The sequence below is a fragment of the Caballeronia sp. ATUFL_F2_KS9A genome, from assembly GCF_023630765.1.
Taxonomy (GTDB): Bacteria; Pseudomonadota; Gammaproteobacteria; order Burkholderiales; family Burkholderiaceae; genus Caballeronia; species Caballeronia zhejiangensis.
Genome location: NZ_JALQEK010000030.1, coordinates 1 through 56,838 on the forward strand (window position 1 = coordinate 1; position 56,838 = coordinate 56,838).

General features: G+C 64.3%; 52 protein-coding genes (1 of these 52 only partly in view). 17 read left to right on the forward strand and 35 right to left on the reverse strand.

Features of this window, described 5'->3' with window-relative positions; genetic code table 11:
- Positions 1–11: 11 nt before the first annotated feature.
- Positions 12–137: a hypothetical protein gene (locus NCS67_RS31905; protein WP_284504113.1), complete on the reverse strand. Its 126-nt coding sequence runs from the start codon at positions 135–137 to the stop codon at positions 12–14.
- Positions 134–424, reverse strand: a complete 291-nt coding sequence (locus tag NCS67_RS18055; protein WP_008352995.1) for a hypothetical protein — start codon at positions 422–424, stop codon at positions 134–136. The genes NCS67_RS31905 and NCS67_RS18055 overlap by 4 nt, the downstream gene beginning before the upstream one ends.
- Positions 425–705: 281 nt before the next feature.
- Here NCS67_RS18055 and NCS67_RS18060 point away from each other — a divergent pair, with 281 nt between their 5' ends.
- On the forward strand, positions 706–879 hold the full coding sequence (locus tag NCS67_RS18060; RefSeq protein WP_160172894.1) for a hypothetical protein: 174 nt from the start codon (positions 706–708) through the stop codon (positions 877–879).
- A gap of 64 nt (positions 880–943) precedes the next feature.
- On the opposite strand, the gene NCS67_RS18065 is transcribed toward NCS67_RS18060, so the two are convergent.
- Positions 944–1,318: a hypothetical protein gene (locus NCS67_RS18065; protein WP_250435990.1), complete on the reverse strand. Its 375-nt coding sequence runs from the start codon at positions 1,316–1,318 to the stop codon at positions 944–946.
- Positions 1,319–1,573: 255 nt separating this feature from the next.
- Here NCS67_RS18065 and NCS67_RS18070 point away from each other — a divergent pair, with 255 nt between their 5' ends.
- The gene (locus NCS67_RS18070) at positions 1,574–2,008 is read left to right on the forward strand and encodes a hypothetical protein (RefSeq protein ID WP_008352992.1); all 435 of its coding nucleotides are present in this window, start codon (positions 1,574–1,576) and stop codon (positions 2,006–2,008) included.
- A gap of 11 nt (positions 2,009–2,019) precedes the next feature.
- Here NCS67_RS18070 and NCS67_RS18075 read toward each other — a convergent pair whose 3' ends face one another.
- Together NCS67_RS18075 and NCS67_RS18080 are read right to left on the reverse strand one after the other, a co-directional pair.
- Positions 2,020–2,226 (reverse strand): hypothetical protein, encoded by a 207-nt coding sequence (locus NCS67_RS18075; protein ID WP_250435991.1) that lies wholly within the window; start codon positions 2,224–2,226, stop codon positions 2,020–2,022.
- 232 nt (positions 2,227–2,458) lie between these two features.
- Positions 2,459–2,605, reverse strand: a complete 147-nt coding sequence (locus NCS67_RS18080; protein ID WP_250435992.1) for a hypothetical protein — start codon at positions 2,603–2,605, stop codon at positions 2,459–2,461.
- A 296-nt stretch (positions 2,606–2,901) separates the two neighbouring features.
- Between NCS67_RS18080 and NCS67_RS18085 the strand changes: the two genes are divergently transcribed.
- Positions 2,902–3,840 (forward strand): DMT family transporter, encoded by a 939-nt coding sequence (locus tag NCS67_RS18085; protein WP_250435993.1) that lies wholly within the window; start codon positions 2,902–2,904, stop codon positions 3,838–3,840.
- Between the two features lie 14 nt (positions 3,841–3,854).
- On the opposite strand, the gene NCS67_RS18090 is transcribed toward NCS67_RS18085, so the two are convergent.
- Entirely contained in the window at positions 3,855–4,139 is a 285-nt protein-coding gene (locus NCS67_RS18090) for a helix-turn-helix domain-containing protein (RefSeq protein ID WP_033537060.1), read from the reverse strand.
- A gap of 519 nt (positions 4,140–4,658) precedes the next feature.
- Here NCS67_RS18090 and phaP point away from each other — a divergent pair.
- Positions 4,659–5,225 (forward strand): TIGR01841 family phasin, encoded by a 567-nt coding sequence (phaP, locus tag NCS67_RS18095; protein WP_250435994.1) that lies wholly within the window; start codon positions 4,659–4,661, stop codon positions 5,223–5,225.
- Between the two features lie 49 nt (positions 5,226–5,274).
- Here phaP and NCS67_RS18100 read toward each other — a convergent pair whose 3' ends face one another.
- From NCS67_RS18100 to NCS67_RS31910, 4 genes are read right to left on the reverse strand one after another with little or no spacing between them, the layout of a single operon-like run.
- The gene (locus NCS67_RS18100; RefSeq protein ID WP_250435995.1) at positions 5,275–5,643 is read right to left on the reverse strand and encodes a DOPA 4,5-dioxygenase family protein; all 369 of its coding nucleotides are present in this window, start codon (positions 5,641–5,643) and stop codon (positions 5,275–5,277) included.
- 54 nt (positions 5,644–5,697) lie between these two features.
- On the reverse strand, positions 5,698–6,045 hold the full coding sequence (locus NCS67_RS18105; RefSeq protein ID WP_250435996.1) for a hypothetical protein: 348 nt from the start codon (positions 6,043–6,045) through the stop codon (positions 5,698–5,700).
- Positions 6,042–7,553: an FAD-binding oxidoreductase gene (locus tag NCS67_RS18110; RefSeq protein WP_250435997.1), complete on the reverse strand. Its 1,512-nt coding sequence runs from the start codon at positions 7,551–7,553 to the stop codon at positions 6,042–6,044. The genes NCS67_RS18105 and NCS67_RS18110 overlap by 4 nt, the downstream gene beginning before the upstream one ends.
- Complete coding sequence (locus NCS67_RS31910; RefSeq protein WP_268811676.1) at positions 7,553–7,681, reverse strand: hypothetical protein; 129 nt, start codon at positions 7,679–7,681, stop codon at positions 7,553–7,555. The genes NCS67_RS18110 and NCS67_RS31910 overlap by 1 nt, the downstream gene beginning before the upstream one ends.
- Before the next feature lie 130 nt (positions 7,682–7,811).
- On the opposite strand from NCS67_RS31910, the gene NCS67_RS18115 reads away from it, so the two are divergent.
- From NCS67_RS18115 to NCS67_RS18130, 4 genes are all read left to right on the forward strand, one after another.
- Positions 7,812–9,215, forward strand: a complete 1,404-nt coding sequence (locus tag NCS67_RS18115) for an aminotransferase-like domain-containing protein (RefSeq protein WP_175979486.1) — start codon at positions 7,812–7,814, stop codon at positions 9,213–9,215.
- Between the two features lie 24 nt (positions 9,216–9,239).
- Entirely contained in the window at positions 9,240–11,573 is a 2,334-nt protein-coding gene (locus tag NCS67_RS18120; RefSeq protein ID WP_250435999.1) for an ATP-dependent DNA helicase, read from the forward strand.
- 119 nt (positions 11,574–11,692) lie between these two features.
- Positions 11,693–12,187, forward strand: a complete 495-nt coding sequence (locus NCS67_RS18125) for a hemerythrin domain-containing protein (protein ID WP_250436001.1) — start codon at positions 11,693–11,695, stop codon at positions 12,185–12,187.
- A gap of 82 nt (positions 12,188–12,269) precedes the next feature.
- Entirely contained in the window at positions 12,270–13,004 is a 735-nt protein-coding gene (locus tag NCS67_RS18130) for a 2OG-Fe(II) oxygenase (protein WP_033537062.1), read from the forward strand.
- 18 nt (positions 13,005–13,022) lie between these two features.
- Here the strand turns inward: NCS67_RS18130 and ribA are convergent, their stop codons facing one another.
- Together ribA and NCS67_RS18140 are read right to left on the reverse strand one after the other, a co-directional pair.
- The gene (gene ribA, locus NCS67_RS18135) at positions 13,023–13,691 is read right to left on the reverse strand and encodes a GTP cyclohydrolase II (RefSeq protein WP_008352974.1); all 669 of its coding nucleotides are present in this window, start codon (positions 13,689–13,691) and stop codon (positions 13,023–13,025) included.
- Between the two features lie 144 nt (positions 13,692–13,835).
- Positions 13,836–14,531, reverse strand: coding sequence for an NADPH-dependent F420 reductase (locus NCS67_RS18140; RefSeq protein WP_250436002.1), 696 nt, complete (start codon positions 14,529–14,531; stop codon positions 13,836–13,838).
- Positions 14,532–14,746: 215 nt separating this feature from the next.
- Between NCS67_RS18140 and ahpC the strand changes: the two genes are divergently transcribed.
- Together ahpC and ahpF are read left to right on the forward strand one after the other, a co-directional pair.
- Positions 14,747–15,310, forward strand: a complete 564-nt coding sequence (gene ahpC / locus NCS67_RS18145; RefSeq protein ID WP_008352971.1) for an alkyl hydroperoxide reductase subunit C — start codon at positions 14,747–14,749, stop codon at positions 15,308–15,310.
- A 147-nt stretch (positions 15,311–15,457) separates the two neighbouring features.
- Positions 15,458–17,044: an alkyl hydroperoxide reductase subunit F gene (gene ahpF, locus NCS67_RS18150; protein ID WP_008352970.1), complete on the forward strand. Its 1,587-nt coding sequence runs from the start codon at positions 15,458–15,460 to the stop codon at positions 17,042–17,044.
- A gap of 62 nt (positions 17,045–17,106) precedes the next feature.
- Here ahpF and NCS67_RS18155 read toward each other — a convergent pair whose 3' ends face one another.
- The gene (locus tag NCS67_RS18155) at positions 17,107–18,336 is read right to left on the reverse strand and encodes a sensor histidine kinase (protein WP_008352967.1); all 1,230 of its coding nucleotides are present in this window, start codon (positions 18,334–18,336) and stop codon (positions 17,107–17,109) included.
- A 282-nt stretch (positions 18,337–18,618) separates the two neighbouring features.
- Between NCS67_RS18155 and tam the strand changes: the two genes are divergently transcribed.
- Complete coding sequence (gene tam, locus NCS67_RS18160) at positions 18,619–19,398, forward strand: trans-aconitate 2-methyltransferase (RefSeq protein WP_008352965.1); 780 nt, start codon at positions 18,619–18,621, stop codon at positions 19,396–19,398.
- 3 nt (positions 19,399–19,401) lie between these two features.
- Here tam and NCS67_RS18165 read toward each other — a convergent pair whose 3' ends face one another.
- Complete coding sequence (locus tag NCS67_RS18165; RefSeq protein ID WP_008352964.1) at positions 19,402–20,337, reverse strand: LysR family transcriptional regulator; 936 nt, start codon at positions 20,335–20,337, stop codon at positions 19,402–19,404.
- 167 nt (positions 20,338–20,504) lie between these two features.
- On the opposite strand from NCS67_RS18165, the gene NCS67_RS18170 reads away from it, so the two are divergent.
- From NCS67_RS18170 to NCS67_RS18180, 3 genes are all read left to right on the forward strand, one after another.
- Positions 20,505–22,088: an aldehyde dehydrogenase (NADP(+)) gene (locus tag NCS67_RS18170; RefSeq protein ID WP_250436004.1), complete on the forward strand. Its 1,584-nt coding sequence runs from the start codon at positions 20,505–20,507 to the stop codon at positions 22,086–22,088.
- 543 nt (positions 22,089–22,631) lie between these two features.
- Positions 22,632–24,566 (forward strand): zinc ribbon domain-containing protein, encoded by a 1,935-nt coding sequence (locus NCS67_RS18175; RefSeq protein WP_250436006.1) that lies wholly within the window; start codon positions 22,632–22,634, stop codon positions 24,564–24,566.
- Between the two features lie 233 nt (positions 24,567–24,799).
- Positions 24,800–25,939 (forward strand): TAXI family TRAP transporter solute-binding subunit, encoded by a 1,140-nt coding sequence (locus tag NCS67_RS18180; protein WP_008352958.1) that lies wholly within the window; start codon positions 24,800–24,802, stop codon positions 25,937–25,939.
- A 10-nt stretch (positions 25,940–25,949) separates the two neighbouring features.
- Here the strand turns inward: NCS67_RS18180 and pdxR are convergent, their stop codons facing one another.
- The 5 genes from pdxR to NCS67_RS18205 are packed head-to-tail and all read right to left on the reverse strand — an operon-like array spanning position 25,950 to position 29,738.
- Complete coding sequence (gene pdxR, locus NCS67_RS18185) at positions 25,950–27,401, reverse strand: MocR-like pyridoxine biosynthesis transcription factor PdxR (RefSeq protein ID WP_250436008.1); 1,452 nt, start codon at positions 27,399–27,401, stop codon at positions 25,950–25,952.
- A gap of 21 nt (positions 27,402–27,422) precedes the next feature.
- Positions 27,423–27,788 carry a type II toxin-antitoxin system VapC family toxin gene (locus tag NCS67_RS18190; protein WP_250436009.1) on the reverse strand — a complete coding sequence of 122 codons (366 nt, stop codon included), beginning with the start codon at positions 27,786–27,788 and terminating at the stop codon, positions 27,423–27,425.
- Positions 27,782–28,000, reverse strand: a complete 219-nt coding sequence (locus tag NCS67_RS18195; protein WP_250436011.1) for a ribbon-helix-helix domain-containing protein — start codon at positions 27,998–28,000, stop codon at positions 27,782–27,784. The genes NCS67_RS18190 and NCS67_RS18195 overlap by 7 nt, the downstream gene beginning before the upstream one ends.
- A gap of 47 nt (positions 28,001–28,047) precedes the next feature.
- Positions 28,048–28,311 carry a helix-turn-helix domain-containing protein gene (locus NCS67_RS18200; protein ID WP_008352953.1) on the reverse strand — a complete coding sequence of 88 codons (264 nt, stop codon included), beginning with the start codon at positions 28,309–28,311 and terminating at the stop codon, positions 28,048–28,050.
- Positions 28,308–29,738, reverse strand: a complete 1,431-nt coding sequence (locus tag NCS67_RS18205) for an aminotransferase-like domain-containing protein (protein ID WP_175979496.1) — start codon at positions 29,736–29,738, stop codon at positions 28,308–28,310. The genes NCS67_RS18200 and NCS67_RS18205 overlap by 4 nt, the downstream gene beginning before the upstream one ends.
- 151 nt (positions 29,739–29,889) lie before the next feature.
- Between NCS67_RS18205 and NCS67_RS18210 the strand changes: the two genes are divergently transcribed.
- Positions 29,890–32,205: an FdhF/YdeP family oxidoreductase gene (locus tag NCS67_RS18210; protein WP_008352951.1), complete on the forward strand. Its 2,316-nt coding sequence runs from the start codon at positions 29,890–29,892 to the stop codon at positions 32,203–32,205.
- The gene (locus tag NCS67_RS18215) at positions 32,195–32,590 is read left to right on the forward strand and encodes a hypothetical protein (protein WP_152563208.1); all 396 of its coding nucleotides are present in this window, start codon (positions 32,195–32,197) and stop codon (positions 32,588–32,590) included. Before NCS67_RS18210 ends, NCS67_RS18215 begins: the two co-directional genes overlap by 11 nt.
- Before the next feature lie 92 nt (positions 32,591–32,682).
- Here NCS67_RS18215 and NCS67_RS18220 read toward each other — a convergent pair whose 3' ends face one another.
- From NCS67_RS18220 to NCS67_RS18255, 8 genes are all read right to left on the reverse strand, one after another.
- Positions 32,683–35,421 carry an MGH1-like glycoside hydrolase domain-containing protein gene (locus NCS67_RS18220; protein WP_008352950.1) on the reverse strand — a complete coding sequence of 913 codons (2,739 nt, stop codon included), beginning with the start codon at positions 35,419–35,421 and terminating at the stop codon, positions 32,683–32,685.
- Between the two features lie 84 nt (positions 35,422–35,505).
- Entirely contained in the window at positions 35,506–37,443 is a 1,938-nt protein-coding gene (locus NCS67_RS18225; protein ID WP_250436013.1) for an amylo-alpha-1,6-glucosidase, read from the reverse strand.
- A 760-nt stretch (positions 37,444–38,203) separates the two neighbouring features.
- Positions 38,204–39,484, reverse strand: a complete 1,281-nt coding sequence (locus tag NCS67_RS18230; protein ID WP_250436015.1) for a DUF445 domain-containing protein — start codon at positions 39,482–39,484, stop codon at positions 38,204–38,206.
- 11 nt (positions 39,485–39,495) lie between these two features.
- Positions 39,496–39,915, reverse strand: a complete 420-nt coding sequence (locus NCS67_RS18235) for an ACT domain-containing protein (RefSeq protein WP_250436017.1) — start codon at positions 39,913–39,915, stop codon at positions 39,496–39,498.
- Positions 39,905–45,718: an excinuclease ABC subunit UvrA gene (gene uvrA, locus NCS67_RS18240; protein ID WP_250436019.1), complete on the reverse strand. Its 5,814-nt coding sequence runs from the start codon at positions 45,716–45,718 to the stop codon at positions 39,905–39,907. Before uvrA ends, NCS67_RS18235 begins: the two co-directional genes overlap by 11 nt.
- Before the next feature lie 177 nt (positions 45,719–45,895).
- Positions 45,896–46,786 (reverse strand): alpha/beta fold hydrolase, encoded by an 891-nt coding sequence (locus NCS67_RS18245; protein ID WP_008352942.1) that lies wholly within the window; start codon positions 46,784–46,786, stop codon positions 45,896–45,898.
- Positions 46,787–46,849: 63 nt separating this feature from the next.
- Entirely contained in the window at positions 46,850–47,974 is a 1,125-nt protein-coding gene (locus tag NCS67_RS18250; protein ID WP_250436021.1) for a succinylglutamate desuccinylase/aspartoacylase family protein, read from the reverse strand.
- Between the two features lie 2 nt (positions 47,975–47,976).
- A complete protein-coding gene (locus NCS67_RS18255) occupies positions 47,977–48,747 on the reverse strand; it encodes a transporter substrate-binding domain-containing protein (RefSeq protein WP_250436022.1) in 771 nt (256 codons plus the stop codon).
- Positions 48,748–48,861: 114 nt separating this feature from the next.
- Here NCS67_RS18255 and NCS67_RS18260 point away from each other — a divergent pair, with 114 nt between their 5' ends.
- A complete protein-coding gene (locus NCS67_RS18260; protein WP_250436023.1) occupies positions 48,862–49,785 on the forward strand; it encodes a LysR family transcriptional regulator in 924 nt (307 codons plus the stop codon).
- Here the strand turns inward: NCS67_RS18260 and NCS67_RS18265 are convergent.
- The 8 genes from NCS67_RS18265 to NCS67_RS18300 form a co-directional block, all read right to left on the reverse strand.
- Positions 49,770–50,273: a DUF6496 domain-containing protein gene (locus NCS67_RS18265; protein ID WP_008352931.1), complete on the reverse strand. Its 504-nt coding sequence runs from the start codon at positions 50,271–50,273 to the stop codon at positions 49,770–49,772. The two genes, NCS67_RS18260 and NCS67_RS18265, sit on opposite strands and share 16 nt — an antisense overlap.
- Positions 50,274–50,346: 73 nt before the next feature.
- Complete coding sequence (locus tag NCS67_RS18270) at positions 50,347–52,158, reverse strand: TadE/TadG family type IV pilus assembly protein (protein ID WP_008352929.1); 1,812 nt, start codon at positions 52,156–52,158, stop codon at positions 50,347–50,349.
- Positions 52,134–52,880 (reverse strand): TadE/TadG family type IV pilus assembly protein, encoded by a 747-nt coding sequence (locus NCS67_RS18275; RefSeq protein ID WP_239294390.1) that lies wholly within the window; start codon positions 52,878–52,880, stop codon positions 52,134–52,136. The genes NCS67_RS18270 and NCS67_RS18275 overlap by 25 nt, the downstream gene beginning before the upstream one ends.
- A complete protein-coding gene (locus NCS67_RS18280; RefSeq protein WP_250436024.1) occupies positions 52,877–53,371 on the reverse strand; it encodes a TadE/TadG family type IV pilus assembly protein in 495 nt (164 codons plus the stop codon). Before NCS67_RS18280 ends, NCS67_RS18275 begins: the two co-directional genes overlap by 4 nt.
- Positions 53,368–54,243, reverse strand: a complete 876-nt coding sequence (locus tag NCS67_RS18285; RefSeq protein ID WP_250436025.1) for a tetratricopeptide repeat protein — start codon at positions 54,241–54,243, stop codon at positions 53,368–53,370. Before NCS67_RS18285 ends, NCS67_RS18280 begins: the two co-directional genes overlap by 4 nt.
- Positions 54,240–55,205: a type II secretion system F family protein gene (locus NCS67_RS18290; RefSeq protein WP_175979507.1), complete on the reverse strand. Its 966-nt coding sequence runs from the start codon at positions 55,203–55,205 to the stop codon at positions 54,240–54,242. The genes NCS67_RS18285 and NCS67_RS18290 overlap by 4 nt, the downstream gene beginning before the upstream one ends.
- Positions 55,202–56,176 (reverse strand): type II secretion system F family protein, encoded by a 975-nt coding sequence (locus tag NCS67_RS18295; RefSeq protein ID WP_250436026.1) that lies wholly within the window; start codon positions 56,174–56,176, stop codon positions 55,202–55,204. The genes NCS67_RS18290 and NCS67_RS18295 overlap by 4 nt, the downstream gene beginning before the upstream one ends.
- A protein-coding gene (locus NCS67_RS18300) for a TadA family conjugal transfer-associated ATPase (protein ID WP_008352923.1) crosses the window boundary here: on the reverse strand, positions 56,173–56,838 show its final stretch. 759 nt of this gene lie beyond the right edge of the window; the window shows 666 of its 1,425 coding nt (coding positions 760–1,425); its start codon lies beyond the right edge, outside the window — the gene reads right to left on this strand; the stop codon is at positions 56,173–56,175. The genes NCS67_RS18295 and NCS67_RS18300 overlap by 4 nt, the downstream gene beginning before the upstream one ends.

A 56,838-nucleotide genomic window follows, 5' to 3' on the forward strand; every position in this document is an offset into this window, starting at 1 on the left:
CGAGCGGCGTGTTATGCGGGGGGGGGGCCGGGCCAGAAATAGCGATTATATTGCGGGCCCGCCGGGGCACCCGGGGGGGGGGGGGGGGGGGGCCGGCCCCCCCCCCCCCCCCCCCGCCTCCCGACGCTTCGCTTCACTTCCTGCTGCCGGTCTCCCGCGCCGCTTGTCCGGCGTACCCCGTGTTTCGTGCGCGCGCATCGGCGAAAACATCGGCCAGACGCTCGCGCAGCGCGTCGGCGTCGCGGCGCAACGGCGCGTTCGCCGACGCATCGATCAACGCATCGATACGCCGTTGCCAGTACGCCTGCTGCATGACGGCATGCCGCATCGGCTCCCCGCGTGCTTTCGCCGCCACGCGCTCAAGCTCCGCGATCATCCGGCCGATGTGCGCGAGTTCCTCCTGCGCGAGCTGATCGACGCTCACAGGCTCCTCCTCGTTCCGCGTCTGTCATGGAGCGCGGTTCCATGAATGCTAAACGTCGCAACCGAAGGCTTTATTCCAGCGGCGCAAGGAAACGAAGCGATTCCGCACCCTGGCCCGCGCTTTGCGCTGTTTGCAATGTCTCGACGGCTATGTGCGCTAACGACCGGTCGCGCGTGCGCGGCTCCGGCCTAATGTGGAAGCAGCAGACAGTGTTCGCGCGCACGGGCCGCCCGTTCGAACGAGCCTGCCCTGTCGGGGAAGGTCCTAGAAAAAGGATTGCCATGACCACGCACAAGAAAAACCAGACGGCGATGCGCCGCGAAGCGTTCCGTTGCACTGGCGCACAACTCGACGCCATCCTGCGATTCGGCGAGGAACGCAAGCTGGAGAATCAGCCGTTGCATATCGTCGTCGCTGAATACTGGCGCTATCAGGCGCACGCGAAAGCCGCCTGATCGTTCGTACTTCTCGCCGGTTTCGAAGCATCGCCCGTGCGGGCCGCGCGGCGCTATGTACACGCTATTGTCCCGACAGCACCCGCTGCTTCAGCACCCAGATTGCCGTGGGCACTGCGTAGTAAGCGCTGACATTGCCCGTGACGAGCTTGCCCGTCAGTTGAATGCGTGTGTTCTCCGTGGGCGTCGCATCGATGATCTGCACCGCCGACACATTCGTCTGCTGGCGACCGCCTTGTCCTGTGCTCGCGCTCATCACGCACACCGGACGCGACAGCGATAGCACCCACGCGGGCTTGGGGGACGCATCGCCTTCGCGTGCGGCCTGGCGCGTCGCCGTGCCTTCGAGCGTGACGACATCGCCATCGTTATAGCAAGGCGCCGCCGCTGCGGAGCCTGCCATCAGCACGAGCACCCAAGCACAGGCTTTCGCAATCATTCGAACCTCGCGAAGAGCGCGTCGCGTGACGCGCGGATCCGGGAAAGAAGCTCAGTTACTTTAGGTGATCGGCGTTGGGGTCGCAACCTGCGGACGAATGGTCATCCTCGGCGCTCCTTTCAAAACCTTCATTCGGGAACGCGTGTTGCTGCACTTCATCTGACGAATCGAAAGAGCGCGGATCATGACTGCGAAAGGCCGCGCATGAAGACATTGCCGGTCCGCGACTCATTCGGACTGACAGAGGGGGCGACGATGAATCAGGTCATAGTTGGTGTGTTCGGATCCTATCGGGACGGACACGACGCGCTTCGCGCATTGCAGCTCGCGGGTTTGCGACGCGACGACGCGCATCTTTATCGGGCAGGACGTGGCGAGAGCGATATCGATGCTCTGCTGCCGCCCGCGCACGACGAGGACGATGCGGAGTACGTCGCTCATGGCGAGCATCAAGGCGTGATCTGCGCGCGCAATCGGTTCGTGCCGCACGAGCCGGTCTCGCCGCGCCCGCCCGCGTCTCATGCCGCCGACGACGCCACGCCACAGCGCACGCTGCTCGTCATCCGCATCAACGATGACATCAAGCCGGGCGCGATCGGCGAAATGCTGCACGAGCACGGCGCGATCGCGGTCAAGGACGCGAGCGGCCACTGGCGCTTCTCGCCGTTCAGGAATCCGGCGGGCGTCTGAGCGCAGCGTTTTCAGTGCATGCCCGGATGAGGCTTGCGAACGACGGACGGCGCTTCGGACTCGGCGCGCTCATCGTCTTCCGATGGGTCGTCGGACGAAGGCTCGTTGGCGAGATCGCGCGCTTCCTGCGCCGCCGCCGCCGCACGCAACGTCCGACAGCGCGCCGAGTGGCGGAACGTCGCGAGCATGCGAACGACTTCGCGTGTTCTCGTTCTCATTGTTGCCTCCTTCGAAGCAGTTGAGAAACTACTTTAAGTGTAGGCGGCAAATGCTCAGGCGCAAGGCGTTCCATCGAAATAATGTGCGCCGGCGCATGCGCGTTGCATGCGTTTCGGACGCGCATGAAAAAGCCGGACGGATGCTTGGGCACACGTCCGGCTCTTTTCTCACTTTCACGTCACGTTTTACTGCTGCTGCGGATACTGCCTTGCTTCTACTGCTTCTACTGCTTCACTGCTGAAACACCCGTACCTGCTCCGGGGCCGCACGAGCGATCGGGAACGTATCGGCGGCGCTGTAACTGTTACTCATCGACATGAATGCGATAAGGCTCATCGACATCATGGCGGCCGCAAGGATGATGCGCTTCTTTTGCATGGCTGCTATTCGTTCTCTCGTTTGGCGTGCAACGAATAGTAGAGCGTCGAAGATAGGAAAGCGCTAATCCGCGTCTTAATTCAAGGCACAAAAAACTAGGAGCGAAAAGCACGACCGCCAGCAATCGGCATGAGCGCAGCATGCGATTGTTCGAACCGTCTAGTACATATGCCGCATCGTGCCCTGTGCGCAACACGGCGGAAAAGAACTTTACTGTTGCCTTGCCAGCGTCCTGCGATGCCGGGAGAATTGAAGCAACGGCCTAAAAACCGTTCCTTCACTACCACGAGAGTTCGATGGCAACCTTAGAGGGCAAGGCGCAATACCGCATTGATACCGATAACACGGCAGCCGGTATCGCCATCATGATCCTGACGACCGCGACCTTCGCGGCAAGCGATTCCACCGTCAAGCTGATCGGCACCGCCGTCCCTCTGCTGGCTTTGCTCTGGGTTCGCTATCTTTTCCAGATGATCGTCATGGGCGCGTGGCAGATACGCCGCCGCGCGTTCGGCCTCTTTCGCACGGGCAGCGTCAAGTTGCAGATCGTGCGCGCGGTGCTGCTGCTGACCAATTCCGCGTGCACGTTCGCAGGGCTGCGGCATCTTCCTTTGCCCGTTAGCACGTCCCTCGCGATGCTCGCGCCACTCATCTCCACACTGCTCGCCGCGCTCGTGCTGAAAGACGACGTGCCGCGCAGCAAGTGGACGCTGGTCGCGATCGGTTTCGTCGGCATGCTCCTAGTCGTGCGGCCGGGCGGCAGCTCGTTTAGCTGGACGGTGATCTATCCGATAGGCGCGGCGACGACGTTCGCGTGTTTCCAGGTGGTGTCGAGCCATCTTTCGCGCGTCGACGACGCGATCACGACCAACTTCCTCACGGCGCTCGTCGCGACGCTCATGCTGTGCGTGCTCGTGTGGATGGATCAAGCCGAAATGCTGCCCGCGCTCGCGCAGGTACGATTCGAAAGCTGGCTGCTCGTCGTCTTCATGGCGACGATGGCGACGACCGGCCACGGACTCATGCTTCAGGCGCTAAAGCGCGCGCCGCTCTCCGTGCTGACGCCGCTCGGCTACGGTCAGCTCGCGTTCGCCGCCCTTTTCAGCTGGTTGCTGTTCGGACAAGTGCCCGACTTCTGGATGGCGATCGGCATGTGCGTGATCGCGGCGAGCGGCATCGGCACCGTGCTCCTGCATGGACGCAAGGCGGCGCCGGCCGTATCGGCGGATGTCTGACGATAACGAAACGCTCAGTTGGCGGCGTGCGCGCGCTCGGCCTGGCCCGTGCAGAGCCAATGCGGATCGATGTCCAGCGCCTTCGCGATGCGATTGAATGCCGCGAACGGCGGAACCGTGATGCCGCGGCGCCAGAATTGCACGTCGTGCTCGCTCACGTCGAGCCAGCCAGCGGCTTTTGCGGAACTGATGTTTGCCTTCTGCAAGGCCCGGTCGAGTCGTGCGGCCATGGCGCGCCGCAAGGCGTTGTCTTCGTGACTGCGTTCAAGGTGGCCAAGGGTTTGGGAATGTCGCCCCATTTTCTTCAAGTCTCTCGATTTATATCTTTATGCCGTTCAGCGCCGGCTCATTAGCGCGAGGTGAATCCTACTGATTCACGATGACGCGGCAGTGACAGAAATACCGGAAATCGTCCGTCCTACCGAAAGCCCGTCGCGCATGTTGCAGTGCGAGATTCTTCCAATTAACGCATCAATGCGTCAAGTGGGGAAACAACGCATTCGGGAACTTTTGTCTTAGGGGTTTACGACAGGCCGCGCCTGGACGCCTGCAGCAAGCGTTTAATGAACGCACGTTCGCAGGCCGACTGGTCGGGATTATTTCTTTTCTACCTGCATTCGTGTGATGTGTGATGAGTCCTTAATCGCTCCGCTTATTTACTTTGCGCTCACTGTTATTTTTGAATAAACGGCTGAGTGGTTTAAAGTCAAGCCGGGAAAACGTAATTGACACACCACACGCTTGCCTTAAAATAAGTCGTTCGCTGCATTGCACAAATACATCGGCAATCAATTGGCAATTTCCATATGGAGTCGAGCATGAGCAGTCTTGCGCCCGAAAATGTAATCGCGTCACAAAAGGCGGGGGTCGACACCACGTTCGGTGTCGCCGCACAAGCCGTCGAAGGCTTCGAAAAGCTGATCGATCTGAACGTGCGTACGGTCAGGACGGCGCTCGACGAGCATCAGGCGCTCATCGCCAGAACGCTCTCCGTGCGCGATCCGCAGGCGTTCTTCGCGCTTCAGAACCAGCACCTGCAAGACAGCGCCCAGCGCGTTCAGGCCTATTGGCTCGGCGTCTATGAGATCGCGTCGGGCGTGCGCGGCGGCTATCTGGAAGCCGCGCAGGACCAGATCGCGAAGTCTCAGCGCAATGTGCAGGCGTTCGTCGAGAGTCTCGCGAGTAATGCGCCGGTCGGCAGCGAAGCCGTCGTGACGGCGTGGCGCACGGCGATCGATGCCGCGACGGAATCGGCGAATTCCGCTTACGAAGCGGCGAAGAAGGCCGCGCAGCAAGTGGTGGAGGCCGCGCAAAACGACGCCTCGGTGGCTGGCCAGACGGCCGTGCGCGTGGTGTCGTCGAAGACGGCAAGCGCGAAGAAGTAACTCGCCGGCGATCCAGCAAAAGGCGGACGCGGTCCGCCTTTTTTACGTCTCAACCGCCCAGACTCTTCAGCGGGAGTTCGTGCGACCGGCCGATCCACACCGCCGAGTCGCGATGATCGACGAGCGCGTCGCCCGTATTCGGATGCATGAAGACATCGAGCGCGCCGTGATTCAGCGTGAGCCACGCGAGCATCGGCGCGAGCAGCGCATCGCCGAATCCCAACTGGAACGACCACATCGGATGCGGCCCGACCGGGCGCTCGTGAAAGCGGCCCAGACGCAGCGCGCCATCCTGCAATTCGGTCGCAAACCGCTGCTCGATCACGAGCCGAAGCTGCCACGCGGCGTCGCGGCTCGCGGCATCGAAATAGACATGCGCGTGCCAGTCGGCGATCGTGCGTGTGTCCGTGGCGTTCATCGTTTCGTCCGTGCGCGGCAATATTGAGATGCGTGTCATTTTAGCGAACCGCGTTCAGCAACGTTCGAGCGTCCAGAGCACGGCGCCGTCACCGAACGTTCGATGATGCGTCGCGCGCATGCCGACGCCTGCGCCGAGTTGAGACAACACGAACGCATCGGCGTAGCGCGTGATGCCACCGATCGCATGCGACGACGACAGGCGTTCGAACCACAGCCAGCCCGCATCGCCCGACAGAGATGCGATCTGCGCGCCCGTCAGACGCGCGCGCCGCACGATGATGCCGCCTTGCGGCAAGTCCCCGTCGACGACCCACGTGCGCGCCGATGGCCGCGTCGCGCCGCCGAACGGCATCCACGGCACGACGCCCATCGCGATAAGAAACGCGCGCCGTGTCGTCATCGCCAGATGCCCTGCTTGCCGGGCGACAGAATCCCGTTCGGATCGAGCGACGCCTTGATCGTCTTCGAAAGCCGCATCAGCGCGTGATCGTTGAAATCGTATTGCGCGGCGGCGAGGTCCATGTACGACAGATGCGTGCGATATTGCCCGTAGCCCGCCGCGCCCGCATCGCGGATCAGCGTTTCGACGAGCGCGCCGGCATCGCGCGATTGTTTCGGATCGTCGCGATCGAAAATCGCCGCGAAGATGTGATGCATCGCGCGCTCGCCGGCCGTGAATCCGCCGTAATAATCGAAGCCGAATTGCGCGGCGCGCTCGCGCACCATGCGGACCTGCTTCACGGCATCGCGTCCGACGGGCGGACAGATCGGCGAGAAATCGATGTGCGCGCCCGAGCCGCCGCGCCAGTTGAGCAGATTGAACGCTTCCAGTCCCGGAATGCCGACTTGCGCGCGATCGCCGCCGCCTTCCGGCTCGACCGATGCATCGCGATACGGCATCTCGAAGAGCGTCGCGCCCGCGATCGGCCTGTAGCGCGCATGCACGATATCGCGCCGCGCCTCGACGAGCGCTCTCGGCCCATACAGGCAGAAGCGCAGGTTCCAGCGCCCGATGCCGATCTTGCGCGCCATGGCGTCGATGGCGTCGTCGGGCATCGCGCCGTCGCCGTCGAACCATTGCTTGCGCGTCGACACGCCTGCCGCCCAGCGCACCGCGCTTTCGATGACCGCATTGCTCTGGATGGTGCCGTCCATCTTCAGCGGGCGCAGCGTATCGACGACGCGTTCGAGATCGTCCTCGCGCGCGAATGCGTAGCGGCAGATCATGTAGCCCTCGGGCGCGGGCATGAGCCAGACGCCGAGCTTCGTGACAACGCCGAAGTTCGATTGCATGAACATGCCGTCGTACGATGGCCCGAAGCCGCTCTTGAATACCTGCCAGTCGCGGCTCGACGACATCGCGCCCATGCCGGTGCGTACGACATCGCCGTTCGCGAGCACGACTTCCATGCCGCACTGATTCGCCGCATGGTCGCCGTATGGCGTCGTGCCGTAACCGTGTTCGAGCGTGTTGCCGATCACGCTGCCCCATCCGGCCGCGGGCGGATCGAGCCAGAAGCGCCGCGGCGTGCCGAGCGCGCGATACAGGTCGTAATACGTCACGCCCGGTTCGACGAGCGCATAACCCAGCGTTTCATCGATCTCGACGATGCGATTCATCCGCCGCAAGTCGAGCACGACGCAACCAGGCATACGCGGCGCGGCGCCGCCGTAAGCGAAGTTGCGCCCCGTCGATACGGTCCAGAGCAGCACGCGATATCGATTCGCGACCGCCAATGCCGCACGCACGCCTTCGACGTCCTTCGGCAACACGACAGCAGATGGCGCGTGTGCGGATGCATCGCCGGGCGCGAACGGATCGAGATACGAAGCGATATCGTCCGCGAGCACCGCATCGTTGCCGAGCGCCGACTTGAACGCCGCGAGCGCCGCGGGCAAATACGGCATCAATATCCGCCGCTGCTGCCGCTGTTCGATGTCGTGCCCGACGCGCCCGAGCTGCCATCGGTCTGACATCCTGCGAGCAGGCCGGCGAGCAGCGCGAGCATGACTGTTGCGATTCTGGCGAGCTTCATGGAACCACCTCCGAAAGATTGAAAAGCGGGCACGGCGATTAAGCCGCTTATTCATTAAACGCGCGGCGGGGCGTCGATATTCCGTCGATAAAGCGTGAGACAATTTCGCGCCCTTTCACCGATACCCGCGATGAAGCGCTACCAAGCCCTTGCCGACACGATGGCCGCCGAGATACGCGCGGGCCGCCTGCCTGTCGGTGCACGGCTGCCTTCGGTGCGGCATTTGACGACGCAATACGGCGTCGGCCAGTCGACGGTCTTTCGCGCGTACTACCTGCTCGAAGAATGGGGCTTGATTCGCGCGCGCGAACGTTCCGGCTATTACGTCGCGCCGGGCGCCGCACTCGCGCCGAAAGAGAGCGCGACGCTGAAAGAACCCGCGCCCATCGACGTAAGCAGCCTCGTGTTCTCCGTGCTCGACGCCGTGAAGCGCCCGGACGTCGTGCCGCTCGGCTCCGCGTTTCCATCGCCGGCGCTCTTTCCGTTGCAGCGTCTTGCGAAGTCGCTCGCGCACGCGGCGCGGATGCTCGATCCGTGGAGCACCGTCGTCGACATGCCGCCGGGCAACGAGGCGTTGCGCGGACAGATCGCGCTGCGTTATATCGGCATGGGAATCGCGCAGCCGATGGACGAACTCATCGTCACGAACGGCGCGATGGAAGCGCTCACGCTTTGCCTCATGGCCGTCACGCAGCCGGGCGATGTCGTCGCGATCGAATCGCCGTGCTTCTATGCCGCGTTGCAGGCTATCGAGCATCTCGGCTTGCGCGCGGTGGAGATTCCGGTCGATCCGCAAGACGGTCTCGATCTCGACGTGCTCGCCGAAGCGCTCGACAAGCATCCGGTGCGCGCGTGCTGGTTCATGACGAACTTTCAGAATCCGACCGGCGCGACGCTTTCCGTCGAGAAAAAGCGCGCGCTCGTCGCATTGCTCGCGAAGCACGAGGTCCCGCTGATCGAAGACGATGTCTACGGCGAACTGCATTTCGCGCAGGATCGTCCGCCGCCCGCGAAAGCTTTCGATACGAACGGGCTCGTGATGCATTGCGCATCGCTGTCGAAGACGCTTGCGCCGGGGTATCGGCTCGGCTGGGTCGCGGCGGGCCGTTTCGCCGATGCGATCCGGCGTCTCAAGCTGATGACGAGCATTTCCACCAGCGTCCCGATTCAGGCGGGCATCGCCGATTATTTGCAGCACGGCGGCTTCGACAAGCATTTACGCAAGCTGCGCGGCGCGCTTCTCGCGCAACGCGATGCGATGGAGCACGCCATCGCGCGCTGGCTGCCGTCCGACGTCGCATATCGGCGGCCGGACGGCGGCTATTTCCTGTGGCTGCAACTGGCCGATCACGTCGACGCGATGCAGTTGCATCGGCGGGGACTCGAACACGGCATCAACGTGACGCCGGGGCCGATCTTCTCCGCGCGTCACGATTTCGGGAATCATGTGCGCGTCAATTTCGGTCATCCATGGTCGCCGCAAATCGACAACGCGATGAAAACGCTCGGAGAACTGCTGCGCGCGGCTTCGTGAAAGGCGCGTGCTAGACTCCTGTACATGCATACAGTATCCGAGCCCGCCTACACCGTCGCCGTGCGCGCGCTGTGCGAGTTCACGGCGAAACAGGGCGATCTCGATCTACGCTTTACGCCGACGCCGAGCGCGCAGGAAGGCGTCGCCGGCCATGTCACGGTGACGAACCGTCGGCCGGACGGATATCAAAAGGAAATTTCGCTTTCGGAAACCTACGGCCCGCTACTCGTGCGCGGCCGCGCCGATGGCTACGATCCCGCGCTCAACCGGCTCGAGGAAATCAAGACGCATCGCGGCAAGCTCGAATCGATGCCGGAGAATCATCGGCATCTGCATTGGGCGCAGGCGCGCGTCTACGGACATCTGATGTGCCGAAAGCTCGGGCTGGAAGCCATCGACATCGCGCTCGTTTATTTCGATATCGTCGATGAAACCGAAAGCGTGCTCGTCGAGACGCAAACGGCCGCAGCGCTCGCCGTGCATTTCGAGGCGCAGTGCGAACGCTTCATCGCGTGGGCGCGGCAGGAACTGGCGCACGGGGCGGCACGCGACGAAGCGCTGAAGACGCTCGCGTTCCCTCACGCCGATTTCCGCCCCGGCCAGCGCGCGCTCGCGGAAGCGGTGTATCGCTCGGCGGTGTCGAAGCGCTGTCTCGCCGCGCAAGCGCCGACGGGCATCGGCAAAACGGTCGGCACGCTCTTTCCGCTCCTGAAGGCGTGGCCCGGCCAGGAGCTCGACAAGATCTACTTTCTCACCGCGAAAAGCGCGGGACGGCAACTCGCGCTCGACGCGCTCACGACGCTCGCCGCGAAGCCGTTGCGCGTCGTCGAACTCGTCGCGCGTGACAAGGCTTGCGAATATCCCGATCGCGCGTGTCACGGCGAATCGTGTCCGCTCGCGCGCGGCTTCTACGATCGCCTCGCCGATGCGCGCGCCGCCGCGCTCCAATGCACGCAGCTCGATCGGGCGTCGGTCGCCGAGGTCGCGCGCCGGCATGACATCTGTCCGTACTATCTGAGCCAGGAATTGTCGCGCTGGAGCGATGTGATCGTCGGCGATTACAACTACTACTTCGACACGAGCGCGATGCTCTTCGCGCTCGCGGAGGCGAATCGCTGGCGCGTGGCGGTGCTCGTCGACGAAGCGCACAACCTCGTCGAACGCGCGCGCGGCATGTATTCCGCGAGACTCGATCAGTCCGCCTTCAACGCGATGCGCCGCGGCGCGCCGGGCGTGCTCAGGAAGGCGCTCGGGCGCGTCGCGCGAAGCTGGAGCGAGACGGCGAGCGAGCAGCACGCGTCGGGCATCGAGTACGCGGCGCATACGGAGCTGCCCGCGCGCTTTTTGACCGCGCTCGGGCAAGCCGTTTCGCTGATGACAGAAACGCTCGGCGAACAGCCCGACGCCTTCACGCCCGACACGCTGCGCTTCTATTTCGATGCCGTGCATTTCACGCGCATCGCGGAGCGTTTCGGGTCGCATTCGATCTTCGACATCACGCTTTCCGGCGCGAACGCAAACGCGAGCGCAAACGCGAAGAAGCGCAATGCCACGCTCTGCCTGCGCAACGTGATTCCCGCGCCGCATCTCGCGCCGCGATTGGCGCGCGCGCACAGCGTCGCGCTCTTTTCGGCGACGCTCACGCCCGCGCACTTTTACGCCGATACGCTCGGCTTGCCGGCATCGAGCGTGCGGATCGACGTCGAATCGCCCTTCTCCGCCGATCAGCTCGACGTGCGCGCGATCGCCGATCTTTCGACGCGCTATCGGGATCGCGAGCGCTCGGTGGATCGCATCGCCGATCTCATCGCCGCGCAATACTTCCGCGCCGAGGGCAACTATCTGAGCTTCTTCAGCAGCTTCGACTATCTGACGCAAGTGGCGGCGGCGCTGGCGGCGCGTCATCCGTCGATTCCCTGCTGGCAGCAGTCCCGCGCGATGAGCGAGGCGGCGCAACGCGAGTTTCTCGCGCGCTTCGTCGCCGATGGACGCGGTATCGGATTCGCGGTGCTGGGCGGCGCGTTCGGCGAGGCGATCGATCTGCCGGGCACGCGTCTCATCGGTGCGTTCGTCGCGACGCTCGGGCTGCCGCAACTCAATCCCGTCAATCAGCAAATGAAAGCGCGCATGCACGAGGCGTTCGGCGAGGGCTATGCGTACACGTATCTTTTTCCCGGCTTGCAGAAAGTGGTGCAGGCGGCGGGACGCGTGATTCGCGGACCGCTCGATCGCGGCGTGCTTTATCTGATCGACGACCGCTTCGCGCGCGCCGAAGTGCGGCGGCTGCTGCCCGCGTGGTGGCAGGTGAAAGTGCTGCGCCAACGCGACTTGAGCGAATCGAGAAATACCACTATCTAGACGCGCGCACCGCCGCCGTTAACTGATCCATAGCGGGCATTCGTCTTGCTTTTTTACGGCACCTTGGGGACACGCAGATGTCGCTACCGGGCCGACAGAGCCCACTATTGGAGAACCCCATGTCCACCGCTCAAACCCCGCGACCCATCGATGCGCTCGACATGCTCGAAGCCGATCACCGCGCCATCGAACAATTGTTCGATGCCTTCGAACGCGCGGACCACGACGATTTCGAGCGCAAGAACTCGCTCGTGCAGCGCGCGTGCGAACTGTTGACGATCCATACGATCGTCGAGGAAGAATTGTTGTATCCGGGCGCGCAGAACGCGCTCGAAGCGGACCGGCGCATCGACGTGGACGAAGCCTACGTCGAGCATTTTCTGGTGAAGACGCTGATCGAACGATTCGCGAACCTGCGCGCCGGCGAAGACGGTTTCGACGCGACGTTCAAGGTGCTGAAGGAAAACGCGGTGCATCACATCGAGGAAGAGGAAACCGTACTCTTCCCGGCCGTGCGCAAGACGCAGATGGATCTCGTCGCGATCGGCGCGAAGATGGCCGCGCGCAAGGCCGCGCTGCACGAACGCATCGCGGAGACTGCGGCCGCGCATTGAATTGCACAGCAAGAGCCGGAGTGCGTGCGTCGCGTCGCGGGCGCACACTTCATTCGAATCCACGCACATCCGGAGGAACGACATGAAGGTGCTCGAACGCGCGACGGCAGACGATATCGGCGATCGCATCGACGCGCTCGACTGGGCCGATCTCGAAGCGCAACTCGATAGCTTCGGCTGCGCGACGGCGTCGGCGCTTTTTTCGCGCGACGAATGCGAGGCGCTCGCGGCGCTTTACGATCGCGACGGCATTTTTCGCAGCCGCGTCGTGATGGAGCGCCACGGCTTCGGGCGCGGCGAATACAAATACTTCGCGTATCCGTTGCCGGGCGCGCTCGAACGCGTGCGGCGCGCGGTGTATCCGCATCTCGCGCCGGTCGCGAATCGCTGGAACGAGGTGATGGGCATCGAGACGCGCTATCCGCGCGAGCATGCGGCGTTCATCGAGCGCTGTCATCGCGCGGGGCAGACACGGCCGACGCCGCTCTTGCTACGTTACGTGCCCGGCGATTTCAACTGTCTGCATCAGGATCTCTACGGCGAGCACGTCTTTCCGATTCAGATGGCGATCCTGCTTTCCGCGCCCGGCCACGATTTCACCGGCGGCGAATTCGTGATGACGGAGCAGCGTCCGCGCATGCAGTCGCGTGCGGAAGTCGTACCGCTTTTGCAAGGCGATGCGGTGTTCTTCGCGGTGCATCATCGGCCGGTGCAGGGCACGCGCGGGCCGTATCGGGTGAACATGAAGCACGGCGTGAGCCGCCTGCGCTCGGGACGCAGGCATATGCTCGGGGTAATTTTTCACGACGCGCAGTGAGCGCGCGCACTGTCGGGCTTACTCGTTCTCGTCGAAGTAATGCCCGAAGCGCGCCTGCTTCGTCTTGATATAGCGCTCGTTTTCCTCGCGCATCGGGATGGCGAGCGCGACGCGTTCGCATACGGGAATATCGTGCCTGAGCAGCGTGTCGAACTTCGACGGATTGTTGCTCATCAATCGCACCGACTTCACGTTCATGGAACGCAGGATCGCGGCGGCGGAATCGTATTCTCGGGCGTCGTCGGGCAGGCCGAGATGCAGGTTCGCATCGACGGTATCGAGCCCCTGTTCCTGCAGCGCGTATGCACGGATCTTGTTCGCGAGGCCGATGCCGCGCCCTTCATGGCCGCGCAGATACAGCAGAATCCCGCGAGCCTCCGCGGCGATATAGCGCAATGCCAGATCGAGCTGCTCGCCGCAGTCACAGCGGTACGAGCCGAAGACATCGCCGGTCACGCATTCGGAGTGCAGGCGCGTCAGCACGGGTTCGCCGCTGCTCACGTCGCCCATCACGAACGCGATGTGCTCCACATCCGTGTGCTTCACGCGATAGACGTACGAAGCGAAAGTGCCGTAGCGGGTCGGAATGGTGGCGGTCGCCACGAGTTCGACGTCCGCGCACTCGTCGCACTCGCCGAAGCGGTGTTGCGGGTTCTGCACGTCCTGCGTAGGAGAAGCGGTTTTCATAGTCAATCTGCGAGTCCACGACGCCGGACGGCGGCTGCATTTTTGCGCCAGCCCGGTTCGTCATGTTAAAGCCCATCGGGAAAGTTTGCAGATTGTCTCACGGCGCGCGCGCGTTCCTGCGCTTTACCGTACGGTCTTTCGCTTCTACGCGGGTTGGTCGAACGTGCCGGGACTCTTGTCCGTCGCGCGCCATTCGGGCTTGCGCACCGGATCGGCCTTCTGAAGCGCCGCGCGCAGGCCGGCGGCGTCGAGATCGGCGGTGTAGACGGGCGTCGCGGGCTGCTGACGCCAGGAATCGTCGATCTGGCCGGCATCGACCGGATCGAAGCCGATCTCATCGACGAGCTTCATCACGACGGCCTTTGCCTGCGCGTCATCGCCCGCGACCGGCAGCGCGATGCGGCCCGGCGTTCCCGGCGGCTTGCCGCGGTTCTTCAGGTGATCCGCATAGATATTGTTGAACGCTTTCACGACCGGCCGACCGATCTGCTGCTCAACCCAGCGGCTCTCGGGCGTGCCCTTTTCGATGCCTTCGATCCGCCCGTCGCGCTGCTGCGGATAGTAGTTACCGGTGTCGATCACGACGACGCTCGCCGGCACGCCCGCAAACAGATCCTTCGGCAGGTTCGGCACCTTGGCTTCGGGAATCGTGACGACGACGACTTCGGCGTCCTTCACCGCGTCCCGCGCTTCGACGGCCTTCGCGCCGGTCTCGCGCTCGATATCCGCGAGCGACGCCGGGCCGCGCGAGTTCGCGATACGCACGTCATGCCCTTTCTCGGTGAAGCGCAGTGCCAGCACCGAACCGATATTTCCCGCTCCGATGATTCCTATTTTCATACTGCCTCCTTGAAATGAAAGTGAAAGCAACCAAGTCTGTTTAAGGAACCTGCGAAGGCGCATGCAATCAGAATGCCTTGTGCGGGAAAACGCCAAAATATCGCGTCGATAGGCCGGCGCTATCCCGACAATAAAATCAATCCACTTCGCAAGTGCGATAGCTTTCCTGTATAGTTCACTTACTTCTTCAACACCACTCCAAAAGGAAACTGGTAATGCCCATCATCAACAGTCAAGTCAAGCCGTTTAAAGCAACCGCCTATCACAATGGCGAGTTCGTGACCGTCACCGATGAAAGCCTGAAGGGCAAGTGGTCGGTGTTTGTGTTCTACCCGGCCGATTTCACGTTCGTCTGCCCGACCGAACTGGGCGACCTGGCTGACCGCTACGAAGAATTCAAGAAGCTCGGCGTGGAAATCTACTCGGTTTCGACCGACACGCACTTCACGCACAAGGCATGGCACGACACGTCGGACACGATCCAGAAGATCAACTATCCGATGATCGCCGACCCGACGCTCGCGATCTCGCGCAACTTCGACGTTCTGATCGAAGAAGAAGGCCTGGCGCTGCGCGGCACGTTCGTGATCAACCCGGAAGGCGAGATCAAGCTGTGCGAAGTGCACGACAACGGCATCGGCCGCGACGCTGGCGAACTGCTCCGCAAGGTTCAGGCTGCTCAGTACATCGCGAAGAATCCGGGTCAAGTGTGCCCCGCCAAGTGGACGCCGGGCGCTGAAACGCTGACCCCGTCGCTCGACCTGATCGGCAAGATCTAAGTCTCGTACTTCACGAGCGCTGTATCGAACTTGCCGCGGTTCTGCGGCAGGTTCACCCCAAAAAACGTGTTCGTCCGGCGCTGCGAATTTCGCAGCGCCGCGGCGGAACACGTCTGCAATATCCCAAGTCAAGGAACGGACATCGCCATGCTCGACGCCAATCTCAAGAATCAATTAAAAGCGTATCTGGAAAAAGTCACCCGGCCGATCGAACTCGTCGCCTTCCTCGACGACAGCGACAAGTCGCGTGAGCTGAAAAGCCTGCTCGACGAGATCGCTACGCTGTCTGCGCGGATCAGCGTCGTCGAGAAAGAGGACGCCAGCGTGCGTCGTCCGTCCTTCACCATCGGCGAGGCGGGCAAGGCTGCGGGCATCCACTTCGCCGGCATCCCGATGGGCCACGAATTCACGTCGCTCGTGCTCGCGCTGTTGCAAGCCGGCGGCCATCCGATCAAGCTCGACGACGCCATCATCGAGCAGATCAAGAATCTCGACGGCGACTTCGCGTTCGAGACGTATTTCTCGCTGTCGTGCCAGAACTGCCCGGAAGTCGTGCAGGCGCTGAACGTGATGGCGATCATCAACCCGCGCATCAAGCATGTCGCGATCGACGGCGCGCTGTTCCAGCAGGAAGTCGAGGAACGCCAGGTCATGTCCGTGCCGATGATGTTCGTCAACGGCGAGAGCTTCGGCTCGGGCCGCATGGGCGTGAAGGAAATCCTCGCGAAGCTGGACACGGGCGCATCGGCGCGCGCGGCGAAGGAACTCGAGAACAAGCCGGTGTTCGACACGCTGATCGTCGGCGGCGGTCCTGCCGGCGCGGCGGCGGCGATCTATTCGGCGCGCAAGGGCATCGCGACGGGCGTCGTCGCCGAGCGCTTCGGCGGTCAGGTGCTCGATACGATGGCCATCGAAAACTTCGTCTCCGTCAAGGAAACCGAAGGGCCGAAGTTCGCCACGGCGCTGGAGCAGCACGTCAAGAGCTACGAAGTCGACATCATGGACGTGCAACGCGCCGAGAAGCTGGTGCCGGGCCGCATCAATGAAATCCATCTCGCGAGCGGCGCGGTGCTGAAGGCGAAGACCGTGATTCTGTCGACCGGCGCGCGCTGGCGTGAAATCAACGTGCCGGGCGAGCGCGAGTATCGCGGACGCGGCGTGGCGTACTGCCCGCACTGCGACGGCCCGCTCTTCAAGGGCAAGCGCGTCGCCGTGATCGGCGGCGGCAATTCGGGCGTGGAAGCGGCGATCGACCTCGCGGGCATCGTGTCGGCGGTGACGCTGATCGAATTCGGCAACGAGCTGCGCGCCGACGCGGTCCTGCAGAAGAAGCTGCGCAGCCTGCCGAACGTGACGATCGTCACCGAGGCGCAGACGACCGAAGTCACCGGCGACGGCAAGAAGGTCAACGGCATCACGTACACGGACCGCGCGACGGGCGCGAGCCATCACGTCGAGCTGGAAGGCGTGTTCGTGCAGATCGGCCTCGTGCCGAACACCGAATGGCTGAAGGGCGTAGTCGAGTTGTCGAAGCACGGCGAGATCGTCGTCGATGCGAAGGGCGCGACCTCGCTGCCGGGCGTGTTCGCCGCGGGCGACGTGACGACGGTGCCGTACAAGCAGATCGTGATCGCGGTCGGCGAAGGCGCGAAGGCGGCGCTCTCGGCGTTCGACCATCTGATCCGCGCGTCGGTGGAAGACGAAGCAGTGGTCGAAGAAGAAGCGGCGGCCTGAGCATCGTTCAGGCGTCGTGGTGACCGGAAGGCGGACGGGGCGACCCGTCCGCCTTTTTTCGTTTATTGAGCGTCGGAAGCCTTCGGTTCCAGCACCATCGGGAACGTCACTTCGAACACGCTTCCGCGCCCTTTCGACGACTGGAAGCGCAGTTCCCCTTCCAGCGTGCGCGACAACTCCTTGACGATCGCAAGGCCGAGCCCGGCGCCGGGAATGTCGTCATCGGCGGCGCGCTCGAATTCCTCGAACACGCGCTCCTGATCCGCCACGCTGATGCCGACGCCCGTATCGGCGACGCGCAATTTCCAGCGCTGATCGGGCGCGGCGGCGATCGACAGTGCGATCTCGCCCGACGACGTGTACTTGATCGCATTCGACAGCAGATTCAGCGCGACCTGCTTCACCTTCAGCCGGTTCGACGTCACCTCACCGAGCGCCGGATCGAGATGGCCGATCAGCTTCAATCCCTTCGATTCGGTCGCGACGCGGCAGGCCTGCATCAGCTCGTCGAAGAGACCGACGAGATCGAACGGCTCGACCGTCAGCACCGAATCGTCGCCCAGCACTTTCGAATATTCGACCATCTCGTCGACGAGCGACGCCATGTCGGCGACTTGCCGGTTCGCCAGTCCGAGCGCCGTCTCGCGCTTCGCGGCCGAGCGCGCGGCCAGTTGCAGCGCCGTCGAGAACACGTTGAGGAAATTGCGCAGATCGTGCGCGACGCGCCGCGTGACCTGCATGCGCGTCTCGTACAAATCGCCGATGAGCTTTTGCCGCAGCGTCAGCTCGTAGTTGGCGCGCTCCAGCATGCCGGTGTATTCGTCGATCTTGCGATCGCGCTCGCCGATCGCCTCGCGAATCGACGCCAGCGTGACGAAGCTCACGACTTCATCGGTCATGAGGCGCGCGTGCTCTTCGTCGGCGCGCGAAAGATCGTCATGGGCGCCCGCGTATTCGCCGATCGCGAGCAGCAACACCTGACGAAAAAGATCGAGTTCGCGCACGAGTTCATCGATACGGTAGCCTTGCTGCCAGCGCCATTGCCCGTGTTGGCGCGCGTCGCGCTCGATCGCGCCTTCCTGGTCGCGCAGATTGCGCGATTCCAGCACGATGCAGATTTCATCGAAGATGCTCGGCAGATGATCCGCAAGCTGCCGATACGTGAGCTGATCCGAATGTTCGACTTCCTGATCGCCGAACACGAGCTTCATCCAGCGTTCGGTGAGCGCGTCTTGCTGCGCGCGCAGCGCGTCCACGAGACCCTTCAAGCCGCCGACTGACGTGTCGCTCATCTGCGAGTCCCCGAGTGCTTAAGGCGCCGGAGGGCGGCGCGAATGATGTTCGTGATATGCATGCGAAAGCAAGTTCCGATATTGCCTGGAACCGCCCGCGAATGCTTCGCCAGTATAGGCGCGATGCCCGCGCGAAAGGGACATATCCGAGTTTTTTCAATGACTCGCGTGCACATCGGATTCAGCGTTCCATTCAAAGGCCGTCGCGCGGCTTTGGATCGGCGCGGCCCGCGCATCTAGAATCGCGTGTGATATCACGACGAACATCGACTGGAGCCTTCAATGACGACATCATCGCCCGAATGGCAAGCGCGCCAATATTCGCTGTTCGAGGAAGAGCGCACGCGCCCCGTCCGCGATCTGCTGAACGCGACTCATGCGCGAGCCGCACGCACGGCGGTCGATCTCGGCTGCGGCCCCGGCAATTCAACCGAAACGCTCATCGCGCATGCGCCGAACGCGCGCGTGATCGGCGTCGACAATTCCGGCGACATGATCGACGCGGCGAAAAAGCGCCTGCCCCAAGTCGAATTCGCGCTCGCCGACATTTCCGCGTGGCAGGCAGAAGGACCGTTCGATCTGATTCTCGCGAACGCGGCGCTGCAGTGGGTGCCCGATCACGAGACGCTGTTTCCGTCGCTCGCCGGCAAGCTCGCGAAGGGCGGGCAGCTCGCCGTGCAGATGCCCGACAATCTCGACGAACCCGCGCACCGCCTGATGCGCGAAGCCGCCGCCGATGGCCCTTGGCGCGACAAGCTGAAGGGCGTGGAGCGCACCGCGCGCTTCCGGGCGGACTGGTATTACGCGTTGCTCAAGCCGCTGTGCGCGCGCGTCGACGTGTGGCGCACGACGTACCATCATCCGCTGGACGGCGGCGTCGATGCCATCATCGAATGGTTCAAGGGCTCGGCGCTGCGGCCGTTCCTCGCGAAGCTCGACGAGAAGGAAGCGGCCGCGTTCCTCGACCGCTATCGCGCCGGCCTGAAAACCGCATATACCGTTTTCGACGACGGCAGCGTGCTCCTGCCCTTCCCGCGTCTGTTCATCGTCGCGACGCGCTGAGTGTCAGTTCGGCCGGCGCTGCTCGCGCAACATCTGCACGAACTGCCGCGCCGCCGGCGAAAGCTCACCGCCCCTGCGCGTGACGATGCCGTAGGTCTGCGATTTCGACTTCATGCGAACGGGCAGAATGCGCAGCATGCCGTGGCGCTCGAACACTTTCGCGACGCTCGCCGGCAGAATCGACACGAGTTCCGCGCTCTCTTGCAGCAGCGTCACGGTCATCAGCGGCGAGGCGGTGGAAATCGGATTGGCGGGCATCGGCAGGCCGGCGAGATCGAGTTCGCGTTCCAGCAATGCGCTCATCGGCATATAGCTCGGATACGTGACCCAGCGATAGCGCGCGAGATCGGCGAAACCGACTTCCGGCTCGCCCGTGCGCTCGTGACCCTGACCGACGACGATGCAAAGCGGCTCGTCCGCCAGCGGCTGATACTGATACTTCGACGGCTGATCCGACACGCTCGAGCGCCCGATGACGAGATCGACGCGGCCGTCGTCGAGCATCGGCAGCATGCGCGCGCTCGTATCCTCGACGATTTCGATCGCCAGATCCGGATGCTTCGCGTGCATCTCGTTGACGATCGGCGCGACCACGCCCGGCACCGCGCCCATGATCGTGCCGACGGTCAGCCGCCCGCCCGTGCCCGCGCGAATCTGCGCGACTTCCTGGCAGAGCGCGTTGAGATCGGCGGCCAGCACGCGTGCGTAGCGCACCACGCAGCGGCCGAACGGATTCGGGATCAGCCCGCTCTTCGCACGCTCGAATAGCGGCGCTTCCAGCATGGATTCGAGTTCGGCGAGCGCCTTGCTCGCGGCGGATTGCGTCATCGCCATGGCGCTCGACGCCTTGTGCAGCGATTTGTGGTCGTCGAGCGCGATCAGCAGTTGAAGCTGCTTCATGCGCAGCCGCGACATCAATACATCGAGCGTGTTCTTCATCTTTCGGCGTGCGGGAAAGCGCGGGATGATTCCAAAAAGCGATCAAGCGATGGAAAGGTTTCACTATACAGGCGCACGCGCGAAGCCGTATAGTCGGGCAAGGTGCAGTCATCGTACAACCGGTACATGCGGCTGCCGCGAATCACTCCAAGCAAGGACGAGACATCATGCAACTCACTGGCAACCTGCTCATCGGTCAGGAATCGGTCTTCGGCTCGAACGGCTCGATCAAGGCCGTCAACGCGTCGACCGGCGCGGCCATCGAACCGGCTTTCGGCGGCGCGACGCTCGCGGACCTCGACCGCGCGTGCGCCCTCGCGTGGGCCGCGTTCGACGTCTACCGCGAAACCGCGCCCGAAGCGCGCGCGAAGTTCCTGGAAACGATCGCGCAGAACATCCTCGATATCGGCGACGACCTGATCGAGCGCTGCATGATCGAAAGCGGCCTGCCGCGCGCGCGTCTCGAAGGCGAGCGCGGCCGCACGGTCGGCCAGTTGCGCATGTTCGCCGATGTCGTCCGCAATGGCGATTTTCTCGGCGTGCGGATCGATCCGGCGCAACCCGAGCGCAAGCCGCTGCCGCGCGTCGATCTGCGTCTGCGTCATATCGGCGTCGGCCCGGTCGCCGTGTTCGGCGCGAGCAACTTCCCGCTCGCGTTCTCCGTCGCCGGCGGCGACACGGCGTCGGCGCTCGCCGCCGGTTGCCCGGTCATCGTCAAGGCGCACTCGGCGCATCCCGGCACGGCGGAGCTCGTCGGCCGCGCGGTGCAGAAGGCCGTGAAGGACTGCGGCATGCCCGAAGGCACGTTCTCGCTCCTCTTCGACAGCGGCCGCGACATCGGTCAGGGCCTCGTCGCCGACAACCGCATCAAGGCGGCGGGCTTCACCGGCTCGCGCGGCGGCGGCGTCGCGCTGATGAAGATCGCGGCGGCGCGCAAGGAACCCATCCCCGTCTACGCGGAAATGAGCAGCATCAACCCGGTACTGCTCTTCCCGAACGCGCTCAAGAATCGCGGCGAAGCCATCGGCAAGGCGTTCGTCTCGTCGCTCGTGCTCGGCGCGGGCCAGTTCTGCACGAATCCGGGCCTGATTCTGGCCGTCGACGGCCCGGATCTCGAGAAGTTCATCGAAGCGGCTTCCGCTGCGCTCAAGGAAACCGCCGCGCAGACGATGCTTACGCCGGGCATCTGCAAGACGTACGCGAACTCGGTCGCGAAGACCGCCGATAACGCCGACGTGACCACCGCCGCGCGCGGCCTCGAAGCGAAGGGCGACAATCAGGGCCAGTCGGCGCTGTTCGTCACCACCGCCGAAGCGTTCCGCAAGAATCACGATCTGCAAGAGGAAATCTTCGGTGCATCGTCGCTGGTCGTGCGTTGCCCGAGCCTCGACGCGATGATCGATCTGATCGAATCGCTGGAAGGCCAGTTGACCTCGGCGCTGCATATCGACGAGGCCGATTACGCCGATGCGAAGCGCGTCCTGCCCGCGCTCGAGCGCCGCACCGGCCGCCTGCTGGTGAACGGCTTCGGCACGGGCGTGGAAGTCGGCCACGCGATGGTGCACGGCGGCCCGTTCCCGTCGACGGCGGATGGCCGCTCGACTTCGGTCGGCAGTCTCGCGATCAACCGTTTCCTGCGCCCGGTCAGCTATCAGGATCTGCCTGACGCGCTTCTGCCCGACGCGCTGAAGACGGCGAATCCGCTCGGCCTGAACCGCCGCATCGACGGCAAGCTGCAACTGGCGGAATAACGCTTCGGGTCGGTCTGATGAAAGCCGCGGCGCGTCATTCGCGCCGCGGCTTTTTCGCTTCTGCGCAACGCCGGAGCACGAAAGGCAAACCTTTCGAACGATGATTCGGAAGCCTTACCAATCTCCCGGCAACGTCCGCCGCTTCGGGCGATCCGCGTTGACATACTCGGCGTGGGCTCGCTACAACGTTTCATCACGCGCTCGAATCGCTTTCACATCAGTGGGTTATCCGGCGATCGCGCCCCGTTGTCTTTTTTCGGCTAAGGATTGGCGATTCAAAACCGCCGCCGCGATCCCAAAATGTCAGAAATATCGTGAGCGAGAGCACCGCCCGGAGTAGGGGCGAAAGGCAATTGACGTCCGATAGTGGTTGAACCATAGTCGGATAGTCGTTTCCCGCTGGCGCGCGCGCCGCGCGGACAAAGAATACGAAGGATTGCTGCCGCGGGACGCCGTTCCCGCGTACAGGCGCGACGGCTCGGCGCGCATTGGCGGCCACGCGATTTTGGCAACCTCACGCACACGTCCTTCGAGGGCTTTAGCATGACCACGCGACTGACGTTTCCCGCATCCATGTTCTCCGTCGTCTGCCAGCGGTGCGGCAGCACGGTGCGCAAGAACGCCGACAGTTGCCCCAATTGCGGCGCAGACCGAAGCGCCGCATTCGGCCAGACGCGCGAGGCCGCCTCGGGCAAATCGCGCAAGAACGTTTTCGAAGAGGCATCGGCGCCGCTCGCATCGGCGGGTGCGTCCGCATCCGGTTCTTCCGCTTCCCTCGACTCGGATGGCGCCGGGCGCGTCGAGCCGGGCATGCGCTCGCGCTGGACGGAGCGCGCGAGTGAGCGCATCGCGCAAAAGGCGGCGGAGTATCGCGCGCGCCGCGCCGAGGAATCCGCACGCAACGCCTTCGCCGATTCCAGCAACGATCCCGACGCCCTGCCCGGTTCCGAGCGGTGGAACACGAAGAAGACAGTCATCGCCGGTGCATGCGGTCTCGTGTTGCTGCTCGGCGCGACGTTCTATTACCAGCTTGGCGATTCGGACGGCGGTTCGAGCACGCCATCCGCGGATCACAGCGTTTCGGGCGTGATCGATTCCAAGGTCGGTTCGCTGATGCGCGGCGCAACCGACGCGCCCGGCACGCCTGCCGCACCGGCCGCGGCGGACCGGCGCCCGTTGGCCGCCGCTCCGTCCGGCAATGCGCTGCAGGATGTGCGCGTCGCGCTGGATCAGCACGATCTCGCCACGGCCCGCGCGCGGCTCAAAATGCTTCCGCCGCAGCAACAGGCGCGCGCCGACTACGAATCGCTGAAGGACGAGCTCGTCAAGCGCGAAGCGCAGCGCGACGCCGCGCTGCAACTCGCGCGCGCCTGCGAGCGCACGTCCGCGTGGGCGTGCGTGCAGCAGAACGCGGGCGAGGCACTCGCCCTCGACGGCAGCAACATCGAATCGCAAGCCATGCTCGAACGCGTGATTTCGCACGCGGGCTGGCTCGCGCCGACGGCAGTGGCCGCGCTCGCCAAACGCGTGCCGGGCACGGCGCCCGCCGCGGATGCCGCGAACACGGCGGCTGCCGCGCCCGCTCAGCTTCCCGCGCAGGCAAACGTTGCAGCGGCGGCCGCGCAGGCCGCGAAGACGAACGGGTTTGCTCAGAAGCCCACGCCGGACAGGCGCACGGTGCAACGCAGCACCGCCGCGCGCTGGGCCGACGACGACGCTGCCTACGAATCGCGCGCGGAGAAAATCGCGCGTGGCCAGGCGGCGACCGCCGCGATCACCGCGACGACGATCAATCCGCCGCCCGCGCCGACCGTGGCCACGACGATGACGATGCCCACGCCCGCGCCGCAAGCGGCCACGCAACCGACGCCCCAACCGACGCCCCTGCCGACGCCACAACCGGCCACGACGCAAGCCGCCGTGCCCGCGCCGTCGCAACCGGCCGCTGCGAAGGCCGCTCCGCCGCCCGTCACGCAAGCGGCGCGCGCGCCCTATTATCTCGGTGAAGAAAGCGCCCAGCCTTCCGCCGCGAATTCGCGTGCCGCGAACCCGCGCGCGCCCTATTACATCGGCGACGAGCCGCCGCAGCAAGCCGCTCGTCCGGCCAATCCGCGCGGCGCGTATTACCTCGGCGAAGATCCGCCGCAGCCGTCCGCGCCCCCGACGCGCACCGCCGTGCCGCATCCACCGCAATCGGGCAATCAGAGCAGCGCGCTTCCGCCATCGACGGCGCCGATGCAGGCAGCCGTGCCCCGTCCGCCCGCGGCCGTCGCACAAGCCGTCGCCCAGCCCGTCGTGCAGACGAACGTCGCGACGCGCAGCACGCAGGCCGCGGCCACGACCGGCGCGTCGCCGCAGTTCGCCACGGTGCCGGCCGGCTCGCATGTCGACTCCGACAAGTCCGAGGAACTCGAACGCGCCATCAAGCAATACGGCTGGAGCGGCGGCGATTCGGCCTCGAAGCCGCCGTCGCGCTGAAAACGGCAAAAAACGCAAAAAAGCGCACAAGAACGACGCAAGAACGACGCAAGAACGACGCAACTACAAGAACACGCAGAGACAACACCGACGCACCGCAAGCACGCGCCGCGCATCTTCGCGCCGGGCCGCATGCGAGTGCCCGCGCATGAGCAGATTGCGCGCGACGCGGACGATTCCCGCATCGTGCGAGTTTCAAAAAGCACCCGTCCAACTCCGACTAAGGGTCAATCATGTTCACCACGAAATACATGCGCAACGCCGCACGGGGCGCGCTGACGCTTCTCGCCATCGCCGGGATGATCGGCGCGGGATCGAGCTTCGCCGCCGATCCCATTCCCTACAAGATCACGACGGGCCAGGAACGCGGCACGTATATCCAGATCGGACAGGACTTGTCGAAGTACGTCGCCGAGCCGGCCGGCATCGAACTGGAAGTGCTGCCGTCGAAAGGGTCGGCGGAGAACGTGCAGCGCATGCGCTACGAGCCCGGCGTGAAGTTCGCGCTGGTGCAGTCGGACGTGTATCAGGCGTACATGGACATGGCGACCTCGGGCAATGCGGACGCGGGCAAGATCATCAAGCCGCTGCGGCTCATCATGCCGCTCTACGACGAAGAGATTTACTTCGTCACGCGCGCGGACTCGCCGATGAAGTACATCCACGAGATCAAGGGCAAGAACATCAGCGTCGGGCCGATCGGCAGCGGCACGGCGCAATCGGCGGAGACGCTGTATCGGCTGATGTTCGGCGAACCGATCGCCGAAGCTAACGAGCAGCATCTCAACAACGAGGATTCGCTCGCGCGGCTGATCGTCGGGAAGATCGACGTGGCGGTGATCGTCGCGGGGCAGCCGGCGAAGCTCTTTCAGGACATGAATCCGGAGCTGCTCAAGCAGATCAGGCTGCTGCGCCTCGATCCGAACGCGCAGGAAACCGCGCGCGCGAAGCAGACCTATTTCCCGGCGACGATCCGCACGACGAGTTATCCGAACTGGATTCAGGAAGACACGCCGACGCTCACCGTGAAGGCGTTTCTCGTGACCTACGATTACGGTTTGCGCGGCACGGTCGGCGCGCTGTCGAAATTCGCCGATTCGCTGTGCTCGAACTTCGACACGCTGCAGGCGAACGGCCATCCGAAGTGGAAGCAGGTGCATCTCGAACTGCCGCCGCTCACGAAGGGCTGGAAATACTATCCGCCGATGGAAAAGCACTTGCGCGCGTGCATCGCGCAGCGCACGGCGGCCGCCGAGCAAGCGCAGAATCCGACGCGCAAGGTCGCGACGCGCGACGCCGACGCGGCCGCGCAAAAGCCGAAAAAAGCGGCGTGTTCCGCGCAGGAAAAGCTGCTGTTGTTGTGCGATCAGTGACGCCGCGAAGCTAGCGGACGAGCGTCGGCATGAGCGCGGCGAGGCGCGTCGCGCCGCGCTCGATCGCCGTGACGTTCGTCCCGCCGTAGCCGAGCAGCACGCCTTGCTGCGCCGGCTCGCCCGCGTAGAACGCGCGTATGCCGTACAGCCCGACCGATACGGCGCGCGCCGCCGCGACGACCTCGTCTTCCCGCACCGAACCGGCGAGCCGCGCGACGAGATGGATGCCCGCCGTCGCGGGCAGCGGCTCGAACCAAGGCGCGAGCTCGCCTTGCAGACGTTCGATCAACAGCGCGCGGCGTTCCGCGTACGCCTTGTGCATGCGGCGCAGATGCTTCGCGTATTCGCCATCGAGCATGAACGCGCCGAGCGCGGTTTGCGTCAGCATGCAGCTGTGCCAGTCGCAAATCTGCTTTGCGTTCCAGAGCGGTTCGGAGAGTGTCGCGGGCGGCACGACGTAGCCGAGCCGCAGATCGGGAAAGAGCGTCTTCGAAAACGTGCCGACATACGCGACGAGTCCCGCGCGATCGAGACTCTTCAGCGATTCCACCGGCCGCCCTTCGAAGCGGAATTCGCCGTCGTAATCGTCCTCGACGATCACCGCGCCGCGCTTGCCCGCCCATTCGAGCAACTCGACGCGCCGCTCGAGGCTCATCGGCATGCCGAGCGGAAACTGATGCGACGGCGTGACGTAGACGAGCCGCGTGTTGCGCGGCAGCTTTCTCACGACGATGCCCTCGCCATCGACCGGCACATGCGCGATGCGCGCGCCGAGCGCCGCGAAGAGCGCCCGCGCCGGCGGATAACCCGGCTCTTCGACCGCGACGACATCGCCCGGCTGGATCGTCACGCGCGCGAGCAGATCGAGCGCCTGTTGCGCGCCCTGCGTGACGATCACGTCCTGCCAGTTGCAGACGACCGCGCGGCTGAACGCGAGATAACGCGCGATGCCGAGCCGCAACGCCTGCTCGCCGCCCGGATCGCGATAACCCGCGACGCCGCCGCCCGCGCGCGCCTGCGTGCGCAGTGCCTGATTCAGGCAGCGTCGCCAGGCGTCGTAGGGAAAGAGCGATTTGTCGGTTACGCCGCCCTTGAAATCGCAGTCGAGCGTTTCGTCGGCGGGCGGCATCGGCATCGTCATGCGCTCGGGCATCTTGCGCCAGATGCCGGTGGCGCGGGCGCGGGCCGATACGGGTTCGGTGCGCGCGGTCGGCAGGCGCGTGAGCCCTTCAGCGACAAACGTGCCGTCGCCGGCGCGCGTGCGCAAGAAGCCTTCCGCGATCAGCCGCTCGAAGACATCGAGCGTGGTCTTGCGCGAGACGCCGAGCTGCGCGGCGAGATCGCGGGTGGACGGCAGGCGCGCGTTCGCGGCGAGCCGCCCTTCGATGATGCCCGCGCGTAGCTGGCCGTAGATCTGGCCGGTCAGGTCGCGGCGGCCGTGCAGGGTGATGTGGATGTCCAAGGGTGCTGGCGACCGACGCGGCTACAGTTGATAGGGCATCCGCACGCCCGGATCGTCGGGCGGGAAGTCCTTCGAGTTTCGCGAAACGAGCAGCGCATTCACCGATTGCGCCGACGCCCACACGATCGCATCCGGCAACTTGATGCGCGATTTCCTGCGAATTCCGATTGCGAGGTTCGCGACGGCCGAATCGAGCGGCACGAGATCGAAGGTGGACAGCCAGGCGCGCAGCGACGCTTCACTGTCGGGTTTGGCGCCCTCTAGAACTTCCATGAGCGTGATGATGCTGATCGACCGCTCTTCGTAACGCTCGATCTCCTTGCGTGCCGCATCGATTCCCGACAGGTAATCGATCAGGATGTTCGTGTCGAAAAGCGCTCTTACCATTCTTCGCGCAGCTCCCGCTGGTACTGCAATCCATCGATCTTTCGCTCTTGCCATAAGCCGAACACATCGACGGCAGCACGGCGCTTGTTGCTCGCGACGTACGCGCTGATCGCGTCCCGAATGACCGCGGCTCGCGGGCGCTGCTGCTCTTCGCCGATCGCGGCGAGTTCGTCTATCTGTTCGTCGGGCAAATCGATCAAGATCCTTCCCATAGATACCTCGCTATACGATATACATATGGTATATCACCATAGCCCATTTATTCACCTGCGCTGAAAATCGACTGACACAAAGTCACGCCTTGCTCGCTCAACCCCGCGCTGCCCGTCCCATCCTCGTTCATCCGCACCTCGACGAATCCCGCTTCCTCGAGCCCGGTCAATTGCCGACGCAACGCGCTCATCGGCAAACCGGACTGCTTCGCCAATTTCGCGAGCGACCACGCGCGTTCCGGCGTTTCCGTCTGTGCGCGCCAAAGCTGTGTCAGCACGGCGACGAGCGCCGGATCGATGTCATCGTTCATGCGCGAATCCCCATAGTGATCTCCCTGCCCGCGAGTTCGCCGAGCCGCCGCAACGCGGCCTCGCTCTGCGCGGTCCACGGATAACTGTAGTTCAGCCGGATGAAATGGCTGAAGGCGTTGCGCGTGGAGAACATGTAGCCCGGTCCGACCGTGATGCCGCTGTCGAGCGCGGCGCGATAGAGCCGCATCGAATCGACGCGCTCCGGCAATTCCACCCATAGCACATAGCCGCCCTGCGGCGCCGATGTGCGCGTGCCCGCCGGAAAGAAGCGCTCGACCATCGCGCTCATGATGCGCGACTGCTGCCGATACAGCTTGCGCACGCGCCGCAGATGCCGGTCGTAGCCGTCCTGCCGCAGATAATCCGCGATCGCGACCTGCGGCACCGATGGCGTCGTCAACGTGTTCAGAAACTTGAGCTTCTCGACCTGCGCCCGATACCGTCCCGGCATCGCCCAGCCGATCCGGTACGACGCCGTCAGACTCTTCGAAAACGACGCGCAATGCAGCACGAGCCCTTTTGTATCGAAGTTCTTGAGCGTCGACGGGCGCGCATCGCCGTAATAAAGCTCGTGATAGACATCGTTTTCGATGACCGGAATATCGTGCGCGGACAGCAATTCGACGAGCCGGCGCTTGCGCTCGTCCGGCATCTGGAAGCCGAGCGGATTCTGGAAGTTCGGCATCACCATGCACGCGGCGATCTTTCTTCGTCCGATGATCCGCGCCAGAGCGTCGATGTCGATGCCTTCCGCCGGATGCGTCGGCACTTCGATCGCGCGCATCCCGAGACGCTCGATCGCGTGCAGCATCGCGTAGTAAGTCGGCGATTCGACGGCCACCGTGTCGCCGGGCTGCGCGACGGCCTGCAGGCTCAGGTTGATCGCCTCAGTCGCACCGACCGTGATGACGATCTCCTCCGGATCGACCGGCACGCCGTTTTCGGCATAACGCCGCGCGATCTGGCGAATCAGCTCGGGATTGCCGGGCGGCAGATCGTCGATGAGATTCCAACTCGCCTGCCGCCGCGCGATCGCGTTCGCGTACTGGTTGATGCGCCGCCACGGAAACGGCTCGGGATCGGGATACGGCGAGCCGAACGGCACGGCGTCGTGAGCGCGGATGCTGCGCAACGTCGAAAGCACGAGCCGGCTCACATCGACTTCCGATGCCGTCGCGATCACGCGCGTCGGCTGACTGTGCGCCGCGCCCGCCTGCGGTTTTGCGCGCACGAAATAGCCGGACTGCGGACGCGTCTCCAGAATCCCGCGGCTTTCCAGGATCGCGTACGCATGCAGCACCGTCTTGATGCTCACGCCGTGCTGCTGGCTCGCCTGCCGCACCGACGCGATCTTCTCGCCGGGCGTGAACACGCCGCGCCGCACGGCTTCCTCGATTTCATCGGCGAGCTTTTCGTAGAGTTTCAACTGGATTTCGTTCTGAAGCGGCAATGCGTCAAGTCTAGGGCAAATCGACGCAACTGTACTCCTTCTATTTCGCATTTTCTGTGCGCCGCGCGCGATTCGGAACACAGTACGCTTCGAGCATCGCAAGCCAAAAAGCATCATCCGACAAGCCATGTTCAAGAAGCCCGAAGAACGCATCGAACCCTATACGCATCCCGCCGCCGGCTGGGGCGCGCTGAAGCAGGTTGCCATCAATCTCGTCAAGGAGAAGGTGGCGGGCGGCAACTACAAGACGCTCTTCAAGCAGAATCAGCCGGACGGCTTCGATTGCCCCGGCTGCGCGTGGCCCGACCGCGAGCACGGCTCGACCTTCGAATTCTGCGAGAACGGCGTCAAGGCCGTCGCCGCCGAAGCGACGAGCAAGCGCGTGACGCCCGCGTTCTTCGAGGAGCACACGGTTTCGTCGCTGATGACGCAGAGCGATTACGAACTGGAGCAGCACGGCCGGCTGACCGATCCGCTCGTCTACGACGCAAAGCGCGACCGCTATGTGCCGATCGATTGGGACGATGCGTTCGAACTCATCGCCTCGCATCTGAAGAAACTCGACGATCCCGATCGCGCCGCGTTCTACACGTCCGGCCGTGCGAGCAACGAAGCCGCTTTTCTGTATCAATTGTTTGTGCGGATGTACGGCACGAACAATTTCCCCGATTGCTCGAACATGTGCCACGAAGCGACGAGCCGCGGCTTGCCGCATACCGTCGGCATCGGCAAGGGCACCGTCACGCTCGACGACTTCGAACACGCCGACACGCTGCTGCTCTTCGGCCAGAATCCGGCGACGAACCATCCGCGCATGCTCGGCGAGTTGCGCGAGTGCGCGAAACGCGGCGCGACCATCGTGTCGATCAATCCGCTGAAGGAGCGCGGCCTCGAACGTTTCGCGAGCCCGCAGCACACGCTCGACATGCTCTCGCCGAAGGGCGTGAAGATCAGTTCGGTGTTCATCCGCCCGAAAGTCGGCGGCGACTTCGCGCTGATCAAAGGCGTGGCGAAGCGCGTGATCGAACTCGACGACGCCGCGCGCGCGAACGGTGGCGAGCGCGTGCTCGACGTCGATTTCATCGCGGAGCACACGGTCGGCTTCGACGCCTTCGCCGACGACCTGCGCGCCGAAAGCTGGGACGCGATCATCGCGGAATCGGGCGTGGAGATGGACGATCTGCTGAATCTCGCCGACATCTACGCGAAAGGCCGCGCCGTCATCTCGACGTGGGGCATGGGCCTCACGCAGCACAAGAACTCCGTGCCGACCATTCAACTGCTTTCGAACCTGATGATGATGCGCGGGAATATCGGACGGCGCGGCGCGGGCTTATGTCCGGTGCGCGGCCATTCGAACGTGCAGGGCGACCGCACGGTCGGCATCGAGGAAAAACCGACGCAGGCGTTTCTCGACCGGCTCGGCGCGGCCTACGATTTCGAGCCGCCGCGCGAGCATGGCTACGACGTCGTCGAAACGATTCACGCGATGCTCGAAGGCAAGGTGAAGGTGTTTATCGGCCTGGGCGGAAATTTTTCGATCGCGACGCCCGACACGCCGCGCACCTGGGAAGCGATGCGCTCGTGCGATCTCACGGTGCACATCACGACGAAGCTCAACCGCAGCCATCTCGTACACGGCCGCGACGCGCTCATTCTGCCGACGCTCGGCCGCACCGAGATCGATGTTCAGAACGGCGTGCCGCAAGGCGTGTCCGTCGAGGATTCGATGAGCATGGTGCACATTTCGTACGGCATGAACAAGCCGGCCTCGGCGAATCTGCTTTCCGAAGTCGCGATCGTCGCACGCATGGCGCACGCGACGCTCGGCTCGGCCAAGGTCGACTGGCGCGCACATGAGGGCGACTACGCGCTGATCCGCGATGGCATCGAAAAAGTGCTCGACGGTTTCGAGCGCTACAACGAACGCCTGAAGCAGCCGGGCGGTTTTCATCTCGGCGTGGCGTCGCGCGATCGCGTCTGGAAGACGCCGAGCGGCAAGGCGCAGTTCATCGTGCACAGGATCGCGGTCGATACGCCGATCCACCGCGCCCGTGCGCTGTACGGCGACCGTCTCATGACGCTGATGACGACGCGTTCGCACGATCAGTACAACACGACGATCTACGGTCTCGACGATCGCTACCGCGGCGTGTACGGACAGCGGCGCGTGCTGTTCGCGAACCGCGAGGACATTGACATGCTCGGGTTCGAGCCGGGCGAACTGGTGGATATCACGAGCGTGTGGGACGACGGCATCGAGCGTCGCGTAGACGGTTTCAAGCTCGTCGAATACGACATTCCGCGTGGCTGTCTCGGTGCGTATTATCCGGAGACCAACCCGCTCGTGCCGCTGTCATCGGTTGCGGATGGCGCCGGTACGCCGACGTCGAAGTCCATTCCCGTGCTGCTGACGTCGTCCAGTCAGGCCATTGCTGCCTGAAACCGCTGCGCGACGCGATGCCGCCAAGCACGCGGCATCGCGCTCTCTCGCGCTGACGGATACGGCGTTCGAGCGCGGCGGCGCCGCTGAACCAGCGATCGGCGCATGCGCCCAGCATGGCGAGGATGCCGGCCCACGCGATCAACCCGGCGGCGAAGCTGTTGAATTCGCCGCTGAACCAGACGCCGCCGAGCATTGCGGCGGCGAACACCAGCATGACGATGGCGAACGGCGGGCAATGTTCGTGTTCGATATGAGCGCGGCCGCCAGCGCCCAAGCCCATTTGGTAGCCGCTGAGAGAATATGCGCTAATGGACTGCGCCATTTTGTCCTCCAGACTGTTATCAATTTGTGTTTCCACAAACTTACGCAGTTGGAGCGATGAGTAATACCAGACAATTCCTAACAACGCTTTCGACCTGTGGCGCTTGACTTTCGCCGAACCCCGCAAAACGCGATGCCACCGCGATTCACGCCTCATTTCGCTCCTGCGAACTCCTGAACATCGGCATCGGCTTCGCCGGCGAGCGGCACGACGCCGGACGGCCCCGTCGCATGCGGATGCAGCAACAGCGCGACGAGCCCGCTCCAGCCCGTCTGATGCGACGCGCCCACGCCGCGCCCGTTGTCGCCATGAAAATACTCGTGAAAGAGCACGAGATCGCGCGAACGCGGATCGGCCTGTAGCAGCGGATAGGCAGCCATCACCGGACGCTCGCCGTTCTTGTCGAGCAGAAAGAGCGTGGTCACGCGGCGCGCGAGTTCGTCGGCGATTTGCGCGAGCGAAAACTTCTGTCCCGAGCCCGTCGGATATTCGACGCGAAAATCATCGCCGTAATAGCGATGAAACTCGTGGATCGATTCGATCAGCAGATAGTTGACCGGCATCCACACCGGACCGCGCCAGTTCGAATTGCCGCCGAACACGCGCGAGTCGGATTCCGCCGGAAGATACTGGATGCCGAAGCTTTCGCTGTTGTGATAGAAGACGAACGGGTTATCGAGATGCACGCGTGACAGCGCGCGCACGCCGTGATCGGAAAGGAATTCGGTTTCGTCGAGCATGCGCCTGAGCAGCGCCTTCATGCGATGCCCGCGCAACAGCGACAGCAGCACGCTGTTGCCCTGACCCGCCACGTTCCAGCGCGACACGAGCCTCGAAAGATCCGTTCGATGTTCGAGAAACCAGTGCAGCCGTTCGCGCAATTCCGGCAGCGAGCGATACACCTTCGGCTCCAGCACATGCACGGCGAAAAGCGGAATCAGCCCGACGATGGACCGCACGCGCATCGGCACATTGGTTCCGTCGGGCAGGCGCAGCTTGTCGTAGAAGAACTCGTCCTCGCTGTCCCAGAGACCGGTGTCGCAATCGTCCTCGCAGCTCACCGCTTCCGCGATATACAGGAAGTGCTCGAAGAACTTCACGGCGATATCGACGAACACCTTGTTCGCGTATGCGAGCTCGAGCGCGATACGCATCAGATCGAGCGCGTACGCGGCCATCCATGCGGTGCCGTCGGCCTGATCGATGTGGCCGCCCGTCGGCAGCGGCGACGAGCGATCGAAGATGCCCACGTTGTCCAGGCCGAGAAAGCCGCCCTGGAAAATGTTCTTGCCGTCGGCATCCTTGCGATTCACCCACCATGAGAAGTTGAGCAGCAGCTTGTGGAACACGAGTTCCAGAAAATCGCGATCGCCCTTGCCGGTGATCGCGCGGTCGATCTCGTAGACGCGCCACGTCGCCCACGCGTGCACGGGCGGATTGGCATCGCCGAAAGCCCATTCGTACGCGGGCAATTGACCGTTCGGATGCTGATAGCGGTCCTTCACCAGCAATAGCAACTGACGTTTCGCGAACTCCGGATCGATGAGCGCGAACGCCGCCGCATGAAACGCGAGGTCCCACGACGCGTACCACGGATATTCCCACTTGTCCGGCATCGACACGATGTCCGCGTTGCACAGATGCCGCCAGTCCGAATCGCGTCCGGTGCGCCGCTGCTTCGGCGGCTTCGGCTGAAGCGGATCGCCGTCGAGCCAGCGCGTCACATCGAACTGATAGTACTGCTTCGACCACAGCATGCCGGCGAGTGCCTGGCGTTGCACGAGCCGCTGATCGGCATCGGCGATATCGTGCTGCAGCGCGCCGTAAAACTCGTCGGCTTCCGCGATGCGTCGCGCGAAGAGACCATCGACGTCGAGCGGCACGGCGTCCGGCGCGGACTCGGGCCGCCAGCGCAGATACACGACCGCCTTGCCGAGCGGCTCCAGTTCGAGATGCGCGTGCGCGGCCGCGCGCGTGCCCTTGTCGCGGCGAATCGCGTCTTCGTCGCCTTGCAGGATGTAATCGTTGAAGCCGTCCTTGAACGGTCCCGTGCCTTCCATGTGGAAGAGACGCCTGACGTTGGTCTCGTTCTCGCAGAAGAGCCATTCCATCGCGCTCGCGTCCGGCGACCACGCGGTGACGACCATCGGTTCGTGCGCGCCCTGTTCGGCGAGCACGTAGGTGCCTTCGCCCTGCACCGTTTCCACCTTCAGCGAGGGCTTGATCGGCGTCGGCTTCCACGACCAGGTATTGCGCGCCCAGATTTGCGGCAGCACGTCGAGCGCGGCCCGCACGTCGCTGCGATTCTCGATCGTCACGCGCATCACGATGTCGTCCGGCGTGTGCTTCGCGTATTCGACCTGCACGTCGAAGTAACGCGCGTCGTCGAACACGCCCGTGTCGAGCACTTCGTATTCGGGCATGTCGGCGCCGCGCCGCGCGTTTTCATCGACGAGATCGGCATACGGATACGCCGCATGCGGATACTTGTAGAGCATGCGCATGTAGGAATGCGTCGGCGTGCCGTCGATGTAGAAGTACAGTTCCTTCACGTCCTCGCCGTGATTGCCTTCCTGGTTCGTCAGACCGAAGAGCCGCTCCTTGATGATCGGATCGCAGCCGTTCCAGAGCGCGAGCGAGATGCACCAGTTGAGTTTGTCGTCGCCGAAACCGGCGATACCGTCCTCGCCCCAGCGATACGCGCGGCTGCGCGCATGATCGTGCGGAAAGTATTCCCACGCGGTGCCGAATTCGCTGTAGTCCTCGCGCACGGTGCCCCATTGGCGTTCGCTCAGATACGGTCCCCAGCGCTGCCAGCGTGGGCAGTCCTTCGAATGGAGCCGCAGGCCCTCGACGGTTTCGAGCTGGTTGACGGGGCGCGATTTCGACATGGGCGACTCCTCGATGGCGGCGTGCTGAACGACGGGCAAGTCTCGTAATTTAGCGCGTTTTGACGCCGGCCCGCGCGCGCCGCGCTAGGTTGCGCCGAGCAGCTTTTCGATGCGCAGGAGCTCCGCGAGCGACCACGCCTGAAACGGCGTCCCGCCGGGCGTGTGCGGCGCATCGGCATCGGCGACTTCGCTGACGTGATCGAGACCGTAGCGATCGAGATGCGCGTAGAGCGGCGTCAGAAAACGCTCGCGCGCGCCCGCCGCGCCGTGCACGCGCACCCACGCCTCGACGAACGGGCCGATCAGCCACGGCCAGACGGTGCCCTGGTGATACGCGCCATCGCGATCCAGCACGCCGCCCGCGTAGTTCGCCCTGTAGGCCGGATCGGACGGCGCGAGCGTGCGCAAACCGGGCGGCGTGAGAAGTTGCGTTTCGACCTGATCGACGACCGCGCGCGCGATATCGCCATCGACGAGCGGAAACGGCAAGCCGCCGACCGCGAAGATCTGATTCGGGCGAATCGATCGATCGACGCGACCGGGTTCGTGATCGACGTCGACGACATCGAAGAGCGTATGCGTGTCCGGATCGACGAAACGCGCGGCGAACGACAACTGCGCCTGATCGCGCAACGCCTGCCAGCGCGGATTCCACGCGCTCGCGATCGTGAGCGCGTTGATCCACAGCGCCTGCACCTCTACCGGCTTGCCGATACGCGGCGTCACGACCCAGTCGCCTGCCTTCGCGTCCATCCATGTGAGCTGGACGCCGGGCACGCCCGCGCGCAGCAGACCGTCCACATCGGCGGCGATGCGAAAGCGCGTGCCGCGCGAATAGCCGTCGAGAATCGCATCGACGGCGCTTTGCAGGCGGCTCGTCGTCGCCGCGTGCGCGTGCCCCGTCGCCAGATAATCGTGCGCGGCGACGACGAACCACAGCGAGGCATCGACGGAGTTGTATTCGGGCAGGCCGCCGCTGTCCGGAAAGCGGTTCGGCACCATGCCTTCGGAAATCGTATCGGCCCATTCGAGCAGGATCGATTCCGCTTCCTGATGCCGGCCGGACGCGAGCAGGAGGCCGCGCATCGAGATGAAGGTGTCGCGGCCCCAGTCGGTGAACCACGGAAAGCCCGCGATGATCGTTTTGCCGACATTGCGCGTGACGACGTACGCATCGGCGCTGCGCGCGAGCCGCGAGCCGAACGCCGCGCGCCGTTCCTTTTCCCGCGAGGCGAGATGCGATGCGTGCGCGAGCGCGCTGTCTTCGAACGGCTTGTCGTGGCCCGCGTGCGCGTGGAGGATCATCACGGCTTCGCCGCGCGCGAGATCGAAGCTGAAGATGCCGGGCGTCGCGAGGTCTTCGGTGAAATCGAGTCCGCGCTCGCGTTCGCGCACGTAGCAGAAGTTGCGATACCAGTCGGGGGCGTGATCGTAAGCGCCGTTCGACGTGACGCAAATCGTCGGCAAATCGCCATACGGCTGCCATTGCACGCGCTCGCCTTCCAGTGTGGCATCGAAGGAAAATGCCGCGTTTTCGTGGTGCAGCGCGTGGTAGTCGCGGCCTGAGAGCAGCGGGCGGACTTCCAACTTGGCCGCTTTCGATGCGCCCTCGAGACGCCAGCGCAGGACGGTTTGGCGGGCTTCCTTTGCAACGAACGCTTCTGCGACGATGATCGTTGCGTCGTCGTTACCGATGCGGTAGCGCCATGTGGGCCACGGATCTGTATCGAATGAAAGGAGGCTTGCCGTCGTGTCGGGATAGAGGATGTCGGGGGCGTAGCGCTGCATCGTCAGAGGGATACGCGCGTTGCCCGTTTCGAGCCATGCTTCCATGCCGTTGATGAGCACGACACGGCCGGCGGGCGGTTGAGTCGCCGTCAGCAGCAGCGCTTGGTAGCGACGTGTGCGCATCGTGCCGACCGTGCCGGAGGCGAAACCGCCGTAAGCATCGGGTTCGAGCCATTCGTCTTCCAGACGCGCAGCGTCGATCGGCGATTCATCGGTGCGTTCGATGCGTGTCATGGTTTTTGTTTTTTTGCTGGATTGCGTGTTCGTGGCGGCTCGGGGTTTCGCCGGATCCCGCTTTCGTGGCGGCTCGGGGTTTCGCCGGATCCCGCTTTCGCGTCGGTCTATTAGCACTGCCCCTGTGCGGGGCGGCACTCACTTTCTTTGCTGCTGCAAAGAAAGTAAGCAAAGAAAGCAGCTTCCGATACGCCCGCGGTCACACGCAATTTGGGTAGTCCTCTCGTCCATCGTGGGCTGCCTAAAGAGTGCCCTCATCACAATCACCGGGCTTGGCTCGCGCACGGTCTGACTAGCTAGTAGTTACAACGCGCGGGTCCAGCAATCATACATCCGGCACAGCGCTACGCGCTGCCGCCCGGTATGCAAGGGAAACCAACGTGCGGCGATTGCAGTGAGATGGAGACGTTAGTAGAGAAGCACATGCATCCCCGATTGACCGGTCGGCCGCGAAGCGGGCTGGAGCTATTTCGTGCTGAACCCGTTTGGTGTGTGGTGCGATGAGACGGACCGTGCGCGAGCCAAGCCCGATGGGGCCTATGAGGGCACTCTTTAGGCAGCCCACGATCGACGAGAGGACTACCCAAATTGCGTGTGACCGCGGGCGTATCAGGAGCTGCTTTCTTTGCTTACTTTCTTTGCAGCAGCAAAGAAAGTAAGTGCCGCCCCGCACAGGGGCAACGCTAATAGACCGACGCGAAAACGGGATCCGGCGAAACCCCGACCCGACACAATCACGGGATTCAGCGAAGAAACAAAATCAACCAAGAACCACACTCACAGCGTGAATCAAAATCCCGACAGCGCCTCCCACAAGCGTCCCATTCACGCGAATGAACTGCAAATCCCGCCCAATATTAAGCTCAACATCCCTGACGAGCGTCGCATCGTCCCACTGCTTGACGGTGGCGGCAATATGCTTCGCGATGCCATCGCGCAACTCCGGCGCAAGCGCCTTCAAAGCATCGCGCATATGCTCGTTAATCGACTCGCGCAATGCCGGATCGCTGCCGAGCGCCTCGGCAAAACCGCCCGCCATCGCGACGACCTTCGCATGCAGCGCCGAATCCGGCCGCTTGATATCCGCATCGAGCCACGCGATGAACTCGTCCCACAGCCCGTTCACGTATGTCCGCAACTCGGGCCGCTCCAGCCACTCACGCTTGTGCTCGTCGATGCGCGCCTTGAACGCCGGATCCGTCTTCAACCGCTCGACAAACCGCTCCACGGCCGCATCGAAAGCCTTGCGACGCTCGTGCTCGGGATCGCTGCTTACATCGTGCAGCCATTGATTCGCGCCGCGCACGAGACCGGCCGCAAACTTGTTGCCAAGGTCTTCAGCATTCAGTCCGACGAATCCCAGCATACCGACGAGCTTCGGATACTCCTCGCCCGCAACCGCGACGATGCGCGTCGCGAGCATCTCCTGCACTTCGGGCTTGTCGAGCCACCCGGCCAGTTGCTTCAGGCCCTCATCGAGCAGCAACTGATGACGCCGGTCCGATATCAGCGTCGACAGCACGCTTCCCGTCGCGCTCGCCAGATCGAACGACTCCGCGCGACGGCGCAGCGTCTCGTAGAGCATCGACTTCACGCGCTCGTCATCGACGAAAGACAGCAGTTGCCCGACCGCGCCCACGGCCTTCTTGCCGAGCAACTCGGCATTGGCAGGCTCGGCCAGCCACATCGACAGACGGCTCGCCGGATCGAACGCATTCACGCGCGCGACGAGCGCATCGGTGCCGAGAAAACGGTCGCGAACGAACACGGCCAGGTTGTCCGCGACGCGCGCCTTGTTCGCGGGCAGGATCGCGGTGTGCGGAATCGGCACGCCAAGCGGATGCCGAAACAGCGCGACCACCGCGAACCAGTCGGCGAGCGCGCCGACCATCGCGGCTTCCGCGAACGACGACACCCACGCCCACGCGCCCGCATCGTGCTGGCTTTTCGCGAGCGCGAACAAGGCGCCGGCCGCGACGAGCAGCCCGGCGGCGAACCATTTCATTCTTCTCAGCGCGACGGCTTTGTCCTGCGTTTCCATCTATGTCGGTTTCATGGTTTTGATGAGGCCGAAAGCTTACCAGCAGCGCGTTGCAAATCCCGAAGGACTTCGACGGCGCGTTCGCCCTCTTCGACCGGAACGAAGATGTGATCGTGATACGCCGCCGCAATCACATTGCAACTGATGTTCGCCTCGCCGAGCGCACGCGCGAACGCCGCCGTCAAGCCGACCGCGTTCAGATCCGAATGAACGGTCAGCGTGATCCAGGCCGCGCGAAAGAGCGGCGCGACGCCGGCCGCCTGCGCCGCGCTTTCTTCCATCACGACCGTCAATCCCTCGCGCTCGCGGAACGTCGCGACGATGTCCGCGCCGCTCGCCACCGCATCGTGCGGCAGCGACGCGAACACGTACGCGCCCGGCTGCAGTTCGGGCTCCATCGACGCGATCAGCGTATCGAGATCACGCAGCATCTTCGGTCTCCCGTGTCCGCGCCAAAACCGGCCGCAGCGCAGCGCCGGTATGACTGCGCGGATGCGTCGCGAGCGTGTCCGGGTCCGCCGCCGCGACGATCGTGCCGCCATTCACGCCGCCTTCCGGGCCGAGATCGAGCACCCAGTCGGCTTCGGCGATCACATCGAGATCGTGTTCGATGACGATCACGCTATGCCCGCCATCCACCAGACGATGCAGCACGCGTATCAGCTTCGCGACGTCCGCCATATGCAGGCCGACGGTCGGCTCATCGAGCACATAAAGCGTGTGCGGCGGCTTCTGGCCGCGCCGCGTGACGTCGTCGCGCACTTTCGACAGTTCGGTGACGAGCTTGATGCGCTGCGCCTCGCCGCCCGACAGCGTCGGCGACGGCTGGCCGAGCGTCAGATAGCCGAGGCCGACATCGCGCAGCAATTGCAGCGGATGCGCGATGCTCTGCATCGACGCGAAGAACTCGACGGCTTCGTCGATCTCCATCGTCAGCACTTCGCCGATGTTCTTGCCGCGCCATGTCACCGCGAGCGTTTCCGGATTGAAGCGCTGGCCGTGGCACACGTCGCACGGCACTTTGACATCGGGCAGGAAGCTCATCGCGATGGTCCGCACGCCCTGGCCTTCGCATGCCGGGCAACGGCCATCGCCCGTGTTGAACGAGAAACGCGACGGCGTGTAGCCGCGCGCGCGGGCCTCGAGCGTATCGGCGAAGAGCTTGCGGATCGTGTCCCACATGCCGATGTAGGTGGCCGGGCACGAACGCGGCGTCTTGCCGATCGGCGTCTGATCGACTTCGAGCACGCGATCGATAGCCTCGAAACCGGTTACGCCCGCGCAGCCCTGCCACGCATGCGCGACATCGAACGTCGGACGCGGCGCTTCGCGCGCGAGCACGCTGGCGCGCGACCCGGCAGCGGGCTTGTCCGCTTGCGCGGCCTTGCGCGCGCGCCGCACCGCAGGCGACGACAACACCGAACGGCCGACGGCATCGAGCAGGTTCGTCATCAGCACGTCGCGCGCGAGCGTCGATTTGCCCGAACCCGACACGCCCGTAATCGCGACGAGCCGATTCAGCGGCATCGTCGCCGTCACGTTGCGCAAGTTGTGCAGCGTCGCACCTTCGACCGTCAGCCATTGCTCCGGCACGGCGGCGCGCTTCGCGGTCGCCGCGCGCACTTCGCGGCGCGGCTGCAACGGATGCACGATCGGATTCGCGAGGAACTGGCCCGTGAGCGACGCCTTGTGCGCCGCGAGATCCGTCACGTTGCCCTGCGCGACGACCGTACCGCCGCGCTTGCCCGCGCCCGGCCCGATATCGATGATGTGATCCGCGCGGCGAATCGTGTCTTCGTCATGCTCGACGACGACGAGCGTATTGCCCTTGTCGTTCAGCTTCTTGAGCGCGGAGAGCAGGATCAGGTTGTCGCGCGGATGCAAACCGATGGTCGGTTCATCGAGCACGTAACACACGCCTTGCAGATTACTGCCGAGTTGCGCCGCGAGACGGATGCGCTGCGCTTCGCCGCCGGAAAGCGTCGGTGCGGCGCGATCGAGGCTCAAATAGCCGAGCCCGACTTCTTCGAGGAATTGCAAGCGCCCTTCGATTTCACTGACCACGTCACGCGCGATATCCGCATCGCGGCCCTTGAGCTTGAGCGATGCAATCCACTCGCGCGTATCGCTGACGGTCCATCGTCCGACTTCCGTGATCGGATAATTGCCGAACGTGACGGCGCGCGCAACATCGTTCAGACGCGTGCCTTCGCATTCCGGGCAGGGCTGATCCACGATATCGTCCGGTTCCTGATCGACCGAGCCGATGCTCTGCTCGCGTCCGCGATCGTCTTGCGCGAAGAGCGTGTCGTCGAACGCGGCGCGCTGTTCGCGCGTGAGCTTCACGCCCGTCCCGACGCATGTGTTGCACCAGCCGTGTTTGCTGTTGTACGAGAACATGCGCGGATCGAGCTCCGGATAACTCGTGCCGCAAACGGGGCACGCGCGCTTCGTCGAGAACACGCGCGTTTCTTCCTTGCCGCGACGCGCGCCGTCGTGCCACGACCCATGCAGTTCATCGAGCGGCGCGCACAGATGCATGACGCCCTTGCCGATTTCGAGCGTGTCGTCGAGCAAACGCCGCAGTTCCGCTTCGTTGTCCGCCGACACGACGAGATCCGCAACCGGCAATTCGATCGTATGTTCACGGAAGCGATCGAGCTTCGGCCACGGACTCACGGGCAGGAATTCGCCATCCACACGCAGATGCGTATTGCCGCGCGCCTTCGCCCATTTCGCGAGATCGGTATAGACGCCCTTGCGATTGACGACGAGCGGCGCGAGCAGTCCGACATGCTGCCCCTTGAAATCGCGCATGATCTGCGCGGCGATCGATTCGGAACTTTGCGACTGGACCGGCGTGCCATCGTGAATGCAATGCTGAATGCCGAGCTTCACGTACAGCAAGCGCAGGAAGTGCCAGACTTCGGATGTCGTCGCGACCGTCGATTTGCGTCCGCCGCGCGACAGGCGCTGCTCGATCGCGACGGTCGGCGGAATGCCATAGACGGCATCGACTTCCGGACGGCCCGCCGGCTGCACGATGGAGCGCGCATATGCGTTCAGCGATTCGAGGTAACGGCGCTGACCTTCGTGGAAAAGAATATCGAACGCGAGCGTCGACTTGCCCGAACCGGACACGCCCGTCACGACGTTGAACTTGTTATGCGGAATATCGACATCGAGCGACTTCAGATTGTGCTCGCGCGCGTTGACGATCCGCACCACGTTCTCGCCCTGCAACGCACGTCGCGCGCTCGCGACTTCCGCCGCGAGTTGCAGCGGCACGCCCGCGCGCTTTTGAGCCGCGCCGGGCGCCATCGCTTCTTCGTATTCGACCAGCGCGCGGCCCGTATGCGATTGTTCGCATGCCGAAACATCGTCCGGCGTGCCGACGCATACGAGCTGCCCGCCGCCATCGCCGCCTTCCGGACCGAGATCGATGATCCAGTCGGCCGCGCGAATCACATCGAGATTGTGTTCGATGACGATCAGCGAATGACCGCGTTCGAGCAGGCGCCGCAGTGCCTGCATCAGCTTCGCGATGTCGTCGAAATGCAGGCCCGTCGTCGGCTCGTCGAACATGAAGAGACGGCTTTCGCTCTTGCTGGTCTGCGACGTTTCGGCGAGAAAGCCCGCGAGCTTCAGACGCTGCGCCTCGCCGCCCGAAAGCGTCGGCACGGGCTGGCCGAGCTTCACGTATTCGAGACCGACATCGACGATCGGCTGCAGCACGCGCAGCACTTCCTTGTCGCCGGCGAACAGCGCGACGGCTTCGCTCACCGTCAGCTCGAGCACATCGGCGACGCTCAACTGACGATCGCCGCGCTCGATCTTCACTTCGAGGATTTCCGCGCGATAACGGCGTCCGTCGCAATCGGGGCAACGCAAGTAGACATCGCTCAGGAACTGCATCTCGACGTGCTCGAAGCCCGAGCCGCCGCACGTCGGGCAGCGTCCATCGCCCGAGTTGAAGCTGAACATGCTCGCGCTATAGCCGCGCTGCAACGCGAGCGGCGCCTTCGCATAGAGCTTGCGAATTTCGTCGAACGCGCCGACATAGCTCGCCGGATTCGAGCGCGCCGTGCGGCCGATCGGCGACTGATCGACGAACACGACGTCGCTCAAATGCTCCGCGCCCTTCAGGTCGCGATACGCGCCGGGCGCTTCCGTCGCCTTGCCGAAGTGACGCATCAGCGCGGGCGCGAGCACGTCCTGGATCAGCGTCGATTTGCCCGAGCCCGATACGCCCGTCACGCACACGAGACGTTGCAGCGGAATGTCGACCGTCACGTCGCGCAGGTTGTGATCGCTCGCGCCTTCGAGCGTGAGGCGCGGCGTGTTCGCATCGACGACGCGGCGATTCCAGTTCGACGCATGCGCGACATGCTTGCGGCCGCCGAGATACGCGCCGGTGAGTGTGTCGGTGACTTGAATGTCGTCGGGTGCGCCGTCATAGACGATCTGCCCGCCGCGCTCGCCCGGACCCGGTCCCATGTCGATGAGACGATCGGCCGCGAGCATCACCGACGGATCGTGCTCGACGACGACGAGCGTATTGCCCGCGTCGCGCAGACGATGCATCGCTTCGACGATGCGGTTCAGATCGCGCGGATGCAAACCGATGCTCGGTTCATCGAGCACGAACAGCGTGTTGACGAGCGACGTGCCGAGCGCGGTCGTCAGATTGATGCGCTGCACTTCGCCGCCGGACAGCGTGCGCGACTGGCGATCGAGCGTCAGATAACCGAGACCGACATCGCAGAGATATTTCAGGCGCGTGCGGACCTCGGCGTGCAAGAGCTTGAGCGCTTCGTCGAGCAAGGTCGACGGCAGCGTCAGCGAATCGAAGAAGCGGCGGATGCGCTCGATCGGCATCAGCATCAGATCGTGCACTGTGAGGCCCGGCAGCGCTTCGAGTTGCGCGCGCGTCCAGTCGACGCCTTCCGGCATGAAGCGATCGTGCGGCGCAAGCACTGCGTCGGCCTGTTCCTTCGTGCCGAGACGCCACAGCAGCGATTCGGTTTTCAGACGCGCGCCGGCGCACACCGGACACGTCGTATAGCTGCGATATTTCGACAGCAGCACGCGGATGTGCATCTTGTACGCCTTCGACTCCAGATAATCGAAGAAGCGCTGCACGCCGTACCACTGGTTCTGCCACTTGCCCGTCCAGTCCGGAGAGCCCTTGATGACCCAGTCACGCTCCTGCTGCGTGAGATCCTTCCACGGCACGCCGAGGCGAATGCCCGCCTTCGCGCCGTAGCGCACGAGATCGTCCTGGTTCTCTTTCCACGCGGGCGTCTGCAATGTCTTGATCGCGCCTTCGCGCAGCGTCTTCTTTTCATCGGGGATGACGAGACCGTAATCGACGCCGATCACGCGTCCGAAGCCGCGGCACGTCTCGCAAGCGCCATACGCGGAGTTGAACGAGAACAGCGCCGGCTGCGGATCGGCGTAGCGCAGATCGCTTTCCGGGCTGTGCAGGCCGGTGGAAAAACGCCAGATCTCCGGCTCGCCTTCGTCTTTCAGCACATAGACGTCGACGCGGCCCGTGCCGCGCAGCAACGCGCTTTCGATCGCCTCCAGCGCACGCGAACGCTCGATGTTCTGCAAGCGAAAACGATCCGCGACGACATCGAGCATCTGCCGTTTGCCGCTTGCGGTTTCGACGTGGCGTTTCGCCTGCACGCGCGTATAGCCGCTCGCGGAGAGCCACTGCTCGACCTCCTCGTCGCTCGCGGTGTCGGGCAATTCGACCGGAAACGTGATCGCGAGACGCGGATCATCGGCCCGCGTGCGTTCGAGCAGTTCGGCGTAGATCGTCTCGGGCGTGTCGTGACGCACGCGATGCGACGTCTTCTTGTCGAAAAGTTCGGCGGCGCGCGCGTAGAAGAGCTTCAGATGATCGTTCAGTTCGGTCATCGTGCCGACGGTCGAACGCGAACTGCGCACCGGATTCGTCTGGTCGATGGCGATCGCGGGCGGCACGCCGTCCACGCGATCGACCTGCGGACGGTCCATCCGGTCGAGAAACTGGCGCGCGTACGCGCTGAAGGTTTCGACGTAGCGCCGCTGGCCTTCCGCGTAGAGCGTGTCGAACACGAGGCTCGACTTGCCGGAACCGGACGGGCCGGTCACGACCGTCATCTGGCCGGTGTGCAGGTCGAGATCGAGATTCTTGAGGTTGTGCTGACGTGCGCCGCGAATGCGGATTGCGTTATTCGATGCCAATTTTTCAACCGGTTCAATGAGTTAGGCGGCATCCTCGAAGTGTTCGACGAGGTCGCACGAGTGTTCGGAAGTGCGTGGCCGCCATAGCGATCAGTACTGTACACGCATACAGTGTTTGCCGCCAAACGTGTCGGAAGTGTCCGGTGACACTGCGCAAGGCGCTCGCCTGCTCGGCGATCACTTCAGATGTTCGATGACCGCATCCGCGACGGCATCCGGCGCCTCGCGCAGCGGAAAATGCCCGGCGCCATCGATAACGACGCGCCGATAGCCCGCCGTGAAGTAGCGCGCTTGGCCTTCCGAGCTCGCCGGTTCGTCGCAGGCGTCCGCGCCGCCTTGAATCATCAAGGCCGGTACGCCGATGCGATCGATCGTCGCAAGCCGCGCGTACAGATCGGCGAGCGCCGGATCGGACGGCTGATCGCTCCGCCAGCGCCGGCGATACGCGTTCAGCGTGATCGGCACCCAGTCGGGATTGTCGAATGCGCGCGCCGTCGCCGCGAATTCGGCTTCGTCGAACCAGCCGGGCGGCGACCATGTGTCCCACTGGATGCGCGCGAAGCCTTTGGGATCGGCGGCGACGGCGTCCGGGCCGCCGTCGAGCGACATGAACCATTGGTACCAGAAGCGCCGCGCCTGCGAGAAGTCGGGCAATTCGAAGACGCCGCGCGGCTGATACGCCAGCGCGAGCGCGGCCATGCGGCGCACGCGCTCGGGAAACAGCGTGGCGATCGTGTAGGCGGCGCGCGCGCCCCAGTCGTGGCCGACGACATCGAAGGTGGCGATGCCGAGCGCATCGGCGAGATCGACGGCGTCTCGCGCGAGCGCGACGCCCGAGCCGTCGCGCACGGCGTCGTCGCGCAGGAAACGCGTGCCGCCCGCCCCGCGCAACTCCGGCACGACGGTTCGATAGCCGGCGTCGTTGAGCCGCGCGGCCACGGCATTCCACGCGCGCGCCGCATCCGGCCATCCGTGGATCAGCAGCACGACGGGCGCGTCGGCGGGACCGGAATCGGCGTAAGAAATATCGAGCGTCAGCGTGCGCGCGTGGCGTGCGAAATCCAGCATGGCGAGACTCCTCGAAAGCGAGGAGTCATTCTAGCGAGCAGTGAAAACACGCGCTCGGCGCGCTCACGCCCCGATCAACACCCCGCTCCTGATCGCCTTCTCACCCGTTACGCGCCCCATCGGCGCGCCCGCGTACACGAAGCGGACCGCGCGTCGCATGTAGAACACGCCGTCGTTGGCCGTCGTGACGGTCGTCACCGAGTCGGTGACCGGATCGACGATATCGAACACCGGATCGCCCGCTTGCAGCCGCGCGCCCACTTTCGCGCGATACACGACGATCCCGCTCGCCGGCGCCGTCAGTTGCTGGCTGCCCGCGAGCGGCGTCGCGGCTTGCGCGAGCGGCGGCGCGTCCTTCGCCTCGCCTTCGATCACGCCGCGCGCGATCAGAAAATCGACGATGGCCTCCGCATCCTGCGACGCCGTGTCGTAATCGACATCGCGCTGGCCGCGATGCTCGATCGTCGCCGCAATGTTCGGCGCGCCGAGCGGCGTTGCATCGCCGAGGCGCTCGCGCAGCTCGTTCCACAAAAGCGCATGAACCTCGTCGAATGATTGACCGCCCGAATCCGTCGCCAGCAGCACGCCGTTCGCGCCGAGATAGCGCGCGAGCGGCTCGATCGCGGGCCAGCTCGCGGGACTCGTGTAGATGTGCATCGTCGCTTCGAGCGAGCAATGCAGATCGAGCACGACATCCGCTTTCGACGCCAGCCCGAGCAGCGCAAGCCGCAGCGATTCGAACTCGTTCTTCGCGGTCGTTTCGCCGAGCATCTCGACGAGCGCGCCGCGCAGCAGACGCGCGTTGTGCGCGGCATCGCCGGACGATAAGCGCGCGCCCACGCGTTCGATCAGCGCGGCAGCGGACGGCATCGGAAAATCGCGGTTGAAGTTGTGGCCGCTGTTCGCCTCGAAGCGCCCGAGGAATTGCCCGAGCACATGCTGCGACAAGCCGATGGGATTCGCCACCGGCACCAGCACGATTTCGCCGCGCATGCGCCCTTCGGCTTCGAGCGCGGCGAGACGCTGCTTCAAGGTCCACGCGGTGAGCATGGCGGGGGTTTCGTCGGCGTGCAGCGACGCTTGCAGATAAACGCTTTCGCCGTTCGCGGCATCGCCGAAATGAAAGCTGACGAGTTCGCGCGACGTGCCGAGCGTCGTCGACACGAGCGGATGACGTTGAGTGTGCATGTTCAGTCGCCGTAGACGTCGAAATCGAAATACTTGCGCGCGATTCTTTTATACGTGCCGTCCGCGCGCATGTCGCCCACGGCCTTGTCGACCTGGGCCTTCAGCGCCGCATCCTCCTGCCGCAGACCCATGCCGACGCCGTGATCGCCCATCGACAGCGGCTCGCCGACGAACGCGAAGCCCGCGCCGCGCGGCGTCTTCAGAAAGCCGTGCTCCGCTTCGACGGAACCGAGCAGCGCGGCATCGATGCGTCCCGCAGTCAGATCGTTGAGCACGCCGTCCATGCTCTGATACGCGACCACTTCGACGCCGCCCGGCTGCCAGTTCTTCATCGCGTAGGTTTCGAACTGGCTGCCGCTCTGCACGCCGATGCGCTTGCCGCGCAAGCCCTGCGCGCTCGCCGTGAGCGGCGCGCCCTGCTTCGCGATCAGCCGCGAGCGGAACTGGAAGAGCTTGGTGGAGAAAGCGATCTGCTTCATGCGCTTGTCGGTGATCGCCATCGACGACATGATCCCGTCGATCTTGCGGGCCTGCAGCGCGGGAATCATCCCCGAGAACTCGAGTTCGACCCACTGGCAGCGCATCGCGATGCGGCGGCAGATTTCATCGCCGAGATCCACGTCGAAGCCCGCGACGTGGCCATCGGGCGTCTTCACGTCCATCGGCGGATAACCGGGATCGATGCCGAGGCGCAAGGTGTCGGCGTCTTTAGCGTGAACCGGCGCGGCGGCGGCGAGCGCGGCGGCGAGAAAAAGCGTGCTGAGTCTGAGCATGAACGCGGTGCCTCCTGATTGTGGCCACCGATGGTACGGGCCCAAAACGCTCGTAAAAAGAGGCGTTTTGCTTATCATGTTCAGTTTTTGAGATCACCGACGGAGACGCGGAACGTGGATCTGACTCTCACGCAGTTGCGCATGTTCGTCGCCGTCGCCGATGCGGGCAGCGTGCGCGCCGCCGCGCGCCGGCTCGACGTTGCGCCAAGCGGCATCACGCAGCAGTTGCAGAAGCTCGAAGCGATCGCGGGCGGGCCGCTCTTCGAACGCGACGTGCGCGGCGCGCGGCTCACGCCGATCGGCGAGCGCTTGCGTGTACGCGCCGACTTGATTCTGGGGGAATGCCGCAAGACGGAAGACGAGATGCGCCAGTTGCGCGGCGAACTGACGGGTCGCGTCGCGCTCGGACTCGCGGCCGAAGCGACCATGCGGCTTTTTCCCGCGCTGCTGGCGAGCTATCGGGAGCGCTGTCCGCGCATCGATGTGCATCTGACGAGCGCGACGTCGCGGATGCTGACTTCGTGGGTACGCGACGGCAGCCTCGATTTCGCGCTCGCGCTGATCGCACCGGGCGCGGACATCCACGACATGGAAACGACGCCGCTCTTCGATTCCGACGTCGCGGTGATCGCGCGGCGCGGTCATCCGCTCGCACGTTCGCGCGCACTGGCCGACTTGCAGAACGCCGAATGGGTCAGCACACGCCAGCGCGGCGGCGGCGCGCCGGCCAACAAGCTATCGGCGCTCTTCGAGCACGCGAAGCTCGCGCCGCCGCGCATCGCCGCGACGACCGAAGCGGTCTTCGACACGCTGCATTGCCTTGCGTCGAGCGATTATCTCGGGCTCGAACCCGCGAGCCTCGCCGGACATCCGTTCTTTCGCGAGCACGTCGAGATCGTGCCGATCGCCGAACGTGCCGGGAAAACGCCCGTCTGCCTGCTGCGCCGCGCGGGCGTGCCGCTCACGCCCGCCGCGCAGGAACTCGCGACGATGGCCGTGTCGTACGCCCGGATGCTGCCGATTCAACGCGATGCGTGACGCGCATGCGAGCCTTTGGACTTCGCGGCCGCGTTCCTGCGGCGCGTCGCCCAGCCCTTCTTCGCGGCTGCCGAGCGATCCGCCGCCGAGCGCCGGCTCGCGGCTGCATGCGTCTGCCGCGACAGCGACTTGTGCGAAGCGGCCTTGGTGCTTTCGCGCTTGAGCACGCGCGTGGACGTTGCCGAGCGCTTCGCCTTCGACTCCGTGCTCGGGCTCTTCTTCGTCCGATGCGCGGCCTTGGTGTCCTGCGCGGCCTTCTTGCGTGTCGCCTCGGACGCCGTGCCCTTCTTCGGCGGCTTCATCTTCACGCCTGAGCGACGCGCCTCGGACAAACCGATGGCGATGGCCTGCTTCGCCGATTTCGCGCCGTGCTTGCCCTCGCGAACGTGATCGATCTGCTCCTTCACGAATGCGCCGGCTTGCGTGCTCGGGGACTTGCCTTCGCGTTTGGCTTTCGCCGCGCGCTCGAGAGTTTTCTTTTCGGGCATGTCGGACCTCCTTGGTGAAGTGGACTTGCCCTGACGAAGCGAGCAACGTGCGTGCCCGCCTCGCCCGAAAACCTTACTGCGTAAGACGCAGCACGCCGAGATTGCCCGCGATCTGCTGGAAGATCTGATTGAGCGTCGTGTTGCTCGGCGCGTGATAGTAGTTGCCGGGGCTCGCGCAGTTCTGCATCGTCGTCTGCGCGCTCACGCTGGCCGTATCCGTTCCGTAAGTGCCGAACGTAATCGAATAGATGATGATGCCGTCCTGCTTCATCGCCGAGCACACCGCGAGCTGGTAGGTGTTGATGTCGTCGACGGAGCCCATCGAGCCGGGGCCTTTGGGGAACACCGTGCTCGACGTCAGATCCGCGCGGCCCACGCCCGACAATCCGTTGAATGCTTGCGGCGGCATGAAGCCCGTCGATCCGCCCGGATCGTTCTCGCCGTCCGTCAGCACGATGACCACGCGCTGCAAGCCCTGCGTCGTCTCCGGGCGCGGCAAGGACGTGTCGGTCGAAATGAAGCCGTTGCCCGCGCCCGCCACATTGTCCGACCACGACGACTTCAGCATGCGCCAGCCCCACAGGAGACCGGTCGGGATCAGCGTCGAGCCGGCCGCCTTCATGTTGGTGATGGCGGTCGTCAGATCGCTCTGGCTCTTCGTGAGAAAGAGCGCAGGCGCGATGTTGCACGGACCGTTGGTGCCGTAGTTGGTATTGCCGTTCTGATCGTAGGTCGTGGTCGAAGTCGAATTGCTGCTCGAATTGACGTACCACTGGTCGTAAATCGCGGGCGGCGTTGCGCCCGAGTATGTCGTACCGCACGAAGTCGTCACGCTGCCGCTCGTGAGATACGTGAGCGGCGCGCCGACCGTGACGGTCGGGTTGCTGTTGATCGTGCAGGTGGTGATCTTGTTCTTCGTCGATTTGGTGTACGTGTACACCGAGAAGCTGTTCTTCGGCACGTTCCAGAAGAAGGGCCTGAAGTTCGGCGACGACGCCGGCTCGTAGGCCTCCGCGCGCAGGTTGCCGCCCGCGTCGCGCGGCTCGACCGCGCAGCCGCCCCAGCCCGAACCCTTCCAGTTCTTGCTGGCGGTCATCGACATATGCTGGGCGTTGTAGTTGTCGAACAGCGGCGTGATCCACTTGCCGGTGGGCTGCAACGCATTCTTCACGTTGACCATCGTCGTGAACGGCACGAGGCCGACATACGAATCGGTCGTGGACGACTGGAAGATGCTGGTGACGAGATTCTGCGCGGCCGCGCGCAAGCCCGTGATCTTCGTGCCCGCCGTGTAGTCCTTGGTGTTCGCGTAGTCGGACATCGAGCCGGTATTGTCGAGCACCATCACCAGTTCGAGCGTGCTCTTGGGCAGGCGCAGCGCTGCGTTGCTCGCGCTGACGGTCGCCGTGTCGGGATTGGTCTGGTTGTTGCCGCTGTCGGAACCCGTGTCCGTCTTAGCCTTGCCGAAGAAGACCGGCGCGAGCAGCGGCATCGAGCCGGATGCCGAGAGCTTGATGGTCTGCCCCGTCGCGGGCGCGCCCGTCACCGACGCCGAGAAATTCGCGTTGGGCATGTTCAGCGCCAGATAGCCCGACGGCATGTTGACGTCGTAGAACGCGCGCGCGTCGGTCTTCCAGTTGGCAAGATCGGCGGGCTTGGTGGTGTCGTAGTGCGCGAGATCCGCGCCCGCCGAGAGCGTCGCGACGTCGAGCGCCATCTGCATGCGCGCCTGCGTCATTTCGTAGTGGATCGAGTCGATGGCCATGCACATCGAGCCGATCATCATGCTCGCGCAGATCGCGAACATCATCGTGACGGCGCCCTCGTCGCCGCACACCAGATTGCGCGCGCTGCGCGCGCTCAGAGGGCCGTGCTGCTTTCGCATTGCGATGTCGACAAGGTCGAGGATGGGTTCGAGAGCGCCAGCACCTGCCCGTTGCGCGGACGAACGAAGACACGCTCGTAGATCGTCGTCTCGCCCGGTGCGCTGCGCCAGAACGGCGCGGTCATCGAGAACGGCGTGTAACGGTAGAAGACTTCGATCGCCACCGCCGAATCGCCGTAGCGGAACGGCCAGTTGCTCGGCACGACCTTCGTCGCCGTGACGCTCGACGTCATGCCCGTCGGCTGCCATTTCGGCTTCGCGCTCCACATGATCGCCGGCGTGCCCTTGGTCTGCGCGAGCGTTCCGCCCATCTGCGTGCAATTGCAGTTCACATTCTGGTCGCAGATCGCCGTGATGATGACGCCGCCCTTGCTGTCGAGCGTGTTCGGCTGCGCGAGCGTGACCGCCGCCGCCCAGATCGACGTGAGGCTGTTCGCGTTGGTCGCGTTGTTCTTGTCCGACGTGTCGTCGATGACGTTGCTCATCTGGCCGATCGAATCCGCGAGCGTGAACGCCGTATGCTCGACGAGACTCACGGCGCGCATGTACAGATACAGCTCGGTGAAGCCGAGCAGGATCAGCAGCATCACGGGCACGACGATCACGAATTCGATCGTCACGGCGCCGCGCTCCGAGCGCATGAGCCGTTTCGACACCGAGCGCGCGCGTCGCGTGACGGCCGCCGCGAACAGGGATCGCATCGTTGCGCTGACGGGCTTCATTTTTCGTTCTGCACGAGATAGTTGCGTTGGAAGGTCATCGAGTTGATGCCGAAGAGCTTCGGAATGCCCGAGAAGGTCGGCATCGTCACCGTGATCTGGTAGAGCACGACATCGCCGAAGCCGCCCATCGTGTCCTCGTAGTTGCCTGCGGAAATATCGTTGTACGAGTCGTACGCGTAGGTCTTGATATCGACGGTGCCGTTGATGTTCTTCCAGCCGCCGAGAATGTTGTTGACGATGCGCGCCGCCTCCTGGCTGCGCGTGCCGCTCGACGGATCGGTCGTCGTGAGCCCCGCGCGCGAGGCCTGCTGCGCCGCGTATTGCACGGAGGCGTCGACGATCATGTCGAGCGCGACTTCGACCGTGCCGAGAATCAGGATGAACAGCACCGGCGCGACGATCGCGAACTCGATCGCCGATACGCCGCGCTCGTCGCGCGCGATGCGCTTCCAGAAGCGGCAGTTTCCGAGCGACCGCGCGCGCAAGATCATTTCACGCTCGCCGTCTGGACCTTGGGCGTCGCGATCGCGGAGACGGCGACGCTCTTCGACGGCTGCGCGCTCGTCTGTCCGTCGCGCTCGCGCTGCAGTTCGTAGTAACGCAGGTTGTCGCGCACCGACGCCTTCGGCAGATCGCGCGACAGGATCGCGGCGGCGGCTTCATCGTTGCCGAGCAGGCCGTACGCGAGCGCGAGATTCTGGCGCGCTTGCGGCGGCGCGGCGGGAAAGCGCGTCACGTCGAGCAGCACGTTCGCGCCCTGACGCGGATCGCCCGACAGCGTGAGCGAAAGACCGAGATTCAGCGACAGCATCGGATCGCCCGGATTCGCGATCAGCGCTTCGCGCAGCAGCGCTTGCGCGTGCGCGTGATCGCCGGAGAGATCGAGCGCCGCGCCGAGGCCCGCGCAGGCGAGCGGATCGTTCGGCGTGATCGCGAGCACGCGATGATACGTCGCGATGGCGTCGGCGAAACGTCGTTGATGAATCGCCACGCGCGCGATGCCGATGAGCGGCGGCGTCGCCTTCGGATCGATCTGGCTCGCGCGCTGATAGTAGACGCCCGCGCGCGTGAAATCGCCGACGCCGTACAGCGTGTTGCCGAGACCCGTCAGGCCGGGCACGGACTTCGGATCGGCCTGCACGATCTTTTCGTACAGCGAAGTCGCGAGCTCGAAGTTGTTCGATTCGAGCGCCGTGTCGGCGATGCGCAGTTCGCTCATCGTGCTCGGCGCGGAGTTGCGCAGCACGGGGCGCGTTTCGGTCGCCTGGCGCACGGTGGTCGTGCAGCCGGTGGCGGCCAGCACGAGTGCGAGCATGGAGGCGAGTGCCGCGATACGCGCGGTGCGTTGGAAGGATGGCTTCATTTATTCCCCGCGATGAACGCAAGCAACTGAATGACGGCAGGGCCCGCCGCGATCGAGATGATGGCGGGCAGAATGAACAGCATCATCGGCACGACCATCTTCGGCGCGAGCTTCGCGGCCTTCTCTTCGAGCGAGACGATATGCGCGAGACGCTCGGTGCGCGACAGCGTGCGCAGCGCCTGCGTGATGGGCGTGCCGTAGCGCATCGACTGCGTGAGCGTCGAGATGAGCGCGCGAATCGACGGCAGATCGATGCGCTCGGCGAGATTGTTGAGCGCGCGCGTGCTGTCGCCGGATAGCTTGAGCTCGTCGGCGGCGAGCGCGAATTCGTCGGAGAGCGGCGGGCAGATCGTCTTCAGCTCGTTGGCCACGCGCCGGATCGACACGCCCAGGCTGTTGCCCGCGTTCGTGCAGATGACGAGCAGATCGAGCGCATCGGGCAGGCAGCCGGCCATCATCTTGCGGCGGCGCGACGCCCGGAACGCGACCACGTACTCCGGCAGGATCATGCCGACGATGAACACCATCAGCATCGCGATGCCGCGTGCGGCCGGATACGCGCCGACCATCGGAATGCGCGAGCCGAGCATCACGGTGGCCGCCGCGCAGGCGAGCCCGCAGAAGAATTTCACCGCGAGCAGGATCGACACCGCGAGGTTGCTGCGATAGCCGCTGCGCACCATTTCCTTCTGTAGCTTGAGCCGATATTTCGCATCGAAGAACGGGATCTTGTCGCCGATGCGCGCGAGCCGGCGCATCACGCGCTCGCCGCGCGTCATCGTATCGCCGTCGTCGTCCGTCGCGACGTTGTCGGAGCGGTGCGTGGCCGCGGCCATGCGCGCGCGCTCCGCGATGCGCCCGCGCGTGCCGCCGTGCTTGGTCATCCACCAGATCGCGAGCGCGGCGAACAGGCCGAACAGCATCAGCAGATTGATGAGCGTTTCGAACTGGTTTTGGTTCATCGCGAGGTATCGAGTTTCGACATCTTGCCGATCACGATCAGGCCCACGACGATGGAAATCACGCCGAACGTGAGCACGTTGTTACCCGAATCGGTGTTGAACAGCACCATCAGATAGTCGCGGTTGAGCGCGTACATCGATCCCATGATGACGACGGGAATCGCCGCGAGAATCTTCGTCGTGATGCGCGCCTCGCCCGTCAGCGCCTTGGTTTTCTGGCGAATCTCGCGGCGCGTGCGAACGATGCCCGACAGGTTTTCCAATGTCTCGCCGAGCTGGCCGCCGGTTTCGCGCTGCAGCAGCAGACATACGCAGAAGAACGAAAAATCCGCGATCTCGATGCGCCGCATCGCCACCGCGAGCACTTCTTCCAGATCGAGTCCGACCTGCAGCGAATCGGCCATCAATTGGAACTCGCTCTTGAGCGGCTCGCGGCATTCGCTCGCCGCGCTGCCGATCACCTGCGTCACGGGCACGCCCGCACGCACCGCGCGCACGATCATGTCGATGACATCGGGGAAGCCGTCGAGAAAGCGCTTGCGAAAACGCTCGACGAGAAAGCGGTACGACTGCGTCAGCGCGAGCACCGGCAGGCCGATCGACACGAGCGGCGGCAGAAAATCCGGCATCGGAGCGAAACGGTTGACGATGACGGCGACGAGTTCGCCCGCGAGCGTCGCGACGATCACGATACGAAGGCCGTTCGCGCCCGCGACCGTGCGCAGGCGCGCGAGGCGCGGCCCGGTCCAGCGCGTGAAAGCGTTCTCGTGGCGATTGACGTGGAAGATGTCGAGATCGTGCTTGCTGGCCTTCGCCACGTTCGCGCCGCGCCCGGCGAACGATGTCTGCATGCGTTGGCGGATGCGCGACGGCGGCTGATTGTTGCGCATGTCCTGCACGATGACGACCATCACGCCGAACAGCATCACGCAGACGAACGAAGCGACGGTGATGAGATTGACGAGGTTCATGGCTTCATCGCTTCCAGAAGCGCATCTTCGAGGCCGTAGTACGCGGCGCGCTGCGCGAAGGCCGGACGCACGGCGGCGGTTTCGAAGACGCCCTTCACTTCTTCGCTGTAGGCGCTCGCGTCGTAGCGGAACGTGAACAGATCCTGCGTGATGATGACGTCGCCCTCCATGCCGACGAGCTCGGTGATGCGCGTCACGCGCCGCATGCCGTCGCGCATGCGCTCGATCTGCACGATGAAATGCACGGCGCTCGCAATCTGCCGGCGGATCGACAAGAGCGGCAGGTTGCCGTTCGCCATCATCACCATCGATTCGAGACGCGTGATGCCGTCGCGCGGCGTGTTCGCGTGGATCGTGGTCATCGAACCGTCGTGGCCGGTGTTCATCGCCTGCAGCACGTCGAACGCTTCGGGGCCGCGCGTTTCGCCGAGGATGATGCGGTCCGGGCGCATCCGCAGCGCATTGCGCACGAGATCGCGCTGCGTCACGGCGCCGAGACCTTCGGCATTCTCCGGCCGCGTCTCCAGACTCACGACGTGCGGCTGCACGAGTTGCAGTTCGGCCGCATCCTCGATCGTCACCGTGCGCTCGCCGTGACCGATGAAATGAGACAGCGCGTTGAGCAGCGTCGTCTTGCCCGACCCGGTGCCGCCCGACACGAT

What these genes read in the sequence shown, in the direction of transcription:
- NCS67_RS18060 (WP_160172894.1), top strand. Translation starts at nt 706, where the DNA reads ATGACCACGCACAAGAAAAACCAGACGGCGATGCGCCGCGAAGCGTTC.
- NCS67_RS18065 (WP_250435990.1), bottom strand. Translation starts at nt 1,318, where the DNA reads ATGATTGCGAAAGCCTGTGCTTGGGTGCTCGTGCTGATGGCAGGCTCC.
- NCS67_RS18070 (WP_008352992.1), top strand. Translation starts at nt 1,574, where the DNA reads ATGAATCAGGTCATAGTTGGTGTGTTCGGATCCTATCGGGACGGACAC.
- NCS67_RS18075 (WP_250435991.1), bottom strand. Translation starts at nt 2,226, where the DNA reads ATGAGAACGAGAACACGCGAAGTCGTTCGCATGCTCGCGACGTTCCGC.
- NCS67_RS18080 (WP_250435992.1), bottom strand. Translation starts at nt 2,605, where the DNA reads ATGCAAAAGAAGCGCATCATCCTTGCGGCCGCCATGATGTCGATGAGC.
- NCS67_RS18085 (WP_250435993.1), top strand. Translation starts at nt 2,902, where the DNA reads ATGGCAACCTTAGAGGGCAAGGCGCAATACCGCATTGATACCGATAAC.
- NCS67_RS18090 (WP_033537060.1), bottom strand. Translation starts at nt 4,139, where the DNA reads ATGGGGCGACATTCCCAAACCCTTGGCCACCTTGAACGCAGTCACGAA.
- phaP (WP_250435994.1), top strand. Translation starts at nt 4,659, where the DNA reads ATGAGCAGTCTTGCGCCCGAAAATGTAATCGCGTCACAAAAGGCGGGG.
- NCS67_RS18100 (WP_250435995.1), bottom strand. Translation starts at nt 5,643, where the DNA reads ATGAACGCCACGGACACACGCACGATCGCCGACTGGCACGCGCATGTC.
- NCS67_RS18105 (WP_250435996.1), bottom strand. Translation starts at nt 6,045, where the DNA reads ATGACGACACGGCGCGCGTTTCTTATCGCGATGGGCGTCGTGCCGTGG.
- NCS67_RS18110 (WP_250435997.1), bottom strand. Translation starts at nt 7,553, where the DNA reads ATGCCGTATTTGCCCGCGGCGCTCGCGGCGTTCAAGTCGGCGCTCGGC.
- NCS67_RS31910 (WP_268811676.1), bottom strand. Translation starts at nt 7,681, where the DNA reads ATGAAGCTCGCCAGAATCGCAACAGTCATGCTCGCGCTGCTCGCCGGC.
- NCS67_RS18115 (WP_175979486.1), top strand. Translation starts at nt 7,812, where the DNA reads ATGAAGCGCTACCAAGCCCTTGCCGACACGATGGCCGCCGAGATACGC.
- NCS67_RS18120 (WP_250435999.1), top strand. Translation starts at nt 9,240, where the DNA reads ATGCATACAGTATCCGAGCCCGCCTACACCGTCGCCGTGCGCGCGCTG.
- NCS67_RS18125 (WP_250436001.1), top strand. Translation starts at nt 11,693, where the DNA reads ATGTCCACCGCTCAAACCCCGCGACCCATCGATGCGCTCGACATGCTC.
- NCS67_RS18130 (WP_033537062.1), top strand. Translation starts at nt 12,270, where the DNA reads ATGAAGGTGCTCGAACGCGCGACGGCAGACGATATCGGCGATCGCATC.
- ribA (WP_008352974.1), bottom strand. Translation starts at nt 13,691, where the DNA reads ATGAAAACCGCTTCTCCTACGCAGGACGTGCAGAACCCGCAACACCGC.
- NCS67_RS18140 (WP_250436002.1), bottom strand. Translation starts at nt 14,531, where the DNA reads ATGAAAATAGGAATCATCGGAGCGGGAAATATCGGTTCGGTGCTGGCA.
- ahpC (WP_008352971.1), top strand. Translation starts at nt 14,747, where the DNA reads ATGCCCATCATCAACAGTCAAGTCAAGCCGTTTAAAGCAACCGCCTAT.
- ahpF (WP_008352970.1), top strand. Translation starts at nt 15,458, where the DNA reads ATGCTCGACGCCAATCTCAAGAATCAATTAAAAGCGTATCTGGAAAAA.
- NCS67_RS18155 (WP_008352967.1), bottom strand. Translation starts at nt 18,336, where the DNA reads ATGAGCGACACGTCAGTCGGCGGCTTGAAGGGTCTCGTGGACGCGCTG.
- tam (WP_008352965.1), top strand. Translation starts at nt 18,619, where the DNA reads ATGACGACATCATCGCCCGAATGGCAAGCGCGCCAATATTCGCTGTTC.
- NCS67_RS18165 (WP_008352964.1), bottom strand. Translation starts at nt 20,337, where the DNA reads ATGAAGAACACGCTCGATGTATTGATGTCGCGGCTGCGCATGAAGCAG.
- NCS67_RS18170 (WP_250436004.1), top strand. Translation starts at nt 20,505, where the DNA reads ATGCAACTCACTGGCAACCTGCTCATCGGTCAGGAATCGGTCTTCGGC.
- NCS67_RS18175 (WP_250436006.1), top strand. Translation starts at nt 22,632, where the DNA reads ATGACCACGCGACTGACGTTTCCCGCATCCATGTTCTCCGTCGTCTGC.
- NCS67_RS18180 (WP_008352958.1), top strand. Translation starts at nt 24,800, where the DNA reads ATGTTCACCACGAAATACATGCGCAACGCCGCACGGGGCGCGCTGACG.
- NCS67_RS18190 (WP_250436009.1), bottom strand. Translation starts at nt 27,788, where the DNA reads ATGGTAAGAGCGCTTTTCGACACGAACATCCTGATCGATTACCTGTCG.
- NCS67_RS18195 (WP_250436011.1), bottom strand. Translation starts at nt 28,000, where the DNA reads ATGGGAAGGATCTTGATCGATTTGCCCGACGAACAGATAGACGAACTC.
- NCS67_RS18200 (WP_008352953.1), bottom strand. Translation starts at nt 28,311, where the DNA reads ATGAACGATGACATCGATCCGGCGCTCGTCGCCGTGCTGACACAGCTT.
- NCS67_RS18210 (WP_008352951.1), top strand. Translation starts at nt 29,890, where the DNA reads ATGTTCAAGAAGCCCGAAGAACGCATCGAACCCTATACGCATCCCGCC.
- NCS67_RS18220 (WP_008352950.1), bottom strand. Translation starts at nt 35,421, where the DNA reads ATGTCGAAATCGCGCCCCGTCAACCAGCTCGAAACCGTCGAGGGCCTG.
- NCS67_RS18225 (WP_250436013.1), bottom strand. Translation starts at nt 37,443, where the DNA reads ATGACACGCATCGAACGCACCGATGAATCGCCGATCGACGCTGCGCGT.
- NCS67_RS18230 (WP_250436015.1), bottom strand. Translation starts at nt 39,484, where the DNA reads ATGGAAACGCAGGACAAAGCCGTCGCGCTGAGAAGAATGAAATGGTTC.
- NCS67_RS18235 (WP_250436017.1), bottom strand. Translation starts at nt 39,915, where the DNA reads ATGCTGCGTGATCTCGATACGCTGATCGCGTCGATGGAGCCCGAACTG.
- NCS67_RS18245 (WP_008352942.1), bottom strand. Translation starts at nt 46,786, where the DNA reads ATGCTGGATTTCGCACGCCACGCGCGCACGCTGACGCTCGATATTTCT.
- NCS67_RS18250 (WP_250436021.1), bottom strand. Translation starts at nt 47,974, where the DNA reads ATGCACACTCAACGTCATCCGCTCGTGTCGACGACGCTCGGCACGTCG.
- NCS67_RS18255 (WP_250436022.1), bottom strand. Translation starts at nt 48,747, where the DNA reads ATGCTCAGACTCAGCACGCTTTTTCTCGCCGCCGCGCTCGCCGCCGCC.
- NCS67_RS18265 (WP_008352931.1), bottom strand. Translation starts at nt 50,273, where the DNA reads ATGCCCGAAAAGAAAACTCTCGAGCGCGCGGCGAAAGCCAAACGCGAA.
- NCS67_RS18270 (WP_008352929.1), bottom strand. Translation starts at nt 52,158, where the DNA reads ATGCGAAAGCAGCACGGCCCTCTGAGCGCGCGCAGCGCGCGCAATCTG.
- NCS67_RS18275 (WP_239294390.1), bottom strand. Translation starts at nt 52,880, where the DNA reads ATGAAGCCCGTCAGCGCAACGATGCGATCCCTGTTCGCGGCGGCCGTC.
- NCS67_RS18280 (WP_250436024.1), bottom strand. Translation starts at nt 53,371, where the DNA reads ATGATCTTGCGCGCGCGGTCGCTCGGAAACTGCCGCTTCTGGAAGCGC.
- NCS67_RS18285 (WP_250436025.1), bottom strand. Translation starts at nt 54,243, where the DNA reads ATGAAGCCATCCTTCCAACGCACCGCGCGTATCGCGGCACTCGCCTCC.
- NCS67_RS18290 (WP_175979507.1), bottom strand. Translation starts at nt 55,205, where the DNA reads ATGAACCAAAACCAGTTCGAAACGCTCATCAATCTGCTGATGCTGTTC.
- NCS67_RS18295 (WP_250436026.1), bottom strand. Translation starts at nt 56,176, where the DNA reads ATGAACCTCGTCAATCTCATCACCGTCGCTTCGTTCGTCTGCGTGATG.